Raw genomic sequence first — 57,671 nt, forward strand, 5'->3', positions numbered from 1 at the left:
AGTCGGGGGACGCAAGACGCTCTTGTCCCCCCCTTCGATCGGGGGGCTAGGGGGGATATAGACTCAGCCAATCGTCAGACAGCAGTCGGGCACTAGGTTTGACATTAAGTTGACACCTCTTCCTTCATCCCGATGCCTTCATCCCGATGCCCGATGCCCCATGCCCCATGCCCCATGCCTACTGTCTGGGCTGGACGGGCTGACTGCGCTGCAACAGTTGGCGGGCGTCGGGACTGATGTTGTTTTGGTAGCCAAAGTTCGATCGATCGCTATCATCCAAAATCTGCGGAGTCAGCAATACAATCAACTCCGCCCGCTGGTTGGCCTTATTGGTACTCCTGAACAGCGAACCGATAATCGGCAAATCTCCCAAAATCGGAATCTTGTTCGCTGTAATCCGTTCTTCGTCGCGGATAATCCCCGAAACAATCAAAGTCTGACCGTCCCGCAGGCGAATTAGCCCCGACTGCAACGCTCGCTCTCCCAGCAGCGTGATAGTATTGGTGCTCGCGCCCGTGGCCAGGTTTTGAGTGGTGCCTGGTGTCCTGATAATCGGGTTCACCCGCAAAGAGACAAAGCCATTATCGTCAACCCGATCGATCGCCACTCCCAACTGCAAACCGGCCTTATCTTTCACGGCCGTCACCGTCGTGGTACTTGTATTTCCGGTAGTCTGCGTTTGCGACGTGATGTTAGTGATTACCTCGTCAGTAATATTCACATTCGCCGTTTCTCCTTCTTGAACCACCAGAGTCGGATCGGTGAGGATTTTGGCATTCCGGGTTTCAATAGTTGCCTGCAACGCCGACAGGAACCTCCTCGGATATTGGAACAGCGGGAACAGGGAGAAAGTCGCACTTCCCAAAGAGGTGAGGTTTCCAGTGGTTAAGTCTCTCTGAAAAGTCTCGTAGTCGCTAATCCCAACTGCCGAGGGGTCATTCGTAATCGGCGCTGTCGGCTGCACGAACAACCCGCCGCGGCCCGGTGATGTCAGCGGCACGTTAATTGGCGTGCCGTTCGGATTGAAGAAAGGAGCCACGCTGCTTGGTATGGGGTTGGGGACGATCGGTCTAGCATTGATCCCCCCCAGCTCAGTCCTACTGGGCGGATTGATGCCGCCAAAATTGAGAACTGCTGCTCCGTTGTCATTGACAAAGAAATTGTTATTAATTCCGAAAGAGAAACTGCTGTTAGTTTTGTTATTTCCCAACAAGTTGACATCGATCACCTTGACGTTGACAGCCACTTGACGGCGGCGCAGATCTAGCTGAGTCAAGAAAGCCACGGCAATATCAACTTTGCGCGGATCTCCCACCAAAGTGATCGAATTGAGCCGAGAATCCGCCAGCACCGACAGTCCCCTCAGCAACAGCGGCCCGTTGCCGTCCTTCGCGCCAATTGCCTTAATGTCCGGTTCCCTAACTTCCACATCCCGCGCCGCATTTCCCTGGCCCACGGTTTGAATAGTCACCCGAGTAATCGGGAGTTGAGTTTCCGCACCTTGAGCGCTCAAAAAGTTAGCTGCATCAGTAGATCTAACTTGATTGAGCCGTAGAGTGCGAACGATGATATTGCGCGAGTCTAGTGGCAAATTAGTGCCCACAAAAATCGTGCGCCCGACGCGGTTGGCTTGCAGTCCGCTGAGCCGCAGCACGTAGTTAAAAACATCTTGCACCGACTCATTTTCGATGTCCAAGGAAATCTTCGGCCCTTCATCGGAGCCTCCTGCTGCCGCTCCCGGTGCGGCCGCCGGAGCGGCTTGGCCTGGTTGGCCGGGGGCTCCACCGCCTGTAAAAGCGATGTTCAATCCCGCAGCCCGGGCTAGCAGAGCTAAAACGTCCCGGACTGGGGCATCCCGCAGCACCAAGCGGGGGATGCGTTCTGCGGAACTGAGTTCGATATTTGCCCCAGCAGGCGCGATGTTAGATACCGCGATATCTCCCAAGGGCGGCGCTACAGCCCGCGGCTGGAAAGGCGGAGCTTGATTGTTCTGAGATTGAATTTCGCTGGGTAAGGGCGGGCGATCGTCCCTAGTAATAGTAACTTGGGGATTTGGCAGCATCACGCCCGGGTTTTGCGACGTGCGAATTTGGGGAGCTGGCCGGGAAGTTGTTTGGCTCAGGGGCAGTCCGGTCGGCGGCGGGGGCGCAGCTTGGGCTTGGGTAGACTGCGCAGTCCCGCCCTGTCCGGCAACGCTGAGGACGATGCTTTGGCCTTGTGCTGGCATAACTTGTCCGTTGGGAACTCCGCTGGTTCCTGCCACCACAACGCGGATGCTGTTAGCCTCTACTTGGCTGATTTCTACTGAAGAAATGCCCGGAGCCGGGTTATCTTGCCGGAAGCTGTTGCCTTGGGGCAAGCGGAGCTGGGTGTTGATGATTGTGGCTTGGTAAGTATTGCCGCTGTTGATGGCGAAAACTTGCGGGCGATCGCCCTTTTCGGTAGCTAAGACAATATTTACCCCATTATTGGCTTGACTTACTTGCACTCCTGTGACTTGAGTCGGCGCGGCCAAGACCGGGCCTTGGGCGATTAGAACTCCTGCAACGCTGCACAAGAGTCCTCCACTTAACCGTAGATGCTGTTTCACGTTCTCTCCTCAACTACACTTTGTTATTATTTGTGATTCGCCCTGCTTTAGTGGCGAGCTTCTTGCACTGACTGAAATACTCAAGGGTTCGAGCTTTTTTTGAAGGAAGGAGTTAGATAAAATTAGGCAGAAATTATAATTTTAGATTGCCATACAAACAACTACTTTGGCATTCATATTTGTTAACTTCTACCTTCTATCTTCTATCTTCTACCTTCTGCCTTCCACCTTCTGCTGAAACAGTGACTTTGGAAGAATAGCTACTATCCGCAAAACCAGGCTACTTAGCAGCAGGACTCGGAGCCGGAGTTGGCAGTTTTTCTTCTTGCTTTAACGGCAGCAGTGCGTGCAATTCAAAAGCCGTTGTAATTTTAGTTTGCGGCTGCTGGACGGGGACTATTTTCCCTTTCAAGAAGTCAACTTCAATTGTCTGATTTGGCACCGTCAATGCAGATTTCAAATTTCTGACTACCAACAGCGACTGCATCAACTCCAAGTTACGCATAAAATTGCGGGTTTGAGCGAAACTGCCTTCAAACTCTACCTTATATTTTTTGCGCCTGAGCTTGCCAGCCAAGGACGGCCCGAAGGAGGTATCGCTGAGAATATCTGGGTCTGGGGCACCGGGCGCGGTTGCTGCTGCTGGCGGGATATCCGGCTCAAATTTGGTAATTTTAGCCTTGAGGTCGTCCCCTTGCACGCCGGTGTTGATTCGATTCACCAGTTGGGTCATGTCAAGCAGCAGCGTGTTGGCGCTCGCGTCGCTGGCAAACATTGCCGTCACGCCTGCCCGGCGCTGTTTTGCTTCTTCTTGCTTTGCTTCTGCTTCTGCCTTTTTTTTAATGAGACTTTGCAATTGCAGTTGCGTTTGCTTGCTTTCGGTAATTTTTTGCTTGATTTCGCCGCCTTTTTGGAATTCTGGCATTACGAACTGGGAGCCGATGCCGCCGGCAACGATGAGGCCGAGAACCGCGACGCCTATGGCTTGGACTTGCGGTGTCAGCTTAATGCCGAATATTTCCTGAGTCCCTGTCTCTTCTGCTTGTCCGCTGGAAATAAACTCTGCTGTCATGGTTTTTTCACCTCTGTTTTTAGTGGTTCTAGCACTCCTTTTTCTTGAAGTGTTTCTATCCGTATTGCTAGCCCGTCTGCTTGCTTGCTCCGCAGCTCGGGGAGCAACTCGGAGGCTCCTGTCGGGCTGAGCGTTGTTTCAATTTTATATTCCACCACCGGCCGCAGTTTGGGAAGTTCTACTGTTCCTACTGCGCTTTGGTTTCGTACTTGTACTTGTGCGGGGTTGGTTTTTAATGTCGCCGCTACCAGTCTGGTATCGGTGTTGAGGAAGAAAGGAGAGCGCTGGACTAGCAGCATAAAGTCGTTAACTTGAGCAAAGGTACTAGCTATCCCTGAAATTTGTACTTTTGCTGCTGCTGGCGGTGGGACGACTGGGGCGGGAGCAGCCACCGGGGTGGGGCTGGCGGAGGACGGACTCGCCCCCGGGGCGGCGGCGGGAGTGGCTGCCGGCGGAGGGGGTGCTGCTGCAACGGCGGATGGACTGGGGTCGATTTGCTCGATTTTGGCAATTTGGACTCCGGCGGGAGTGCGGGCACTCAGGTCTTGCAGCATCGCCGACCAAGGTTTAATTTGGTCGAATACTCCGGCTAATGCTTTGTATTCGGCGGTAACTTTGTCGGTTTCGGCGTTGATGGCTTTGATGACGTTGGCTTGAGTGTTTAATTTTGCCAATTCTTGGTCGAGGCTTGCTTGTTCTGTGGCCAAGCCGTTATTTTCGTTAGTCGCCCACCACCAGCCTCCCATGACTACGGCGTTGATGCCGAAGGCAAACAGCGCCGCCCCAATCAAGGGCAGTTGGTCTTTTGCTCCCCCGGAACTTCTTTTAGTTGAGCTTTTGGTGGCTGCTGCGGGTTTGTAGTCCGGACGGTCGTTGAGAAAATTAATATCTAGGCTGTACATGGCTTCACTCGATTTTATAGCAGAAGGAAGTTCGGCAACGGATTATGTAACGGATGTAACGGATGTCAGGAAGAAGGTTTTAGTTATTTAGGAGAGAAGGAAGATGGAATAAATCCGATGGATGGTGCAATCGACCGCATGGTTTCAGCAATTAAGAACGTCCCAACCGTCTTGGCTGTTGCTATAGATTTTAATTGGAAATTTTAGATTTTAGACAGAGCGCCAGATTGCGGGTATAAGTGAAGGATTTATTTAGGGAAGAAAGAAACAATTTTCTGCCTTCTACCGAAGGAAGTGGCTGCTTCTACCTCCGATATTCTACCTTTGATCTTTTACCTTTTACCTCCAATATTCTACCTTCTGCATCAGGTGCCTTCTTCTTTCGGAAGCAGCTTTTTCCTAAAATTCTCAAATCGGTTTTTCTATTATCTAAAACTCTTAGGTCACATAACCTCCCTCAGTCCTAAACCTAAGGCGACTCCTAAGCCGGCTCGCTGTTCGGGGCTAATTTCTTCGCTGATTTCGAGTCCTAGGGTTTCGATTGGGTCTACTTGAGAGGCCGGCAAGCTTAATCTTTGCATGAAAAATTCGTCGAGTTTGCCGATCGCAGCTCCTGGGCCCGCTAGCAGCAGTTGCGCTACTTCGAGTTCTTCGCTCTGGTTGAGGTAAAAGTCTACTGAGCGGCGCAGTTCGTCTGCTAGTTCTCCCAATACTTTAATCATCGCATTTGTTCCGGGATTGGCATCTCCCGACGCGCCCATTGTGTCTGTGACTGGCAGGGTCATGCCTTGCAGTTCGCTGGTGTCTCTGGTTGGCGGCAGGTTCATGGCTTGGTTGAGGGCGGTCTGGATTTGGTAGGTGCCGATCGGGATGGTACGGTTAAATTGCGGTATGCCATCCACTACTATAGCCAACTCGGTACTGTCAAATTCTATGTCGGTAAGGACTGCGGCTTCTTGGGAGGAAAATTGTTGCAGTTGGTCTTTCAGGGTGCGGATCAGAGCAAAGCTGGTTACTTCTAGCACGTCTATAATCAGTCCGGCTTCTTTGAAGGTTTCGATGTATGTGTCGGTAACTTCTCTGCGGGTTGCCACTAATACCACTTGCACTTTTTCTACGCCGTCGTCATCTACAAATAGGCCGATTTTTTGATAGTCTACGTCGGCGTCTTCTCTGGGGAACGGCAAATACAGCCCTGCTTCTGCGTTCATGTATTCCCGCAGTTCTTCGTCGTTGAGTTCTGCGGGAACTGGAATTAGCCTGATCACGGCTTCGCGGCCGGGAATGGCTGTGGCTACTTTCTTGGCTTTGATTTTGTTGTCGGCGAGGACGGTACGTATTAGTTCTGCCATTCCGGGCGGATCGACTATTTGTCCTTCTTGTACTATGTCTTCTGGTACTTCTATTGAGGCTAGGAGGCCTAATTTTAATGCCTGAGCTTTCTTTTCGAGCTGAATGATGTTGATGCGGTCTGGGGCTATTTCGATCCCGATTCCTGGCTGGCGTGGGGACAGTAGACCTTTGAAAAAGTTAACCATAGGATTGGGTCGCCGGTAATTGCTATTTTTTTATGTTGTAGTTGGCCAGCCTGATTCAGCCGTTGGCTGTTGGAGATTCGGTTTCCAACTGCCACCGATACTGTAATCTCGGTATCCCGCCTGCTTGGGCGCTGCACAGTCTTTGTGGTGCGATCGCCAGTTCCGATTTTATGCTATCCAATTTACCTGACAATAGCTATTCTGCGGAGAATGTCAACAAATTTAAACTCGATCGACCAAAAACCGATTGATTCGGCAGCCAAACCGACTCTCTCCGTCCCGGGCCCCGGCATAAACTCTCGCGCTTGAGCCCCTCGGGCTTTCAGAGGGCGATGCTTGTTTTCTCCTTAGCTAACCATGAATCTCAAATTAAATTCTATGAAACGTAAATCTTGGCAACTGTTCGCTGTGTTTGGGCTGGTGGGGCTGCTGCTGGCTGCGGTGGTGAGTTGCAGCAAACCGGCTTTTAATTCCCCTGCCAAGAATGCCAACGAAATCGAGTTCTGGACGATGCAACTGCAACCTCAGTTTACTGATTATTTCAACAAGACGATCGCCGGTTTTGAAGCGGAAAATCCGGGGGTGAAAGTGCGCTGGGTGGACGTGCCTTGGTCGGCGATGGAAAGCAAGATTTTGGGGGCTGTGTCGGCGAAGACTGCGCCGGATGTGGTGAACCTGAATCCCGATTTTGCTTCGCTGTTGGCGGGGCGCAATGCTTGGCTGGATTTGGACTCTCGGATTTCGCAGCAAGTGCGATCGAGCTATCTGCCAAATATCTGGAAAGCTAGCGTACTCAACGGCAAGACTTTTGGGATTCCTTGGTATCTTACAACTCCGGTAACTATTTACAATACCGATTTGTTTAAAAAAGCGGGAATTTCCAAGCCTCCGGCTACCTATGCCGAGTTAGCAACTGTTGCAAAACAGGTAAAAGAGAAGACTGGTAAGTTTGCTTTTTTTGCAACTTTTGTACCGGAGGATTCGGCGGAAGTGTTGCAATCTTTCGTACAGATGGGTGTGCCTTTGGTGGACGCGCAAGGTAAGGCTGCTTTTAATACGGCTAAGGGCAAAGCTGTTTTTCAGTATTGGGTTGATTTGTACAAGGGCGGGTTGTTACCGCAGGATGTTTTGGTGCAGGGACACCGTAGGGCGATCGAGCTTTATCAAGCAGGAGAAACTGCTTTGTTGGGTTCTGGGCCTCAGTTTTTAAAGGCAATTTCTGAGAATGCTCCGAGTGTTGGTGCTGTTTCGGCTGCTGCGCCTCAAATTACGGGGGAAAGCGGCAAGAAAACCGTGGCGGTGATGAATTTAGTTGTACCTCGCGACAGCAAGCGCCCTGATGATGCTGTCAAGTTTGCTTTGTACGTCACTAATTCTCAAAATCAGTTAGCTTTTGCCAAAGCCGCCAATGTTTTGCCTTCCACGGTTGAGACTTTGCAGGACTCTTATTTTAAAAGCGTTGCTGCCGATGCTGCTGCGAGCGATCGCGCTCGAATTATCAGTGCTTCTGGGTTGGAAAAAGCCGAATTGTTGATTCCCCCTCTCAAGGATGTCAAGAAGTTGCAAAAGGCGATTTATGACAACTTACAGGCGGCAATGTTGGGGGAAAAACCAGTAGAACAAGCTGTCACTGATGCGGCGACAGCTTGGAATCAAAGGTAGTTTTTAGTTGAAGCAGGGGCGGAAATATTTTTGCTTTCCCCCTTGCTTTTTTGGCTGACTTGACATATCATTAAATAATGGAAATCCGTGCCGCCATATATACGTAAATATCAGCATTAAAATTATTTACTCGTTACCAGGCTGTGCCTGGTAACGCAGATCCGGAGGCTCTGCCTCGTTTTTTCCAGCCGAGGCAGAGCCTCTAGATATTGATGCCAAGGCAGAGCCTTGGAACCAGTTCAATGATAATCTAAGGTTCGTAGTGAGGACTCCCTTCCGCATCAAGAAGGACTAAAGTCCTCACTACGAACCTGTGCGATCGCCCCTGCATATAAGTTACAATTAAAGTAGGTAATACTCCGACGCTACCGGAGGAGGCAACTATGCAAATTAAAAATAGCAATCCAATGGGAAAAGTTTTTGCCACTCTGACAATCATGAATCGAGCCGACCAAATTCGGGCAGAATATGGGACGATTTCACCAGCAGAAATTCGGTCGATCGTTCTGAAAAATGTATTGGTGGATAGGAGGGCTACTACCTTGTGTCTGCCAAAAGAGGCGATCGCCAAACTGGGACTAAAACTCCTCAAAGAAGTAGACGTAGCAACAGCAATGGGTATTGGCAAAGCCCGAATTTTCCGAGATGCCACCCTATCGATATTTGACCGGGAAGGCACTTTCGAGTGCTTGGAGTTACCGGGAGGTAATGATGCGCTTTTGGGCGTCATACCTTTAGAATCATTGGGATTGGAAATAGACTTGCAAAATCAAATCTTGAAGCCTTTACCAATCAGTCCGACTGAAACCTATTTGACGATTTTGTAGGAAATTGATTTTTAGAAGCGATCGCCTTTCTCAATTCAGTAGTCAGAAACCGGGTTTTTTGCGAAAATCCTTCGTTTCAGCCTAAAGATTGCGTAAAAAACCCGGTTTCTTTGGGCAGAGGCGTAAGTCCTGGATAAATCATCGCCAAAACTTCGATAACCACGCACCCTACGATTCTGTTAAAACAACTGAGGACAATAACTCTCAGGAGTTGAGAGCAATTTTTGCAAAACCTGTAATTGTTTAAACATCGGGGAAGACAAACTCACATCGACTGCAACCGGGCCGCACTGAACTATACTCTCTTTGGCATACACAATTCCCAAATAAGATTTAGCCCCTAAATTTTTAGACAAAGCCACCTGAACAACCAGTGGATTGTTATCATAAGTCGCGACTTTGATACCGTATAAATAATTATTCGTTTCTCCCACGGAAAAGCCAAGGCTTGTCAAGACACCAGCAGCAGAACTTGGTTTTTCCTGGGCAGGAAATGAAAGCGATCCAAAAGAGTTGGTAAATCCCGTTGCTTCGTAATATTGCGACATTTGGTGTTTGTTCAAATAGCTAATATATTGTGTAGCTTCGCTTTCTTTAGCTTTCCCGATTAACCGCAAAAAAGTCGGCAGGGCGATCGCCGATAAAATCCCAATGATAAAAATGACAACCAATAATTCAATTAGAGTAAAGCCCTGTGAAACGTTGGCGTTACCTGCACGCAGCGAATCGAACTTCTGGTAACTGATATCAAATCCGGTATTTAAGTATATTTTTTGCCTCTGTATCAGCGACTTACAATCGCCTGTCAAACGGCGTTTTAAAAGCGTTTTTTGTATGATATATTGCACAAAATAGCGGACAAATGCCGACATAATTAATACCTCAAACACCAACTAAATTTACTCAATCTACCGCGAACTATTCCCTTGAAAATCTCGCCACTTCTTGGGATACTCAGATTGATTTTGGCAAATAGCAGGCAACCAACTAGCACCGGGCAATTTCTCATCCCAATTTTTTTTCAACTCTTTTCGTGCCGATCGCACGGAAACATATAAAGAATCGCCCCCGGCAAAAGCTTTCAGAAAATTCTTCAAAAACTCCTGGGCGATCGCATCTGGCACTGGTTCCCGCATCACGATAATTTGAGGAATGTCTAAATCAGCTAACTGCCTCCCCAATCCCAAACCATCGCAAGAGTTAAAAATTGCGATCTCTAAGCCACGTTCAATGGCTATTTCCAGGGAATTCCTGAGTTGTTCGACGGTTAACTTATCCGTTTCATTGATATAAATTACCCCACTACTGCCATCTACTTCGCTGTGACTGTGGCCAGAAAAACAGAGAATGTCCCACCCTGTTTGATCTCTGAGGCATTGCTCAAATTCCTCGCGAGTTGGTTTGAGCAAAAACACTGTTTCTGCTGCTTGCAAATTCTCTAACACCTGTTTGTCTTCATCGATATTAATTCCTGTGTCGTCACCCAAAATTGCTAAAATTCTTACCTTATTTCTGGGCGCTACTAATTTTTTTATCCTGTTAGATACTGTGCAACTTAAAGCGACTTCTGCTTGGTGGCAATCAACTTCAAAAAACTTCCACCCATGCCAGGGAAGTTTTCGCAGGAAAGCATCTTCAGTTTGCACAATCACCCGCACTTCATCATTCGGGTTTAAATTGTCGTGCAATTTTTGCTCGATCGGGTAAAATGGTTCTGAATTCAGCCAATTATTTACTTCGGCTTCCACTTCTTCAGCTAAGGTTGTTAGCTTCTTTATGGAAAAGTAAGTTACTTGACCTTCTTTACCTTTGATGCGGCTGTTTTGGTTTTTAATGTTATACATTTCTTCCCACTGTTTATAGCGTTCTAAAATTTCCGTCTGTGGTGGCAAATTGCCTTTTATTTGGATTGGCAAACGGTGTCCGTCACAGAAAATATCAGCGCTGACGGCAAATCCTTGCTGCAATTCACCGCGATCTAAGTTTAAGACAACTACCTGTTCTGAAAGTGGTTTGACTATCTTCTCTACTACTGATAGCAGGTATCTCCGTTGTTCAGGGAAGTCTTGAATAGCCGGAGCTTTTTTTTCTCCTACTAATTCTAGCATTTCTTGGTATAAGCTATTGAAATTAGTCTCGATTTTTTCTTTGTCAGCGTCAGGAGGCACGCTGACTTTGATGACAACAACTCCATTGCCTTTGTTTTCAATACTCTGAATTTTTAGTTCTGTACCTTTAAGATCGTCTTGCACTTGTCGGAAAGATTGGAAGAAGGCTTTCCAGTCAACACCGTCGCGGAAAATCAAGTCAACTGTATTGACGACTTCTTGAAAAAAACTGGTAAATTCTCCGATTTCAAATTTAGCTTTTTCACTGTGGGGACGGCGCTCGCGATCGTCAGTACCAGGTTTCGGTTCTTCTAATAAATAAACCCACCGACAATCTACCCATTCTAGTTTCGTAGTGCTGTCAATATTCCAGGTTCCTAAACCGCAAGCACCAGTCATTCTCGCATTGCTGAAATCAGTGCCGATCGCCTGAACTTGACTGAAACTTGCATACTCTAAATTAGCAGCTTCCAAAGTCGCTTGACTGAGGTCGGCTGTTTGAAGTTTGGCGTATCCGAGGTCTACACCGATCAAGTTTGCGCCTCTCAAATCCATGCCTTGATATGATTTATTATAACCGTGTCCGGTCACTAACAAATCTCGAACTGTTGGATTAATTAATATTGTCTCGCCGACTCTTGCCCAGTCAATCTTGGAGCTTTTGTGCCACATGGTGCGATGGATATTAGCAAATCTAAAATCAGTGTTTTTGAGGATGGCGTAACTGAAATTGGCATTGGCTAAATTAGCACCGCGAAAGCTGGTACCGCCTGCCGCTGCAATGACATTAGCCAATTGGCGAATTACGGCATATTTATCATCTTCAGCTAAAACTCTGTTGCCAATGTAAGTTCCCAATAATACCAAAGTTACAGCTAAAATTACCGCTGTAACGATAATCGCAATAACTAGAGGTGGATTGGAAAATTTTGTGAGGCAAATGCCTAGAAAATCATAGCATTTATTGTTTTTGTTGTCAACAAATCCCGATTGGATTAACACGGCTGCTTTTAAATACCTTGCTGAATTATTGGTAATAATTCCGGTCGCGATCGCACTTATTGCCAGAGCTTCAAATACAGCTAAAGCTGCCACTGTTCTGCCCAACACAACCTCAGCCAAGGCCACAGCTAAAGGCAAAGCTACAACTACAATCATAGTCGCAGCTACAGCCGCAGTCAAAGTTACAATTAAAAATGGAATATTATTGGCATTCGGTTCACCAGCCAAGGCCCCAATTAAACTTCCAGGTCTAAAACCTCTCAGCCAAGACAGTATCGGGTGTTTGTCGTTCGATATCGCACTTAAAACAGCAATGCAAGGTACAAAGATAACAGCCGCCATAGCTAAAGACCCCAAAGCTTTTTGTATTCCTTGGCGAATCGTAATAGCCAAGAGAACAGCATTCACTAATAAGATGATTGCTGTTGGAATCAAACCGAGATGCTCGGTACTTTTGGGAAATAGAGAGCTGAATGTATGAGTTATAGCAGTTACAGCCGCCGTTCCTGACATTGCCGAGATCAGTGCTACAATGATGAATATTTTGATTTGCGATCGCACTGTTAAGCCGCAGCGAGCGTGACTGAAGTTAGCACCATCGAGAGTTGCCCCGGTAAAATCTGTACCTCGGATATCTGCATCAGAGAAATCAGTATTAGTCAGGTCTTGACCTTTGAAAGAACGACCTTGGAGATTTTGACCGCGAAAGTTTTGAAAGGTTAATGATGACATAAAATCTCAGTGAAATTTGCAACAGGTTCGCAGTCAAGACTTGAGTTTTTCCTCTCGTTCCCAGGTAGAACCTGGGAACAAGGAAAGTGTGGCAGCTTACAAATGAAAATGTTTCGTCACGCTAGCTTCTCCCAGTGCCACAGTAACGCCAAACAATTCTCTTAATTCAGAACTAAATGCCCACTGAATAAAGTTGTCAGCATCTCTGGATGTTGCCTCGAAAACTACCTCTTCTGACTCATCCATCACTATCAATTTCAACCCTTCTGGCAAACAAGTTTGATTTCCCATCGGATACACTTGCACTTGGATATCTACTTCTGAATCTGGTTCTGGTGCGAGGATGACTGCCAGTGTCACAGACTGTTGTGCTAGCTGTATTCCCAAATCAATTTTATAACCCCTCTCGATGGGTAATGCGTTCCTACTTCTAAAACGCCACTCCAGTTGTTCGGGATTTAACAGCTCATTAATTACTTCCCATCCCGCATCAAAAACATCCTCAAACCAATTCATCAAATTAACTGGTTTTAGTTGTTTAATTCGATTCATGTAGGCGAGCAAGTCTTCCAGGGATTGCAGTTGACTGAGGGGTACTTCCCTCATTGCAGAAGTTTTAGTAAATCCTAATAGCGTTGCTGCTTTTAAGGATTGGTCTAATTGTACAGCAACGTAACCGATGCGATTTTCCCAAGCATCGGAGGGAATCTGACAAGTTTGGGAATCTGGTAAGACGGGACGGCATTCAATTTTGCCAACACCGACGACATCTAAATCGGCGACATCCAAAAATTTCAGCATGAGTGAATCGCGACTGTCGCTCTTTTGCGAATTGGTTTCAAATCCCATGCAGCGCAGGTAAGAATCTACTGCATATACTGCCAGGGTATTGAGATAAACTTGTTTTAATTTTGCCGGCAGGGATTTTTCAGCGCACTGTTGAGCGATGTCGTGGGCTTCAAAGGATAGCGGGACTGTGAAAGTTATTGGTTCGATCGTTTTACTCATCATTAGTTTCTTGGCTCTCTTCTTTGATTATCACTGTAATTGATTGCGAATGTCATCACCAAAATTACGCAAATTTCGATTAAAAAAGCTATCAATTGTTGTCCGAGGAACTCCAAATCTTTGAGCAATACTATCCGATGTTTCATCATCTAATTTTGCTAAGGCTATATTTTGCCAAGTAATATCTGGGCGACCTCTAACTGACACATTCCTAAAATTGCCATCTGGATCTTCTTCGATCAATTCACGCAGCATTTTAGCCTCTTCGGATAATGCTGATTCTGGTGACGGGTAGTTCTCTAGAGCATCGATGTCATTTAAAGAAGGTAGTTTGCGTCTTCTATTTTCGTTCATATATCGATCTACAACATCTTGGAATCTATAATTTAATATCTGATTAACCCAAGCCATTACTGGTTTTTCTGGATTGTATTTGTCAATATTTCGACAAATATAATCAAGTGTTTTGAGAAGTGCTTCGTTATGAATGTCTTCGTAGAAGTCATCAGGCCACGATCTTCTTTGGGGATGACCAACTTTCCCCGATAGCCAAATTGCGTTCCTCAGTCTGGTTAATGCTTTCTGTCGCTGAAGGCTGTGCGCTGGGTACTGTTGAGCTTCGACAGCTAACTGTTTGAGTTGCAAATCAATTTCGTCCTCCATCTCAATCTCCTCACTCCTCTGGGGATTTTTGTGCACTTTTGGGGAATCTCTATATTGTTTTTCGGTAGAGTCCCAATTTTTGACGCATTTGGGGGGAGATTGTTACAAAACTTTACGTTTGAGGGGTTTGGGAAAAAAAGTTTTGAGATTTGCGTAAAAAGTCTGGGGTGGTTTCGTAATGAAGGTTGAGGGGGCGATCGCACTTTCATCAGCAGTCGTGGACGCAGAAACCGGGTTTTTTACGAAAATACTGGTTTATAGCCTTTAATAAGGCTAAAAAACCCGGTTTCTTAGGTGGGAGTGCGCCAGTCATTATCGGAAAAAAAGTTTTGAGGTTTGCGTAAAAAGTGTGGGGTGATTCCGTAATTAGAGTTGAGGGGGCGATCGCACTTCCAGAAATGGGCGATCGCACTTCAGAAATTTGGTCATTACAGGGCTGACGCATGGGGGGCGAGAAACCGGGTTTCTTCGTATATTTCTCGTGACTCGTTGCAAAACTCGCAGAAACCCGGTTTCTGAGATCTTGTATGTCCAGGAATAGATTATCAACTTTTACTTTTTCAGGGAGATCGTTTCCATGGCTACTATGAAGAAATTATCGATGGTTGCGATCGTATCTATATTTTGGGCTGGAATTACCAACCCAGTAAGTGCGATTATGGTGTCTTTTGGAGGTACGTCAGTTCCCGGAAAAGGACAATTCTCTAGCGTACCTGGGGTAACAACAATTGATTTCGAGTCAGGTGCACCAACATCTGGTCCTGCTATTTATTCGGCTCCTGGTATCGGCCCTACTGTTGTTTCAGGCAGTATCAGCAGTGCTTTTTCTGCACCAAGCGATGACTACACGAAATACCTTACAGTTGCGCCATTTGGTGATTGGCGAGGAAATAATAATCTCACCATTAGCTTGGCTGAAAAAATTGATTACTTTGGTTTGTACTTAGGTTCGTTTGATAGTTATAATAGCATTGCTTTCTACCAAGACAATGTTCTTCTAAAATTGTTGAGGGGCAATGATGATGTCAACAATCTTTATGTGAATTTCTTTGCGGAAAAAAACGAGTCCTTTAATAAAGTAGTTCTGGCTTCGAGTAGTCCTGCATTTGAAAGTGATAACCATGCTTATCGGGTTGCTGAACCTGTTCCCGAACCGACTACTGTGTTGAGCACTTTAGCTTTTGGTGCTGTCATTTCCCGCTGGCGGGTGAAGCGGAAACAGCAACAGAAAGTTCTGAATTCAACAGTTAGCTGATTTAGGGGAGAAAAGAGCGATATCTTGCCATAGTTTAAAGGAGTGATTTCTGATGAAAAAGTTTTTGACACTGACAGCATTAACGCTGGTTTCGTAATTAGGGTTGAGGGGGCGATCGCACTTTCATCAGCAGTCGTGGACGCAGAAACCGGGTTTTTTACGAAAATACTGGTTTATAGCCTTTAATCTGCGTAAAAAACCCGGTTTCTTAGGTGGGAGTGCGCCAGTCATTATCGGAAAAAAGTTTTGAGATTTGCGTAAAAAGTTTGGGGTGGTTCCGTAATTAGAGTATGGAGGGAATTTATCCTTAAAATCCCTACCCCATCAAACCTATATTTCCATAGTTTAAACGAGTGATTTCTGATGAAAAAGTTTTTGACACTGGCAGCATTAACGCTGGCAACACCGATAATAACTCTGCACAATGAGGCATTAGCTATCACGCTAGGCCCACTTCCCAGAGATGTTATTTACTCTTCTGACGGCACTTTTGATCGCCCAAACATTTTTTTCAATAATCCAACAGACACGATCCAAATTTCTGGGCAGACTGTGCTTGGAAATGAATCTACCTACGAAGCTCGCATTTATTTTCCCAAAGGCATTGGCGCTGGTGGGTTTGTCTTCAATGAATGGACAGGGGGTTATGAAGATAAAGGATTGGCTGCTGGACTAAATGCTTTAATTGGCACCAATTTTCCTTTTTATCCAGGGGCTCCCTTAGCAAGTCTAACAACACTTGTAAGTGATACTTGGCATCATATTGCGTTTGTACAAGGTGGCGGTTCCCAACGCCTCTATCTTGATGGTCAAATGGTAGGTACTCGCCCTGCTGCTGGAGACATTTGGAACTCTGATGGTGGTGGCTTCATTGGAGCGCTTTTCCGGGATGGAGCTACCGCAAGTAGTTTTATTGGACACTTAGATACTCTGCGGATTTCCAATGTGGCACGTTACAGTGGCAATAGCTTTGAGGCACCAACAGGAGATCTCACTTCAGATGCCAACACACAGATTTTGTATAACTTCAACTTGGAAAATTACTATCAGCAAGATGGCTTTACTTGGGCATCGGATCTCAGTGGTAATGGTCGTAATGGAAGGTTTGGTACAGGTTTTGCAGATGCAACATCTCCTAGCGTCGTAGTTTCTGTTGAACCTAGCGAACCTGTCCCCGAACCGACTACTGTGTTGAGCACTTTAGCTTTTGGTGCTGTCATTTCCAGTTGGCGGATGAAGCGGAAACAGCAACAGAAAGTTCTGAATTAAACAGTTAGCTGATTTAGGGGAGAAAAGTGCGATATCTTGCCATAGTTTAAAGGAGTGATTTCTGATGAAAAAGTTTTTGACACTGACAGCATTAACGCTGGTTTCGTAATTAGGGTTGAGGGGGCTATCGCACTTTCATCAGCAGTCGTGGACGCAGAAACCGGGTTTTTTACGAAAATACTGGTTTATAGCCTTTAATAAGGGTAAAAAACCCGGTTTCTTAGGTGGGAGTGCGCCAGTCATTATCGGAAAAAAAGTTTTGAGGTTTGCGTAAAAAGTGTGGGGTGATTCCGTAATTAGAGTTGAGGGGGCGATCGCCTTTCCTTTTCCCAAGCGATCGCGCCGTTTCCCAAAGAGCGATCGCATCCTCCACCCCCCTCTCTTTCTCCAACCTATCCAGAGAGAGCGATCGCACTTTCGCAAATCCTCTATTTCTAAGCTTGTGCGACCGCATTAACAAAGCTTAGAAATTACAGGAATAATCGTTCAAAACTTATCTGAAGGAATTTATATGTCTCTTCTGGAAAAATCCAAAATTCTGTTGATGGCGGCTTTTATCTTGGGTCTGACTGCTAAACCCAGTTTCTCTGCCATTTTCAACGTTGCATCTGACTTTTCTCTAACCAATAACCCCAATGGCGCTTGGCGCTATGGCTGGTCATCAAGCCTGGGATCTAGCTTCAACCTATATAACAACGTAGGAAAGCAGACTCCTACCATTGACTTGTGGTACGATCCTACAAAAACTGGGTCGCCTTTTGTCGTCCACAACTCAACCGCAACCGAAGATAATTCTCATCCGACAATAACGTACCAACCCAGTCAACTAGGGTTTCATCCCGGTTATTACGGAGAGTATAGTATTGTCCGCTGGATTGCGCCTGAAGCGGCAACCTACTCACTTGCTACAATGTTTACCGGCCTCGATCATGTTGGGCTGACTACAACAGATGTTCACGTTCTCCATAACAATATTTTGCTTTTCAGTAACTTGATTAATGGCTTTGGTGCTTCTAGTAGCAAGTCATTTGCGACGGCTGGGACGGTTCAGGTTGGTGACACAATTGATTTTGCTGTTGGTTATGGCAACAACCAGACTCAGTCCTACGACTCGACGGGTCTAGATGCTACTATTTCAACGACACCCGCAGCCGTTTCAGAATCCGTACCCGAACCTTCTACTGTATTAGGTGGCTTGGCGTTTAGTGCTTTTATTGCCAAAATGCGGATGAAACGCAAACGGCAACAAAAAACCTTGGATTTTACTGGCAGTTGAGACAAACAAACCCACGCGCTCGCCCCCTCTTTAGAGCAAGCTATCCAAAGTGCGATCGCCTTCTCTGAAAAATCTGCGATCGCACCCCAAACCAGAATTCAAGCCACTGCAAATTCAGTAAACTGCCGCACATAAGGCGCTCGAAATCCCAAAACAATATCCGTTTTCGGTACACCTAGTTCCACCAACTGATGAGCCAATCCTTCTTCCGTAAAATCCCGCTGAATCCAAATTTTCCCATCTTTGATATCGATATGAATCGGACATCCGTGAATTCTTTCTTCCTCATTCCATCCCACATACAACAATAAATAGCGATCGCGTCCCTCATCAAAAACTACTTCAACTTGTTCCAAGTCTTTTTCAGAATGATCGAGCGCGTGTTGATGTATGAGCTTCTGAACTAACTCGCGATAATCTAATCTTTCCATAAGGTTATCTCCTCTTTTTGAACATGAAAAACTAACACCTTTATTTGATATCGTTCCAACACAGTTTGCACAAACGAATCCGTAAAAAAATCTTGATAAATATCTTTAGGCACAGCTAAATACAGCACTCGTTCTGATTCCTGTTCTTCCAATGCTACACGATAATTAAGAAACTGACCAACAGCCGTATGGAACTCTGACAGCGCCGATAGCCCAACAAAACTTTTTATTTCCACTGCTATTTTTTTAGTGCCTTTTTGGGCTGACAGTAATTTTTCGGCTCCCAAATCTATATTAATTTTCACTTGCTGAGTTAATTTAAAAGACAGAGGATCGTGAGTAATTGTCCATCCATCTTTTTCCAAAGCAGAACGCACCGTGTTGTGAAAGGTATCTTTGGCTGACATGATATAAAAGTGATTTTTGCTACACCCAAAAAGTATCTATTTTCATAATTATAACTTAGTAAGTAACCTTCGACAAGTTAAGAGCGTAGCCTTTCGACCAAATTCTATCTCAAAGCTACTTATTCTCCAAAGCAATAGATTTTTTTTCATAATTCGATTGTCCTTCCATCCTCTTCGCAGAATCCAAAACCTACTCCCTGAACAATTGAGCAAAACGCTTTAACACCTTCAGCACCGTATACAAGCCATCTTCGCTCCTAAGCGTGAAAGAATACGATGTAGAATACTTCGGCGTTCCTTGTTTCGTCAGTTTCAGGAATATAAAATCAATACCATTCGTAACAAATCCCAAAGTAGGTTTGTTAGGATTAGGACTACCCAGCATATATGCCAACGCTTGGGGAATTCCAGCTTCTAGCGAATATTGCGACTTTTTGGCTTCAATTACCAGCACCCAAAACTCAGGCGTAAAAACCAATAAATCGAGGCGTCCCGTGACAATAGTTCCCTCATCATCGGATTCAATTCTCACCTCTTTTTCGCCAGTTAAGTAAAAGGGCGCGCGATAAAATCCTGCTAGTCTCAACAACGGAGAAAGCACCACTAACTTAACCACTGGTTCCAGAATTTCATACTCGGATAAATGGATGTAGTCGCCCTTAACTTCATCTAAAGCTTGCCTTTCCAAATCCGTGAGTTCGGGTAAATTATCTTGCCACTCTCGGAAAAATTGAGCATCGTCAGTGCGCTGCAATCCAAACTTTTCTATTAAGTCGCGCAGCTTGATATTTTTGGCTTGGATTGTTTCTACCATAGCTTTACATTCTGTTACATCGTCAGGTTTATTTGCGCGTAGCTAATTAGATCGCAATACCGTTCACTTAAGACTCCTGATACTCGGAGATCCCCCTAAATCCCCCTTCTTAAGGGGGACTTTAAGAGCATTGTTCCCCCCTTGGGAAGGGGGGTTAGGGGGGATCTGTCTTAACTGAACCGTATTGAATTATATCGGAAAAAAAGTTTTGGGATTTGCGTAAAAACTTGGGGCTGCTTCCGTAATTAGGGTTGAGGGGGCGATCGCACCTTGATCTGAAAAAAAGTTTTAGGATTTGCGTCAAAACTTGGGGCTGCTTCCGTAATTAGAGTAGAGAAGCCTATTCAACGTTTGGGCGATCGCTAATTTCATTGTATCACTTTTCATTCAATCCAAGATTAGGAGTGTAATCTCAATGGTCACCATAAATGAAGGTCAAAGTAACGTTCTGCTGAAAGGTGTTACAATCGCCGACACTTTACCGGGAAGTCTAGCCAACGATTCCATCCTCAACCCTTTAATTAGCAGCAACAAACAAACCATCGGCCAAAGTTCTTTGATAGTTGACAGCAAATATCAGCCAGCAATTGAGCCTGAAAAAGTATCGGCTACGACTGATTTGCAGCAATCAAATCCTGCTCTTTCCGAGTCAAATAGTAAAAAATCAGATGATTCGTTAATTGTTACCGATCCTCTGAAAAGTAGTTTAAATCGCTCAATCAGCAGCAATACTGGAACCGACACATTATCAGGTTCCCAGTCTGCCAAAGATACCCTGACTGGAAGCAGCAAAGATGCACAGTCAATTGCAATTAAAAGTGACACTTTGACAGCAACGGACTCCTTGACAAACAATCAGAATGCTAAAGAAACACCACCGACTCAAGAATCAGCAGCTTTAGCCGAAAAAGAAAATAATTATGAAACGGATATTGCCAAAAACAAATCAATTCCCGAATCCAAAGAAACCACAATTGCAGCACCGACTAATCCTGAAAAATTAACAGGTGAAAAACCTGTGACGGCTGTCGATGATGCAACCAAAGATATTAGCAAGCCAACTTCTACAGCCAGCATCGAAGCTGTGGAAATTTCAAAATCACCGAAAGAAACCACAATTGCAGCACCGACTAATTCTGACAAATTAACAGGTGAAAAACCTGTGACGGCTATCGCTGATGCAGCAAAAGATAGTAACAAGCCAAGTTCTACAGCCAGCACCGAAGCTGTGGAAATTTCAATATCGCCGAAAGAAACCACAATTGCAGCACCGACTAATCCTGACAAATTAACAGGTGAAAAACCTGTGACGGCTATCGCTGATGCAACCAAAGATAGTAACAAGCCAACTTCTACAGCCAGCACCGAAGCTGTGGAAATTTCAATATCACCGAAAGAAACTACAATTGCAGCACCGACTAATCCTGAAAAATTAACAGGTGAAAAACCTGTGACGGCTATCGCTGATGCAACCAAAGATATTAGCAAGCCAAGTTCTACAGCTACGACTGGAGATAAGGATAAGCAAGTTACGAAAGATACTCAAGTTTCCACAATTGAGACAGCAAAGGAACTCAATCAAGCTGCTCCTAAACCCGAGCCAGTCGCGGATAATTCTTTTACATCTGGGAAATTTCTTGTTGACTCTACTGGTAAAGTCGGCATCGATTTCTTGTTTGACGGCGGACTGTATAAGGGTCAATTAGCTATCTTCAGTCTCAAGGGAATTCAGAAGTTTGTACCTGGTTCAACAGAGTTTATCAAAGAAGTGGCTTCAAGAGCAGTTAGTAATTCTGTAAAAGGTCATTTAGTCATCAATGATTTGAGCGAAGGTGCAAGATTTACAGGTAATTTACCTGAAGGGAATTATAACGAAGCAACTTATTTGGGAGTCAAGACATTTGCGATGACTCCGGGGGATGAATTTGGCGTTATGTTGGTGCCGAATGGAACTGTGCAAGAGGTTCTGAATAATCCTGTTGTGGGAGGGGATAAACGTCCTTTATTTTCGATGACGACAGCGAATCCTGCTGAGGGATTTCATGTCGGGCAAATTGCTGATGTGACGGGTAGCGGCAAGACTTTTGCAATGGAGGATATGCGGGTTGATTTAGGGAGCGATCGCGATTACAATGATGTGATCTTTCAGGTGCGGGGTGCGACGGGTACTGCGGTGAATTTGGATTCAGTGATTAATCCTGAGAAAGATTGGCGCAAAGCTGATATTGGTAAGGCTTTGATTGCTTATGCTAAACCGTATGTTGAACCGAAGGTAGAGGCTGTCCAAGAGGAGAAAAAACCTGCCAAGAATACTGATTCTGGTTCGGTTTTAGATGTTCCCATTCCTGATAATGCAAGTGTTTCAAAAGAGAAGGTAACTTCTCCAACTAATACTGAGTCTCTCTCGAAAACGGAGGTTGTTACTTCAGAGAAAGCTGTAACGCCAGCGGTGAAGACTGAAGATGAGAAACCCGCGATCGCCAATCCGGTTGTTACTCCTACCCTGGATATTCCGGTTTCAGACAAGGCTGTCGTGTCTGAGGTGAAGACGGAAGGTGAGAAACAGCCGATCGCCAATTCGGTTGCTACTCCTACCCTTGATATTCCGGTTTCAGACAAGGCTGTCGTGTCTGAGGTGAAGGCTGAAGGTGAGAAACAGGCGATCGCCAATTCGGTTGCTACTCCTACCCTGGATATTCCGGCTTCAGATACAACTGTAACGCCAGCGGTGAAGACTGAAGATGACAAACCGGCGATCGCCAATTCGGTTGCTACTCCTACCCTTGATATCCCGGTTTCAGACAAGGCTGTGGTGTCTGAGGTGAAGACTCAAGAGGAGAAACAGGCGATCGCCAATCCAGTTACTACTTCTACCCTTGATATCCCGGTTTCAGAATTGGCTGTCGTGTCTGAGGTGAAGAGTGAAGGTGAGAAACTGGCGATCGCCAATCCAGTTACTACTTCTACCCTTGATATCCCGGTTTCAGAATTGGCTGTCGTGTCTGAGGTGAAGAGTGAAGGTGAGAAACTGGCGATCGCCAATCCAGTTGCTACTTCTACCAAAGATATTCCGGCTTCAGACAAGGCTGTCGTTTCTGAGGTGAAGAGTGAAGGTGAGAAACTGGCGATCGCCAATTCGGTTGCTACTCCTACCCTGGATATCCCGGCTTCAGACAAGGCTGTCGTGTCTGAGGTGAAGACGGAAGATGAGAAACAGGCGATCGCCAATCCAGTTACTACTTCTACCAAAGATATTCCGGCTTCAGATAAGGCTGTCGTCTCTGAGGTGAAGGCTGAAGGTGAGAAACTGGCGATCGTACTGACTTCCACTCCGAATGAGTCTGTCAAAACCGATGCGGTGACTTCATCTCCAACAGTCGTCGATCCGTTGAAAATAAAAGAAGAAAAAGAGGCGATCGCAATCTCTATTTCTACTCCCACAAAAGATGCACCGGCTTCAGATACAACTGTAACAAAATCAGTTGTCACCGAATCTCAAGCAATCGCACCTCAACCTGAATCTAACAACATTTCAACAGTTGAGATCAAAAACCCGACAAATCAACCGGAAGCTGCTGTCACTCTCAATCCTCCGATTGATGAAAAGCTAGCCATTCCTACTCAAGAATTTGGCAAAGATTTTCAGCCAATAGTCCACGAAACCAAGCCAAATATTTATCCTCAAGAAGTTTCTACTGTCAATCAGTCAATTGCGATCGATAGCAAACCAGTAACTGCCATTCCAGAATTAGCTGAACCAGCAATTTCTACTAACATCCAGCCACCAATTTCTATTCAAGAAGTTGCTCCTGTTACTCAACGAGTTCCACCAAATGCAACCAGCACAACAGCCACAAATAGTCAAGAAAAAACCAATACAGAACCCACAATTTCTGCACAAAATATCGGTTCTAATCCGATCGCAACAGCTAACTCCTTCCATTCTCCAAAAGCATCTCAACCTTTAGTTGGTATTATTAGTACAGGATTTAATGCCAAGAATCTCGACATAGACTACAGCCGCATAACTCTCGGAAAAGACCGCATTGCTAATGACGATAATCCCTTAATTCAATCCGGTGAAGGTAGCGAACAAGGAACTCACGTTTTAGGCTTAATTGCCGCCACTCAAGATAATAGCACAGGCATCGACGGCATTAACAACGAAGCACCGATTTGGTTGGGTCGGGCTAGTGGAAATAACAGTTGGGCAGAATCCTTAATTGAATTTGCTGATGCTGCCAAAATATCTGGTCAACCCAACGCAGTTGTCAACATCAGTTTTGAACTAACTAAGGTTGATGATAGTGGCAAAATAGTTCCTCGCTACGAACTCACAGAATCGGAGACTAAAGCCCTAGAATATGCTCGAAAAAATCAAATAGTTGTTGTGGTTCCTGTGGGCAACAATCCCCAAGAAATATCTGCTCTAGGTAAAGCATCTCTTCAGTTTGATAATATCATCAGCGTCGGTGCATCATCGGGCGGTCAAGTCACAAATTATTCCGGCACAGGCAAAGGTTTAGATATTTTAACAGAAGGAGGAACGCTGAACAATCCCGTGCGATCGACTGTCGGAGAAACTACAGGATTGATGGCAGGAACTTCTGTTGCAGCAGCCCAAGTTACGGGTGCAATTTCTCAAGTTTGGGCGGCAAATCCCCAACTAAATTATCAGCAAGTTATCGATATTATCAAACGCACTGCAACTGATATTGCTTTGCCAAATTGGGATGCTAAAACAGGTGCAGGATTGCTGAATATGGCAGCGGCAGTACCTTTAGCAAAAGCAACGGAACCCAAACCTTTGCTGCCAGAACCTACCGTTCAAGATGTTGTCACTCAACTCAATAACTTAGCTCCCGATCTCGATCGACTTCTAGAGCAATTTAAGGCTGAATCTGACAAGATTGCTGCCAGTCCCGATAGTGCCTTAGTTGAGCCGAAACCTGAAGATGAGAAACAAGCTGCTGAAGAAATGGATGCTGCGATCGCAGAGTTGCAAAAAGAACTTGATGACTTGCAAACCGATCCGTATGCAGATATTGATGGCATTGCCACCGCCTATCAATTTGCTTTCAAAGATCAGCCTTTAGTCGGTATCATTGACACGGGTTTTGCTGAAAACAATCCCGATATTGATTATACCAGAATTATCACAGGTCGCGATTACAATGATGGTGACGATAATCCCTTACTTCCTGCCAGTGATTCTAAGGCGGAACACGGCACTAAAGTATTAGAAGTTATCGGGGCCAAACAGAACAATGATATTGGCATAAATGGTGTCAATGATGATGCACCGCTGTGGTTGGGACGTGCTGTTGGTTCTGGTAAATGGGCGCAATCTTTACGGGAATTTGTGGATGCTTTCAAAACATCGAAGCAGCCCCATGCTATTGTCAATCTCAGCTTCGATTTGACGGAAATTAAGGACGGGGTAGTTGTTACTCGGACTAAATTTACAGCCGAAGAGCGATCGGCTATTGAATACGCTCGCGATAACAAGGTTCTGATTGTAGCAGCAGCCGGAAATCAAGGTGTGGAAGGTTTATCTGCTTTGGGTAAAGCTTCGCAGGAATTTGCAAATATCATTACTGTAGGTGCGGCGGATTGGAATGGAAATCTGGCTGATTATTCCAGCTACGGTGCAGGGATAGATTTAGTTGCTTTTGGTAGTACCCCTGACGGCCAAGCAAGTTCTAATGCTAATTCAAATGAGGATTTGCTGAAGGATTTAACTCCCGAAGAGCGGCAAGCTTTGGAAAAAGCCATTAAATTTAACGAAGCACCAACTGATGATAGCAAACTGACTGAAGCTGAGGAAAATCTGGTCTTAGAAGCAACGAAAAAACTCGGAAAAAGCTTAGGAGATATTAAGGATTCTGACAGCAATTCAGCGGAATCAATTCCCGAAATTGTCGGTACTTCGATCGCGGCGGCTAAGGTGACAGGTGCGGCTTCGCAGGTTTGGGCGGCTAATCCGAATTTGAGCTTTGCACAGGTAAAAGCTATTCTGAAAGCGACTGCGGTGGATTTGGGTACTCCTGGGTGGGATATTCAAACGGGAGCGGGTTTGTTGAATCTGGCTGATGCTGTAGCAATGGCGAAATCTCCGCCTTCAGTAATTGATTTGGGAGATAGTATTTTGTCTTCTGATTCTGATGTTTGGAATGGGGAAGGTGCTGGAGAACAAGAGGCTCGTCGTCGTGGTTTTTTCCGGCGATTATTCCGACGAGTGAGGAGAATATTTCAAAAGGTGAGCGGATTTGTTAGCAAGGTAGTAGGTTTTGTTAAAAAGGTATCTGGTTTCATCCGTAAGGTTAAGGGTTTCTTCTCCAAAGTTAGCGGTATCTTCTCCAAGGTTAAGAAGGTATTTAGCTGGATTAGCAAAAAATTCTTGGCTTTGCCTATTTTGGGGAAAGTTGGAATAGTTTTAGGAGGCCTTGCTCTGGTGGGAGGTGCGATCGCAGGTTTGGTTGCATGGTTTAAGAAGAAGAAACAGCCACCAGCACAGCCACCTGTTGAAGATACTACTCCACAGAATATTAAGGATTTAAAAGTAATTTGGGGTGGGTTGCCTACTCCGCTCAAGACTGCTCTGAAAAATGGAATTACTAGCACTTATGGCGCGCCACTTTTTAATGGTCAAGCTCCAGATAATGTTGTGAAGCTTGCCATTACTTGGGCTACTCTTACACCGCAGCAACAATCAAATCTTTGGCCTAGCGTGAGAAATGACGTTCCTGTTGAGTATTATCCGTTTTTCGATGGCACAGATCCTAATGGTATTTTGCCCATATTCAATGCTTTAGGTTTAATATCATTGGATGCTCGAAATACTGTTTCGACTTTCTTGCCGGGAGGAATTCCCAGTCAGTACCAGTCAAATTTTCCCTAGGGCTGACTGATTTTCAGAATCTAATTGCTTCCCAGCAATCGCAGATTCTGGACTCTCAGTCAGCCTTGCAAAACTACCAAGATCAAATCAATCAAGCTAATGCTTTTGTTACGCAACTCGAACAGCAAAGACAGGAAGCACAAAATGCTGCAAGTTACTGGAATAGCCAGATTTATATTTGGGGAATTGTGCGATACGATCGCCAATGCACGCGCTTTTTATTCTGGCGTAGCTGCCGAGATGTTCCTATCCCAGGCTGGATTTACAATCCGCAAGCAGTAGCTAATCGCAATGATGCTCAAGCGGCTGCTAATGCTGCGGCTCAATATCGAGATATAGCTGCACAAAAAGCTCAAGAGTTGACTGCTGCTTTGCAGCCAGAAATCACTGCACTGCAACAGCAGATTTCACAGCAGCAGCAACAATTACAATCGCTGGCGCAACAGCAGCAGGCTTTGCAGAGTCAGCCGCAGTTAGTGGCACCGTGATTTGAAAGCGCGATCGCCCTTTCTGCTTCTCTAAGCTATCCAAAGGGCGTGAAGTGCATCTATCTCGTAGGGAATCGCCCTTATTGAAGCGAAAAGTGCGATCGCCCTTTGAACGATCCTGCGCGCATCCAGGCCACAGAAACCGGGTTTTTCCCATAATCTGAAAGTTGCGGCGAAAGATTGTCGTAAAAAAACCCGGTTTCTACCTCTCCTTAAATTTATCACTTGCGGAGAACTGACGTAATAATTACCGTAATAGTCGCACTAGCAATTAGAGTGAAAGCAAGCTGTACCACCCACTGAGTTGCTTGCTGGTAATTTGAAAAGCGATCGTTAAATTTCTCGGAATCCTTCGATAGCTTATCAAATTCTGTAGATAGATGCTCCACATCTGTAGATAGCTTGTCCACATCTGTAGATAGCTTGCCCACATTTGTTGATAGCTTATCCAGTTTTTCAATTACATCTACCAAGGTTGGTTCGTTGTTGGATGCTGTGGTCATTTACTTTTTAAAACGCGACAATTCTATTGTACTATATTATTAGCAGATCGATCGCACTTACACGCAATCAAATTCAATCTAATTTGACTCGTGTTAAGATCGAAGGTCAGCCTAGAAGAGGAGCAAGTTTTATGACAGCGATGACAGTCAAAGATTTAAACCAAGTTCAAACCCTTTTTTCGGAAGCGGGTTTAGATTACAAAATTGAACTAGAAGACGGGATAATTTCAGTTATGGGCCCATCAGATATCGTATCCAGTGAAATCACGAGCCGTCTCATCGCCTTTCTTTTTGCTTGGGTAAATCCCCGTCGCTTGGGGAGAGTGTTTGACTCCGCAGGCGGTTTCATTATGCCAAATAGCAACGTCAAAGCGCCGGATGTTTCGTTTGTGCGCGCCGCCCGCTTGCGCCAAAGTCCGCGCTATTTTGGTGAACTTGTCCCGGATTTGGTGGTTGAGATTAAGTCTCAGATCGATCGCATTAAGCCTATCGAAACCAAGGTTTTGCAGTTTATCGAGCTGGGTGCGGTTGTCGGAATTGCGATCGATCCTGATGAAGAGACAGTGACAATTTATCGCTCGACTGGCGAACCGACTCTTTTAGGAAATGGCGATATTTTAACAGTACCAGAGCTTTTTCCCGGTTGGGAATTGCCCGTTTCTGAATTGTGGCCTCCGATTTTTACAGAGGAAGAAACACAATTATAATGCGTTTAAGATTGGGATTGTTGTTGTTGCAGAAAATAGCCGACTAGATAAAGTGAACCGCAGAGGATGGTGAGGTTTTCGCCTGCAACAGCAGCATCTAAACCTGTTGTTAAGTCTGGGAAGGCTTGACAAATAGCTAATTCAGGGCAGATATTTTCAGCAATGGCTGCTAATTCTGCGGGGGATGCTGAGTTTTGATCGGGTACGGGTACTAGGTAAAGCCGATCGCCCTTTTTGAGTAAAGCTTGTAAAATATCATCGCAGTCTTTCGTCGCCAGAATCCCGATTACCCAGTTAATCGGTGACGGGGAAGTGGTAAGATTGTCCACATATTCGCGCAGGGCGATCGCAGCAGCGGGGTTGTGCGCGCCGTCAATCAGGATATGGCGGTTGTTCCAAGTTGTGCGCTGAAGTCTTCCCGGCCATTGGGTTTGGGCGATACCGCTGGCGATCGCGGTTGGGGAGATTTGCCATCCTAGGTTTTGGAGGGTGTGGATAGTGGCAAGTGCGATCGCTGAATTCATTAATTGAACTTGTCCCAGCAATGGCAATTGATATCTTATTTTAACCGCAGATGAACGCAGATGAACGCTGATTTCTGGATTGGGATGATATTCTGCAAAGCCTTGTCCTAAATCCACCGCTGGTTTTACCCAAATTGCCGGACAATCTAATTCTTGAATCCGTTTTTCTACTACTATTCTAGCAGAATCCGGCAATTCTCCGATAACTGCCGGACACTTTGATTTGAGAATTCCGGCTTTTTCCCCAGCAATATCAGCGACGGTGGGGCCGAGGATTTGCCAGTGTTCGAGACTGATAGAAGTAATGACGCTGACAAGGGGAGTTTCGCAAACATTAGTCGCATCTAATCTTCCGCCCAATCCGGTTTCTATCACTGCAATATCTGCTTTTTCTTGGGCGAAATACAGCCAAGCTGCGGCGGTGATGATTTCAAATTGAGTCGGAGTTTCTGTATTACCTTCAGCAGCGCTGACAACTTGTTCGAGACACTGTTGCAATGCTGTTGCAGAAATTGGTTTTTGGTTGATACAAATTCTTTCTGTCCAATCGATTAAGTGCGGGGATGTGTAGCGCCCGACTCGATAGCCTGCTGCTGTGAGTACGGATGAGAGGTAAGCGCAAACGGAACCTTTGCCGTTGGTGCCGGCAACGTGGATAATGGGTACTTGTTGGTGGGGGTTGTCTAGTTTTTCGAGAAGTTGGTGAATTCTTTCTAGGCCGAGGTGGACGCCGAAGTGTTGGTAAGATTGGAGGATTGATTCTGCATTCATTGAGGATGATTAATGTTATATTTGTTTGTGAATTGGTTTTTTTTACGAACCGCGAAGACGCAAAGAGCGCGAAGGAAGAAAAGAGATAGATGTTGACAAGTATGAATATTATTTCTCTGTTTTCGGGTTGTGGTGGATTGGATTTGGGTTTTCGCTTGGCTGGGTTTAATCCGGTTTGGGCGAATGAATATGATAAGTCTATTTGGGATACATATAATTTCAATCATCCTGAAACTATTTTAGATCGCAGAGATATCAGAAAAATTAATTCTGATGAAATTCCTGAATGTGTGGGGATTATTGGCGGGCCTCCTTGTCAAAGTTGGAGTGCGGCGGGTGCAAAACGGGGAATTGATGACAGTCGGGGTCAGCTTTTTTGGGAGTATATCAGAATTGTGCGAGACAAGCAACCTTTGTTTTTCTTGGCTGAGAATGTTAGCGGTATTTTAGCGCCTAGAAATCAGGATGCTTTCACTTATATATTATCGCAGTTTGAGGAAATTGGATATCGGGTTTCGTTCCACTTGGTGAATGCTAAAAATTTTGGTGTGCCGCAAGATAGGCAAAGAGTAATTGTTATTGGCTATCGGGAGAATCAGGGTTTTGGTTTTGAGTTTACCGAACCAGGAAATGAGGTTTTGACTTTGAAAGATGCAATTTATGATTTGCAGGATATCCCCCCAATTCCCGTTAAGGGTAAAGTAGATAATTATCACAATTATGTCGCGAATCATGAATGTGCGGATTTGGGATTTTCGAGCATTTATATGTCGCGGAATCGAGTTAGAAGTTGGTCGGAACCTTCTTTTACAATTCAGGCTAGCGGCAGACACGCGCCTCTGCACCCTCAAGCTAGTAAAATGATTTTGGTTGGCAAAGACAAGCGCATTTTTGACCCGAATTCGCCTCAGCCTTACCGTCGGCTTTCTGTGCGAGAGTGTGCGAGAGTTCAGACTTTCCCGGATGACTTTATTTTTAAGTACAAGTATATTGCTGACGGTTACAAAATGGTCGGCAATGCAGTACCTGTTAAGTTAGCCCGGGTACTAGCAAGCAAGATACATCAAGATATTAAAGACTATGAAAATCCGGGTTTTAGGAAAATTAAAAATTAAGCCGATCGTCCGACTCAGTTAAGTTTATTCTCTTCTGAAACAGACGAGTTATTTAATGATATAATACTAAATACGGGAGCAAAAACCCCGCTCTTATATAAGTAATATCATGTCCGGTCGATTACCATAACAATGACAGTTCGTAGTGCGTCCTGGCGTCCGCTCTCAGGCTGCGGACGCCAGGACGCACTACGAACCTTACTTATTGCGGTCAATCGACCGGACATGATATAAGATTGCGGTGCGTGACTGCTGAGGCATTCTACTCTCTACATCGTTTTGAAAGTCGATTATCGATCGCCCTCTAGATACAGTCGATCGAGCTTTAAAAAGGTTTGCAGCAGCGCATTCGCTCCCTGAATACACTGTTCGGGCGAAGTATAGCGGTTCTCAAAAAAGTGAGGTATGTCCTATGCCCGGTTTGGCCTATGCCCGGTTTGGCCTATGCCCTATGCCCACCCTTCGACTTCGCGAGCGGGCAAGATGCCCTATGCCCGGTTTGGCCTATGCCCTATGCCCGGTTTGGCCTATGCCCGTCAAGTACCTCATCTTTCTGAGAAAGGCTATATACTCATCTTCTGCATGGCTGATACCGCCCCGAGAAGCCACGAAAATCATCCCCATATCGGTAAAGCGTCCGATTTCTTGGGCGTCGTGTCCGGCCCGGCTGATTAAATGCCTGTAACTCAAGTTTAATTCCCCGCAAACTTCTGTTTCATTTTTTGCCAACGATCGCGCAAATAGTTGTTTCTTGTTTTCTGCCTCTTAATTGAATACTTTTAACTGGCTTTGCTTCGTAGCGATCGCTCACCCATTCCCATGTTTCCCCAGTTATTAATACCCGATAAGGATTGCCTTCTTTAATATCTTTATTCATGGCTTCCAATCTGGCGGCAATATTCACAGTATCTCCTAAAACAGAAAAATTTAATCGCTTCCCGCCGCCGACAGTTCCAGCAATAATCGACCCTGTATGAATGCCAACTCCAAATTCAATTTTTGGCTTTCCTTCCATTTCAAATTGTTGATTTAATTGTTTCAATCGTTCAGACATATCCAAGCAAGCGGCGATACAATTTTGAGCATCCTGTTTAATTTCTTCAGGTTGGGTATGAGGAAATGGAATGCCAAATATTGCCATTATTGCATCTCCAATATATTTATCGATAACGCCTCCGCGATCCATAATACACTCACTCATGGCATTTAAATATTGATTCAGCCAAGGCATCAATTCACCGGGAGATAGTTGCTCTGAAATGCTAGTAAACCCTCGAATATCCATAAATAAAACGGTGGCGACCATTTCTTGCGGTTGCATTTCGCCATTTTTAAATATTTCGTCCTTTCGCTCCCAAATTAGTTCAGCAGTTTCTTTTGCCATGTATTTTTCAAACAGGCTCATTAATTGTTGTTTCTCTTGTTGTTCTCGCAGTTGCAGTCCAATTCCAGCTAAGACGATCGTACCAATCGGTGCAGCGATGGGCATTAGTAGAGAATTAAACGTAAATAACAAGAAAGAAACTGCATACCAGATTAGAGGGAAAAGGATAGCGATCGCAATTCGTCCCCTGGGCCCAATTTTCGATAATATCCCGCTAGTAATTGGCCCAATTAAAAGTAATATCAGCCAACTTGTCCAGCTAGGTAAAACTTGCAGCAGTCGGTTATTTAGCAAGTTATCAATAACTGCGGCATGAATGTAAATCCCGCTGGTTGGTGGAATTCGATCGAGAGGAGTCCGGAAAGGATCTAAACCTGTTGCTGTCGTACCTACTAATACCAATTTGTCTTTAAAAGCATCTTTGGTAATTTTAGCTTCCAGAACATCAGAAAACGAATAAGTCGGTAAATTTTGTACTTTTCCAGGCCAATTTATCCCAGCACTCTGAAATTCTAGACTACCGTTATTAGGCGGTGATAAAAACTTTTCTAGCCCTCCAGATTGCGGTTGCTTGTCGGCGTTGTAAACGCGCAGCATGGCAATTCCCAATGAGGGAATATCTCCCACCCACAGGATGGCTTGACGACCGATCCCATCTGTGTCTGAGTTATGCAAAATATGGCCTCGCTCGGCAGCTACGGCTTCTAAAGTTGGTACAATTGGTAGCAGTTTTTTTTGGTCATCCGCAGCCTGGGCTAACACTACATTACCTTTTGCACTCATAGCGTCTGCAAATTGGTCATCTTTAGGACTGGGTTCGGCAAAAATAATGTCGAAACCAACGACTGCGGGTTTAGCAGGGGAAAGGGCTTGTAATAATTGAGTGTAGCGATCGCGCGAAAACGGAAATCTCCCCAACTTCCTTAAACTTGCTTCGTCTATTGCAATTACCGCCACTCGTTTATCCCAAATAGGTTTGGGTAAAATTCCACTTTCGCGAAGTTGAAACAGGCTGTTAGAACTCAGTTGTTCCAGCGGTTTCCAGGCATCCAAATGCAATGCACCCAAGGAAATAATAGCAGCCACAACCCCCGGCAGTAAGGATTGGCTGCGGACAAAAAAACTTCGCAAACGAGGGATTATTAATTGAGTCATTAGCTATTTCTTAATTAAACTTGCACCGAGTTCATAAGATACCTCATTTCCCCGTGGACTGCGAACCACTAGCCAGTAGTCAGAGTTAGCTGGCTTCGGCACTACCTCATCGATTTTACCTGTTCGATCCATCTTTAACGGTTGGTCATTTAAATACACTAAATTCAGCGGATCGACTTTACAAATGCATCGAACTTTGTTTTGACTGATGACTGATAAACTGATCAATTCATAGTTCATATTTTCTTTGAATGCCTGGGGTGGAGCGGGAGGGTTGCCGGGAAAAGTGACGGAAGCATAGCCCTTTTCTATCTTCACAGTTTGCCCTTGAGCGCTAGCGTCAACCTTCCCCTCAAATAAGGCAGTTGCTGCTTTTCCCTCTGGACCTACACCCACGGCGAACTCAGTCCCCCTGACGCCCACAACTCCCGCTGGGCTGTTAATTTCTAGGCGCGAATTGGGGTTAGTCAAGCGTCGGGCTGAAACTCTTGCTAATCCTGCGGGGACTGACAGCAGGGTAACTCTACCTCCATTGACAGCAACGGACAGACCTTTAACTTGGACGGTGCTTAATTCTGCTACACTAATCGTGGCGATGCCACTGTCTACCGCTAAAACCGCGCTAGATTCTTTGCCTGTGGAGATTTGCTGGCCGGCTGTTGTCAGGCGATCGCCCACTTTTGCTGGTCTTCCTTGATACGTTACGGTTCCCTTCAGTTGCCGTACTTCTACCCAGCGACTCCCGGGCAGTTGAATTTCCCTCGCCAGCAAAGGCAAGGCGAAAGTGATTAAAATACCAGTAAATAGGATTGTCAGCCATTTAGAAATACCAGACCGATTTAATTTCATCACAAAAAATTATTTAGCCAGGACTGTTGTCTAGATTACTATTCTTTCGGTAATTTCTCAGGAAAATTTTTAACTAACAGGATTTACGCAGACACAATATATGTAGTGCGGAAACAACTACGTTAGCGAAGCACTCGTTGCAGGATCGCACCCCGCTTGACTATTAGGGCATCGGCTGCTCAAAGGCGATCTCCTTTGAGGCAATCGCCAACCCTTCTTGAAATCTCGAAACGGATAATATTGGCGTATTTTTTAGATGCTTAGCAGTCACTTATTATCACGTTTTAATGATGCCCTACAACTCCATGAATCGATCGCCCTCTGCATACAGTTTATCGAGCTTTAAGAAGGTTTGCAGCAGCGCATTCGCCCCCTGGGTACACTGTTCGGGCGAAGTATACTCATCTTCTGCATGGCTGATGCCACCCCGAGAAGCCACGAAAATCATCCCCATATCGGTAAAGCGTCCGATTTCTTGGGCGTCGTGTCCCGCCCTGCTGATTAAATGCCTGTAACTAAAGCCTAAGTCTTGACAAACTTCTACAATTGCATTCTGAATCTTTGGTGCTGCTAGTGTCGGCTCTACGTGCAGCAATTGAGTGATTTCGATTTCGGTTTGGGTGGCAGAGGCGATCGCCCCAAACTCCAATTTCATTTTAGCTAACAACTGTTCCAAATTAGTGTGGGACAAATCCCGCAAGTCAATTTTAAACTCGACTTTTCCCGGCACAGTATTCGTAGCATTCGGCCAAACAGTTAAGTAACCTACCGTTGCGACTTGTTCTCCCGGTGTTTCTACTGCCAGTTTGTTGACTGCTAGTACCATTTGCGAAGCCGCTACCAGCGCGTCCTTCCTCGCGTGCATCGGCGTCGATCCGGCATGATTGGGGCGGCCCGTTACCGTCACTCCCAGGCGGTACTGTCCGACAATTCCTTTGACTACTCCTATGCAGTCGCCCGTACTTTCCAAAACGCCTCCTTGTTCGACGTGCAATTCCACAAAAGCAGCTATTTCTTTGGGATCGCGTTTGGCCTCGGCAATTTTTGACCAATCTCCACCAATTTGTGCTAAACAAGTTTGGATGGAAGTGCCATCGCTGCGGCGGTAATATTCGGGATTGCTGGCTGTATTTCCCGCCATCGCTTTGCAGCCGATAACGGTGCTTTCTTCGTCGGTAAATACAATTGTCTCAATGGCGTGTTCCAAGCGCAGGCCGTTTTCGCGCAACACCCGCACGACTTCAATTCCTGCCAAAACTCCCAAAACTCCGTCGAAATGGCCCGCCGTGGGAACGGTATCAATGTGAGAACCGGTTGCTAGTGCGGCACCTTCGCGCAATCCGGCATATCTGCCAATGGTATTACCGGCCGCGTCAATCCGAACCGTCATCCCTGCTTCTCGCATCCAAGACTCAACAAGTTTGCGCGCCAGCAAATCTTCTTTGGTAAAAGCTACCCGACTGACGCCTCCTCCCGGCAGTTTGCCGATTTCTGCGAGTTGGGCAATGCTGCTGTTGAGGCGCGAACCGTTGACTGAAAGTGCTAGCCTAACTGTCATGTTACATTCTCCTATTCTGGGAAATTTAATGATGCGATCGCTCTTGTATGATTAATCATTTAACTAAATGTTGTATACTGTATGCAATATCAGTTAAATCTGTACAAGAATGTAGTATTGCGTACAAAAGGCGATCGGCTGTGGCACTTAAACTGCTCTGGACAAAACACAGCACGTAGAATAAAGTCGATCGCAGAGATTTAACTGTAGAAAATAACACAATTTTTATCGATCGGGTGATATGAGTCAAACAGCAATTGCAAGAAAACGAGTATTTATTTGCGGTTCAGCCCTTCGGGGCCAGCCGGACAACAGCAACCTGGGAGATGCCAAGTTCATCAGAGAAGCCAAAACACGTCCGATTTACCGCTTGCACTCCGCAGAAAATGGTTGGCATCCTGCAATTTACGAAGTGGCTACCAAAGGCGTATCAATTCCCGGAGAAGTGTACGAACTAACTCAAGAAGACTTTGAACAGCTTGCAGCCGGGGAACCTCCACATATGTATCCATCCGATGTGATTTTGGATGATGGGGAAGTCTTAACCGCTTTTCTTTACCCCCGCGAGTTAGTAGAGACATACCAATGGGAAGATATTTCCGATCGCGGTGGGTGGGCCGCTTACAAAGCAAATTCGCAGTAAGAACTTCAGTCCGAAAAGGTTCGTAGTAAGAACTTCAGTCCGAAAAGGTTCGTAGTAAGGACTTCAGTCCGAAAAGGTTCGTAGTAAGGACCTTAGTCCGAAAAGGTTCGTAGTAAGGACCTTAGTCCGAAAAGGTTCGTAGTAAGGACTTCAGTCCGAAAAGGTTCGTAGTAAGGACTTCAGTCCGAAAAGGTTCGTAGTAAGGACTTCAGTCCTCCCGAGAAACGATCGGTTTGTGATATTCATGCCAGTGTCGGGCAATATCAATGCGGCGGCATATCCACACCCTCTCATGTTGCTGCACGTAATCCAAAAAACGCGCCAAAGCCGCCGCCCGCCCCGGCCTCCCCGCCAAGCGGCAGTGCAGCCCTACACTCATCATCTTCGGTGCAGTCTCGCCCTCAGCGTAGAGTAGGTCAAAAGCATCGCGCAGGTAAGCAAAAAACTGATCGCCAGAATTAAACCCCTGACTCGTAGCAAACCGCATATCGTTATTGTCCAGGGTATAGGGAATTACCAGGTGGGGTCTGTCGCACTCGTACACCCAGTAAGGCAAGTCATCCGCATAGCTGTCGGCATCGTAGAGAAAACCCCCTTCCTCAACTACTAGCTTGCGGGTGTGGGGGCTCGTGCGTCCGGTATACCAGCCGAGGGGACGGCTGCCGGTAATTTGCGTGTGAATGGCGATCGCCCTTTGCAAATGCTCCCGTTCCGCTTCTTCCCCAAAATACTTATAATCAATCCAGCGGTAGCCGTGGCTGGCAATTTCCCAATCGGCCTCCAACATCGCCGCAACTGCTTCGGGATGCCTTTCTAATGCCATCGCCACGCCGTAAACAGTGACCGGTATTCCCCGAGAAGTAAACATCCTGTGCAGGCGCCACAAACCCGCCCGACTGCCGTATTCATAACAGGATTCCATATTCATGTGGCGCAGTCCAGATAAGGGTTCGGCGCCGACAATTTCTGACAGAAATGTTTCCGAAGATCCGTCGCCGTGCAAAATGCAGGTTTCTCCACCTTCTTCGTAGTTGATCACGAATTGCAGTGCTAGGCGCGATCGATCTGGCCATTTAGGATCGGGGGGATTTTGCCCGTAACCGACTAATTCTCGGGGATAATTTGCTGGCATATATAACAGTTGACAGTTGATAGTTGATAGTTGACAGTTGACAGTTGACAGTTGACAGTTGATAGTTGACAGTTTGCCAATTTCCAATTCCCAATTCCCAATTCTTCAATCTCAAATCTCAAATCCTAGGATGACAATGGGTACTTGACAGTTGACAGTTACATAGCAGTGCTATCAATTGTCAACTGTCAGCGGTTACATAAGGGTCTCGCATCCGGGCTTTTAACGGTGGCATTTTTTTAAACAGTGCTGTCAGTTGTCAGTTGTCAATTTTCAACTGTCAACTGTCAACTGTCAACTGTCAACTGTTTACCATCTTGCTTTTCTATCTCCTCAATTTCTTTAATTACCCGCGCTTTACTGGCGATTAAATGGTCTTTGATCGCTGCCTGAGCTGCGGCTGCATTCTGTTCGCTGACAGCCTGATAAATGCGGCGGTGTTCGCTGCGAATTTCCAAGACTCCGGGATTGTATGCCATCGTCCGCAGCCGTACTAAAATCATTTTGTCAAACACTTGATCCAGCAGAGTTACTAACCAAGGATTGCCAGAACTTTGTGCTACCAAACGGTGAAATTGGTAGTCAGCATAAAGCAATTGATAATTGGTCAGTTCGCCCGATCGCTCCGGTGCAGTATTTTCTGCTTGCAGCACAATCGCTTCTAATTGTTGTACTTGAGCGGGTGTAGCATTTTGGCAGGCCCCGGCCGTCGATAGCTGTTCCAAAGCAATCCGACAATCATAAAGATCCGCTGCATCTGCGATCGACAAAGTGGCGACGCGCAATCCATTATTCTGCGGATCTGCGGTCACTAAATTCTCTCGTTGCAGTTGGCACAAAGCCTCTCTCACCGGAGTCCGGCTAACGTTGAGCATATCTGCCAGTTGTGTTTCGATCAGGCGTTCTCCAGCCGCCAATTCCCCCGACAGGATAGCAGTGCGGAGAGCTTGGTAAGTTTGTTCGTGAAGCGATTGAGTGCGGCGAATCGCGCGAAATGAAAGAGCCAAAATCAGTTATCCTTAAGTTAAAACTAAAGTGAAGTCACTATTGTTAAAGATTGTTGATTCAGCCTCATCTCTAAGATTTTTTCTGTAAAATAACTGTAGGTTTGGGCTGAGTCATTATCAATGATACATCACATTGATGCTGCTACACCAGATAATATGTAGAGACACGACAGTGCCGATTGATGTCAACTTAAGACTAAAACCCCTAATAAATCTCGTTTATCCCTGAGTCTAGATCCCCCTAAATCCCCCTTAAGAAGGGGAGTAGGGGTTGACTTTGAGCCACTTCCGGTTCCCCCCTTCTTAAGGGGGGCTAGGGGGGATCGGGTTTTAATCGCCAGTAGAGACACGGCACTGCCGTGTCCCTACCCGCACCTTAAAAGCTGAACTGAGTGCGGAGATTGCCCACAAACACGGTGGGATTGCCATCAAAATTGTTGGCATTGAAGATAGCATAAAATGCCGGGACGATCGCAATATTATTCGCAATCGGGTAGTAGTACGAACCCTCTACCTCGTACTGAGTCCCGCCATTTCCGCCGCCCGAGAGCAAAAATCTGCGGCCGGATATGTAATCCTGGGGAATCACAAAAGAAAGTACGCCCAGCGCCCCTTTTTTTCCCAAATCGGGAAATCCCATGCCGACTTGCAAAGATTGTACCTTAATATCTCCGCCAGAGCGATCGCGATTTACCGGATTTACCTCAAGTTGTCCGTAGGAATACCGTCCGAATAAACCAAAATTTTGGCCCAGCAACCAATCAAAATTGACAACAAAAGTATCAGCGCCGGAGTCTCTAACTTTTCCCCCAAAACCGTCATCTGCATAGCCGTAAGGCAGCGGTTCGCCCACTGCGCCTCCAATGAATCCATTATAAGGTTTGAGGCTCGATCGCGCGTAAATCAGCCGCAGATTGAAAGAATTGCTGGGGGAGTATTCCAACTGCGCTGTCATCGTGTTGGAACTGTTGAACAAACCATCGCTGGGATTGCTAGAAGTATTGAATATTGCAGGATTCAAAAATTCGGTGTTTTCCGCCATATAAGCAGCCGTAAACCTGAGCGGTTTGGCAACTTGCCAAGTGACAGCAGCGCCCGATCCGCGATCGACTGCATTTAACAGTGTACTGCCGTTCGAGTTAAAACTGGTGGCTCCCCTCAAAAAAAATGTAAAGCGATTGCCGTCAAAATAGCGATAATAATTCAACCGCGGTCCGATCGCAACTTGCACTTTATCTCCAACCGGAAACGTGTAAGACATCTCGCGAATTCCCACAGTATTCGCCGTTGGTACGCCAGTTTGGTCTAAAAACGGCGTTCCCCAAGAGTTGTAAAAACCCGCGGATACCAGTTCGTTTGCAGGCGAATTGCCGTTGCCCAAAACTAACTGAGTTACCAGCGAATCTTTGCCTGTAAACGAAGTATTTAGCGTCAAGAAAGCGTAGTAGCTAAAAGTAGTTTCTGGTTGCTCTCGCTGAACGCGAGTCGGTCGGTTGTTGGCATCGCGAGTTGGGGGAGCAAAGGCGCTATTTGGGGCGGTGCGGCTGCGTTCTGCGGTGATATCGCCTGTGGGAAACGCTGATGTTAAGTTGAACCAAACCGTAGCATTCAGTTTGGTTGTGGTGGAAAATTGATTCGATTCTAGCTCCGCCGTGCGAGCTTCTAATACATCGACTTTACCGCGAATTGTTGCTAGTTCTGCGGCAAATTGTTCTTGCAGTTTTTGGACTTTTTCTAAATCTTCTTTTTTGACTAAGTTGGACGTTCCTGCTGTTATCAACTCTGCTACTTTATCGAGACACGCATTCAAGCCGGCGGCGAATTCGTAGCGTGTCATGGCTCGATTTCCGCGATAGGTTCCGTCGGGATATCCCGCTATGCAGCCGTAGCGTTCAACTAAGGATTGCAGTGCGCCAAATGCCCAATCTGTGGGTTTGACATCGCTCAGTTGCGAAACTGAGGTGACTTGCTCGATTTCTGAACCGTCGTTTGTTTCCAGGCTGTCTGTTTGTGGGATTTCGGCGATCGTTGTGGGATTTTGCTCTGTTTGAATTGACTCGGCTAATTCCTTCGATTCGCCGGATGCTTTGGCTGCTGTTTCTGTCTGCTTTATTTCGCTGTTTTGATAAATTTCTGCAATTTTTTCGCTGTCGGTAGCGATGGCAATATTCTCAGCTTGCGGAAGTTGTTCGAGTTCGCTATCGGCGGTTGTTTCTGGTTTGTCCGCACGGTTTATCTGTGTGTGAATTGGTACGATCGCAACTGGCGATTCTACCAATTCCTCCTGTGGTAATTCGGCTGTTTGGGTAATTGCTTCCTCGGTTTGCAAAACCCAATTTTCCGCAGCATAGCTTGCAGAAAAATTCAGTAGAGTGCCACAAAAAAAGGCTGGCGTTGCTGTCAGCAGGATTTGGAAAAATAAAGATTTAGACATGAGCCTCACACCGTAAATATCAAGGGTGCTTATGGCGCACCTTACCCAGGCATAAATTCTGTATGTAGGGTGCTTATGGCGCACCTTACCCAGGCATAAATTCTGTATGTAGGGTGCTTATGGCGCACCTTACCACTTCTTTGTCATCGCCGATACAATTTAGTTTTAAGTCAGCGGTTTGCGATCGCCCGCAGCAGGTAAAGCCCGCTCTGCTTTCGGAGGCAAAAAGCTCTCATCAACTATCCGATCAACTGGCGGGGCTGTAATTTTCAAGGCTTCTGCTACTTGTTTGGCTGTCGCTTCCAGACGAGCCGGATCGACTCCGCCCAAGCCTACTTTTTCCACTTCGGGAGTGATGTACAGCCTTTCTAAAGCAATTTGCAGGCGGCGCTTTTCGGCGTTTTTGTCCATCAAGCTGTCTCCCGCTTTTACCACGGATTCCAATCCGGCTGTCGGATCTTTTAAGGTATCTTGCAGCCCTTTAAAATACGCTCTCAAAAAGCCTTTTACTAATTCGGGATTTTTATCTAAAAAGGCTTTTTTGACAACGATCGCATTTCCGTACAAATCTAAACCGTTATCGGCGTAGTAAAAGACGTTGATATCTTCCGGCTTTTTGCCTGCTTTTTCTAATGCGGGGATTATCGTGGTTGCAAAACCGCTGACTGCATCCACATCGCCTTTGATTAATAATGTTTCGCGCAGCTTGGGCTCCATTGTAATCCACTCTACCGAGTCGGCTTGCACTCCCGCTTTTTGGGCCAATACCGGCCACAATTTGCGCGGTGCATCTCCTGCTGGAGCTCCTAGCTTTTTGCCGGCTAATCCTTTCGGATCTGCGATGTTGCTCGATTTGAGGGTGACAATTGAAAATGCCGATCGATTGTAAGGTACTGCAACTGCTACTACTGGATCGTTGGGATTTTTGGCGTTGAACTCCATCATCGAGTAAATGTCGCCAAATCCAATCTCGAATTGGCCTGCTGCTACTTTGGTAATTGTATCAGAGGAACCGTAGCCGCGCTCGATTTTGACATCCAATCCTTCGGCTGGGAAATAGCCTTTGTCGATCGCCATTGTCAGCGGTGCGTTGTCACCTTGCAGCAGCCAAGATGGATTGACTTTGATGGTGCGTTTCTGTGACGTGTCTGCCGCTGTTGTGGCAGTTGCACCCCCCGATGCCGGGGTAGTTGTGGCATTTGGCGACTGAGATTGGCAGCTACTGAGGATGACTGGCGCTGCAACCAGCAACAGAGATAGCGATCGTCCCAACCAGATATTTTTCATAAAAAAATGCTTGCTATTTGGACAACAAACCTGAATCGAAAACCGATCGCTCGTCTCTGCGAATTTCGCCTCAAAGTTCAGCAGCGATCTGGTTTCTTGTATACGGTATTCTTAAATTAATTGACTGGCTGTATACAGAAACACAATTTTTTTTTTTTTCAAATCACAATCAAATAGATAACTTGATATTTGCCTTATTTTGATGTTGCGTTCGCTTGCGCTCGACCTTAGTCTAAAAGTTTGTATGTTCTGATACAGCAAGATTCCCAGCTATCAACAATAAATAAACAAATAAGTTGGTAAAATTTTCGTGCATACAGGATACGGTTGAGGTTCTGCTAAAGAAAGGAGGTAGACTAACTGTGGTACAGCCTAAAATGATCACAAATGCGATCGGCACTCAAGAACCGACTCTGTTGGAATTCGATCGCGTGGGCTTGGAGTATCGAGTTGACGGGCAACCGCGGCGAATTATCGACGAGATTTCGCTGTCGATCGCCCAGGGAGAATTTGTATCCTTCGTAGGGCCTAGCGGCTGCGGAAAAACATCTATCTTAAGGATGGTTTCCGGGCTGTCTCCAGCGCCGATCGGCGAAATTCGGATTCGCGACAAAAAGATTACCAAACCGCTCAAAAATGTCGGCATCGCCTTTCAAAATCCCGTACTTTTGCCTTGGCGAAATACCCTCGATAACGTGCTGCTACCACTGGAAGTAGTGCAGCCTTACAAGCGAGAATCAAAAGATCCGAAGCGCCGGGAAATGTTTGTGCGCCAAGCCCAAGAATTGTTAGCTACAGTCGGATTGCAAGACTTTCAGAAACAGTTTCCCTGGCAATTATCGGGAGGAATGCGGCAGCGGGCTTCGCTGTGTCGCGGCTTGATTCACCAACCGGAAATCCTGCTGCTAGACGAACCTTTTGGCGCGTTAGATGCTTTCACGCGCGAGGAAATGTGGGTGATGTTGCAAGAGTTGTGGATGCGGGTGAAGTGCGTTTGCATCCTGATCACTCACGATTTGCGCGAGGCTGTTTTCTTATCGGATACAGTTTATGTGATGGGCCCGCGTCCGAGTTCGATCGTCTACAAAGTCAAAGTCAACCTGCCGCGTCCCACAAATCTAGATATGATGGTGTCGGATGACTTCAACCACATCGTAGCAGAACTGCGCCGCCACATTCACCGCAATTAAAAAAAGTTGTGAGAAAGCAATGGATAATTTAGAGAAATTTGCTCGCTCAAAAACAGCAAGTATTGTGATGCCAATTGCTGCGACAATCTTGCTGTTCGTGCTGTGGGAAATTGTGGTATTGCTATTGAAAATTCCCCCGTACAACTTGCCCGCACCTTCGGCAATTCTCGCCGCCACTTTAACTCAAAGCAAAGCACTGATTGAAAACTCGGGACAAACTTTGTTTACAACTTTAGCGGGTTTTTTGCTCGCGATTGTAGCTGGAATAGTGCTGGGGTTTCTCATCGGATATTCGCGGCTTGCCTATGTAGTTTTGTACCCGCTATTAGTTGGGTTCAATACCGTACCGAAGGTAGCGTTAGTGCCGCTGTTTGCGCTGTGGTTTGGTATCGGTACTGTGCCGGCAATTCTGACTGCTTTTTTGCTGGCATTTTTCCCGATCGCCGTTAACGTAGCTTTAGGATTGGATACAGTGGAACCGGAGATGAAAGATGTAATGCGATCGCTAGGTGCATCGCAAATCGAAATCTTCCAAAAAGTCGGGTTCCCCCACACCTTACCATACGTTTTTGCATCCCTAAAAGTAGCAATTTCCCTGGCTTTTGTCGGCGCTGTAATTTCGGAAACAGTAGCATCTAACAAAGGCCTCGGTTACTTAATTGTCACCGCAAGTTCTAACTTTGACGTGCCTTTAGGTTTTGCAGGATTGATGGTTTTGGCTGTGATGGGAACCGTACTTTACGGCTTGTTTGCGGCGGCGGAAAAATACCTGATTTACTGGGCGCGCTGATGGGATGGATTCAACCAAACCCACTGCCGGAAATTGGGGTGCAAGTGGCCTAAAGGTTCTTCGTGCCCAGGCTGTTTGATGTCTTCTACAGGTACTGGCGCGGGGATTTTTTTCGTTAGCGATCGATTGAAGAATGTCATAACTTTGCCTCCAAGAGCATTTTTCTGGGAAGCACATGGAAACCTGTCACCATACCAGCTTTATTTGGTATGTCCGAATCTTTTTCTGTGCCTTATGATACTATTCTACAACTTTTTTGGCGCGAAGTATCGCTCGATCGGGGGATCTTTCCTGCATCTGAGTGTCGTTGGGCCCCAGAAACCGGGTTTTTTACCGAATCTGCGCATAATTTTCGTAAAAAAACCCGGTTTCTTGACTCCGATCGATTAATTTCGGATTGCTGACTCCAGGCGAAAGCGGGCGATTTCGCAAATTTCAGCTACAGCCTGCTGCATTTCTGTTTCAAAGGAATTGTCGAGGCGCTGTTTAAATGCTTCGAGAATGCTGGTTTTAGTGTGTTTTTTCACCGCCACAATGAAGGGGAAATCAAACTTTTTGCGATATTCTCGGTTGAGGAATTGAAAGCGATCGAACTCTTCAACAGAAAGTTGATCCAAACCCGCACCGGCTTGTTCGCTAACCGAGGCTTCTGCCATTTTTGCTTTGCTTCCTAAATCCGGGTGGGCTTGAATTAAAGCGAGTTTTTCGGCTTCAGTCATGGCGCTGACGGCTGTTACCATTTTGGCGTATAATTCGGCTGTGGATGCGAAAGGGCGATCGTCCCAAGTGCGGCGGGCGATGGCTGGTGTATGTTCAAAAATCGCGCCCAGGGCTTGTGTGAATTCTTCCTGGTTGAGTTGGTTGAGTTCAACTAAAGAGTATGGCATTTTGAATTGGGTTGATTGAGTTCAATTAGCTTTGTTTTACTTTTTAGTAAATCGAACCGCGAAGGCGCGAAGAACACGAAGGAAGAAGAGGGAAGAAGCGGGAAGAAGTAAATAATCTTCTACCGGGAATTTATATTATGTCCGGTCGATTGACCGTGATTCCTGTAGGGGCGGGTTCACCAATAATAGTTGCCAAAAACCGACAATCCCAAAAACCCGCCCCAGCCTATGTATTATGGGCGATCTAACTAATGACTGATGACTGCTAAGAGGGCGGGCACTCTTGGCACCGCCCCTACCTGACTAATGACTCCTGACTTTAGTTTCTTCGACTTCGCCGTGGGCTTTGAGGAGTGCGGCAATTTTGCGGCGGATGATGATTCCCGGTTTGTCTGTCAACATATGTTGTTCTTGGGCGATGTCGAGGGGTACGTCCCAATCGGTGGTTTCTAAAATGCGTTTGTCTTCCAATGTCACAGCGCGATCGAAGGCAATAATATCGCTGGTTTTGGCATCGGCTTCGGTGTCGTTGCGGAGGCAAAATTGCACCATTTGAGATGTCGAATCGTCGATCGGAGTCATGGTGTTGACGATGATGTGTACGAGTCCGTTCGGGTAAGCAATCCGCAGTTTTACGGTAAAGGGCATGAACCAAATTCCGTCAATTGTCCGCACGGTTTCTTGTTGTTCTATTTTTAAATTTTGCTGTTGTTCGGCGGGATTGGCGACGCCTAAAACGCTGCGGTAATGCAGTTCCCATTCTGTTTCTTCAAATTCCATTAGCTCCGGTGTCAGATGCTCTTCGCTGCCGAAGGTTGTAGTATGTACAAAAGTGGGATGCGCCATATCTAATTCATTTTCCATTACTCGCAATCCCGCACAATTCCAAGGTTCGTAAAATTCGTGAATTTGGCGGTAGTTCGAGTCAGCAGCTTCGGGAATATCGGGAATGTCGGCGATTGGTTCTCCCAAGCAAACCCAAACATAACCGTAGCGATCGCGCGTGCGGTATGCTTTGACTTTGTAATTTGCAGAAATCGCGCCGTTTTGCTGCTGCGGAACGCAAACGCAGGTTCCAGATGAGTTAAATGTCCAGCCGTGGTAAGCACAGGAAATGTTGCCGCTGACAACTTTTCCGAGGGAAAGTTTAGCAGTGCGGTGACAGCAGCGGTCTTCTACTGCTGCGGGTTGGCCTTGGGAATCGAGCCAAAGTGCGATCGGCTGACCTAATAATACAAAAGGTTTTGGTTCGCCGGACAATTCGGCGACGGGAATAACGGGGTACCAGAAGCGTTTGAAAACAGGTTGTTTTGTGACTAACATGGTGTTTTTTTAATTTTAAATTAATTATTTGACATCTCCCCTCTTTAGTTAAAGCATGGTGCGTCGCTCCAACAATTTTGGATATTTACAAATATATAGCCTTTCTCAGGTAGATGAGGTACAGTTGACAAATTGGTAATTGGTAATTGGTAATAGCTTGAGAGGGTACCTCACCACGCTTGAGAACTGCTATATATGGGCGATGCACCCTACCGCGATCAACACTGCGCCCTCAACTGTCCCAGGTCCCAGGTCCCAGGTCCCAGGTCAACTGTTTAATCAACTACCGCGATAGGTGCTGTACGACCAAGGCGAAACTAACAGCGGTACGTGATAGTGTGAGGTTGAGTCGGCGATGCCGAACTGAATCGGAACGCTATTTAAAAACGGCGGATCGGGCAAATTTTCGGCGGACTGCGCGAAGTATTCGCCAACTGCAAAGACTAATTCGTAAATTCCCGGTTTGAACTCGTTTTCTGATAGTAACGGATCTGCGGTGCGGCCGTCAGCATTAGTTGTTACAGTTTTGATGAGTGTTTTGGCGCCGGATTTTGGGTCAATTGAATGCAGGGCGATCGACATATTTGCCGCCGGACAGCCGCGGGCTGTATCGAGAACGTGAGTAGTAAGTTTGCCTGACATTATTTTTTCCTGGTTGCAAGAGAAAAGAGAGGCAGAGCCTCTAAATATCGGTTCCCCGGCAGAGCCAGGGAACCAGTTTATCAGTTATTTACTCGTTTTACTCGTTCCCAGGCTCTGCCTGGTAACGCAGATCCGGAGGAAGAGCCTCCAACGTTAATAACGTGCTAGTTTCTATTAATGTAACGGGCCTGCCATGATGACTTTGGCGATCGCATCAGTCACGTCAGTTGGCTGTTCTTTAGCCAGTTGTTCGTACCACTGTTGTGTCACCTGCGGATCTTTACCGTGAATTTGTTCGGCACGCTGGCGCGCTTTTTCTACAACTGCATTCGCCCGCTGCTTGCGCTCTGTTTCGTAACGTTTGAGCGCGTATTCTACCCCCAAATTCGTGGTCGAAAGGTAGTTGCTGAGTACCAGTCCATCTTCCATGGCTTGACAGCCTCCCTGGCCCAAATCCGGGCAGGTAGCGTGGGCGGAATCTCCCAGCAAAGCAACTCTACCGCGAACGTAGGAGTCGATCGGCCCTACGTCGTGAATTTCCGGGCGGGCGACTGCTGCGGGATCTAATCTTTCTATCAACAATTGCACTGGTTCGGCCCAATCTGTAAAATGTTCTTTAAGCTCGGCTTTGTAATTGTCGGGATTAGCCGGAGTTCCTGTGGGTAACGGAACATCGAAGAAAAAGTAAAAGCGATCGCCCGCTACGGGCATTAAGGAGGCGCGCTTGCAGTCGCCGACATAAATCGCCCAAGTATTTTTTGGTGCTAGTGCTTCATCCGCCGGTACTAGCCCGTTCCAATTGATATAACCGCCGTATTTGGGCTGTACTTCGCGGCCTAATACATAGGTGCGCAAAATTGAGCGAACGCCGTCCGCAGCCACCAGCAAATCGCCCCGGGCTTTGTCTCCGTTCTCAAAAATTGCAGTTACTCCGGTTGCGTCTTCTTCCACGGCAACACATTTGCGATCGAGCTTGACTTCTCCCTTAAAAGCTGCTAATAACATTTGTTGTAAATCGCGGCGCGCTACCGGATAAGGACGCTGACCGACTTGTTGAATTAGCGGCATTAAATCGATGTCATTTAGCAGTTGACCGATTTTGGTGCGATATTCCATGCGCTCCATTTTGCCGCCAATTTTTGCCATGTTTTCGCCTAAACCCAAGCGGTTGAGCACTTTGACGCCGTTCGACCACAGGGAGATGCCAGCCCCGGCTGGACGCAGTTCTTTTACGCGATCGTAAATTGCAACTTCATACCCCGCTTGTTGGAGGGCGATACCCGCAGTTAAGCCGCCAATTCCCGCACCAATGATGACAACTTTTAAGTCGTGCATTCTGTGTTTCTCCTGCTGAGTAACCTTCTAATACTATTTTAAATTTTAGATTTTAGATTTTAGTATCGAGCATTACATCTGAGGTAGGCTGCATCAGATTGGATTTATATCGGGGCCTGTCAATCACTCGTAATACAAACAGGTTTGTAGTGAGGACTTTAGTCCTTCTTGGATTCGGACTCGCATTCCGTACTACGAACCTGGTTTGTAGTGAGGACTTTAGTCCTTCTTGGATTCGGACTCGCATTCCGCACTACGAACCTGAAAAAAACAACTGACGCACCTTACATATTAATTGCGAATTATCTTAGAAACTTGGTTAATTCCCCGAGATTTTGCTGAATCGTATTTATACCCCGAATATGAGACAGGGGAGAACCTCCGTACAAAAAACTATCCAAGCTGACTTGATAATTTTGCTGCACCGCCAAATCCAGCCACAAATTCTTAAATGCTGCTCCCGGTTTGTAGTCGGGAATGTTATGCTGGTAGTAGGGAAAACTGTCAAGGCAAGTGTTGAAAAAGTTTTTGCGGCCGCAATGTTTTAAATACTGATATCGCGGCTTAAATTCCGTTGGATTTTCCAATACTGTATGAATCGTATCGGCTAAGGATTCCGGATCGAATTTGGCATAAAGACCCGCACCTTCCGGGAAAACTGGCGAGTTTCCTCGGGCGTATTGATTGAATTCTTCAAAACAAATTACTGGTACGTTGCAACTCATGGCTTCGGTAATTCCCCGGTTTTTTCCTTCGAGGAGGGAACCCAGCACGAATGCTTGCGCCCGCGAATAATAGTTGGGGATTTCTTGGTAGTAGTCAACTCGCGGCAGTAAGTTGATGTAGTCGGAGGGATTGCCTAAAATTGCCTCTACTTGATGCCATTCTTTTAAGGCGTACTCGTCGAGAGTTTTCAGGTTGTTGACATCAAAGTCGTGACCGCTGACAACTGTTAATTTTATAGGTTTTTGGGGATACTTCTGGCGGTAAATTTTTAAGGCTTTGGCAATCATCGGCAAGTTCTTTTCTTCGGAAATGCGGGCGACGGCGAGGAGGTCGATGTCTTTTGCGGGGACGTTACGAGGGGAAATTAAGTATTCGTTGATAAAGTCGGTGTCTTGCAGTGGTATAATTGGTTTGTTGGCGCGATCGGGATATGTTTCGCGAAACCACTTGGCTCGCTGCGGGTTTTTGTATAAACTGGAGTATGCGTCGGCTACGGGCGCCCAGGAGTAGGACGTTCCGGGGGAATAGGTGAAGGAGAAAAATGCTGACGAAAGTTGGGGAAAGAGTTTGTTGATGAGTTCGACTCCTTCGCTGAAGTAAATCCCTTTGATGAATTTTCCTTCGTAAAACAGCGGCGGAAGCAAGACGTAGAAACTGACTGTATCGAAGCGGTGGGGTTGGTCTTCAAATATCTCCCAGCTAAAGGCGTCTAAGTCTGCATAGATTTCGGCGATTGGTTTGTTGATGTGGGGGTTGCGTAAATAGGGTTTTTGGCGATCGTAGTTTCCGCGTACCATAGATTTTTTGGTAGGATTATTTAACTTTTTTATTTAACCGCAGAGGGCGCAGAGGGCGCAGAGGAGAAGAAGAGAGAGTTTTTTACAATTCATCTAATGGTTGTTCGGGTGATTCGCTGTCCCCAAGTGTTAAGGCGAGTTGGTAGATTTGGCGCCGGGGGAGGGATGTTTGTTGGGCTAGCTGTCGGCTGGCTTGGGAACGACTTACTCCTTCTGCGATTAATGTTTGCAATTCGGCTTTGATGGCGTCTTCTGAGAAAATTGGTGCGTCTGTTTCGAGGCCGGCAATCACTAGGGTAAATTCTCCCTGGGGTTCGCGTGTGGTGTAAAGTTCGATCGCGCTTTCCATACTACCACGCCAAAACTCTTCGTGCATTTTTGTCAATTCCCTCGCCAGCACAATCTGTCTGTCGCTTCCCAAGGTGTTTGCTAAATCTTGTAAAGTTTGTCGCAACCGGTGCGGAGATTCGTATAAGATAATAGTGCGGGATTCTATTTGTAAACTTTCTAAACTGCGCTGGCGTTCTTGACCTTTGACGGGTAAGAATCCTTCAAATACAAATCTGTCTGTAGGTAATCCCGATGCACTAATCCCAACAATGCAGGCGCTCGGCCCGGGAATCGGAATAATGTTAATATTAGCATCGGCGCAGGCTTTGACTAATTCGTATCCGGGGTCGGAAATTCCCGGCATTCCGGCGTCGGTGACGAGGGCGATACTTTTTCCTAACAGCAGTTTGTCGATTAATTCCGGGAGTCGCTGGTGTTGGTTGTGTTCGTGATAGCTGATTTGGGGCGTTTTGATTTGAAAGTGGTGTAAAAGTTTCCCTGTGTGGCGGGTGTCTTCGGCGGCGATGAAGTCTGCTGTTTGCAAAATTCGGATGGCGCGATATGTCATGTCTTCGAGATTGCCGATCGGCGTTCCGACAATGTATAGTGTTCCTGTATTGGGATTTGGCTGCATTTTGATATTTTTTATTTTTAACCGCAGATGAACGCGGATTCACGCAGATATGAAGACTGGATTGTTTTTGGGATTGGCGACTTTGGATTTAGTTTATTTAGCCGAGAAGCCTCCGGGGGAAAATCAGAAGGTTGTTGCTGCTGATTGTACCATTGCTGCGGGCGGGCCGGCGACAAATGCTGCTGTGGCTTTTAGCGGTTTGGGGAATGCGGCGGTATTGGCGGGGGTTTTGGGCACTCACGCGATCGCCCAATTAATCCGTGCAGACTTAGCGGAGTACAATGTCAGGATAATCGATTTGCAGCCAGGGCGATCGCACTCGCCGCCAGTTTCTTCGATTGTGGTAAGTGAACAAACGGGCGATCGGGCAGTAATCTCGATTAATGCTACTAAATCTCAGGTTGACAGTCAAGCAATTAACCAGGATTTTTTAGCATCAGTTAATATCATACTGTTTGACGGACATCAAATCCCAGCCAGCACAGAAATCGCTCAACTCGCCAAAGCAAAAAGCATTCCAATCGTCCTTGATGGCGGCAGTTGGAAACCCGGATTAGAAAAAATATTACCCTTCGTTGAATGGGCTGTGTGCTCGGATAACTTTCATCCGCCCGACTGTCACAATTCCGAACAAGTCTTTGCTTATCTCTCAGCAGCCGGAATTCCCAACATAGCCATCACACGCGGCGAAAAACCGATTCAATACTTCAGCAATGACAGTTTCGGTAGTTTAGAAGTTCCTCTAATTCAAGCCACAGACACTTTAGGCGCCGGCGACATCTTTCACGGCGCTTTCTGTCACTACATTTTACAAGAAAACTTTACAAACGCCCTAGCCGCCGCAGCTAAGACAGCTTCCGATTCCTGCAAATATTTCGGAACCCGCCAATGGATAAAAAATCTGCAACCTTAACTTTAAATTAACAAAAAAATCCGGAAAAAAGCGCTCGCACCCAGAAAACTCAAACAGCCAACCCTTGTTAAGCTAAAATAGTGATAGCAACCCCGACAAGATTTGTGAACTCCTCTCCTCTCTTCCTTCGCGCATGAAAGCGTCTTCGCGGTTCATCAAAAAACTCATTCACAAATCAAACCAGATTGCTATATTAGTTAAGCAACTTCAAGCACAACCAAACTACCCCAAAACAAAACACTCCAATCATGTCTGACACCCAACCCCTAACCATCACACTTCCCCCCTTGCGGATTACCCTCACCGAAGAACAACAAGTTAATCTAGAATGGCTGACGCAAAACTTGCCCAATCTACTCGCAGCAGCGCCAAGCAAGCCAGAAGTCCCCGACAACCTGAAACAGTGGGTGGCAGCCAACAAATTATTAAATCAACCAGATGCAGACATCATTCAAGGCTTAATAAATACAGGCATTGATGCCGAAACAGCAACCGCAGAAGTTACCAAAATATCCTCTCATCCGTACTTCCAAGCAGGCAGCCATTACGTGCAGTTATTGCAGAAACTGGAATCGCAACTCACCATCAACAATCAATTAGCAGCCCTCTCTTCCAAGTTTGGCACAATCGAACGCAAAAGCAGTCTTTCCCGAGAGTATTTCTTAGAAAATTACTACGCGAAAAATACTCCGGTAATTATCACCAATATCATGCACAACTGGAAAGCGTTGCAGTTGTGGACGCCGGAGTATTTGCAGCAAAAATACGGCGATGCAGAGGTGGAAATTCAAGCCAACCGCAACTCTGACCCGGAATACGAAATTAAGATACACAACCACAAAAAAACCGTTCAGTTCCGCGAATATATAGATATGGTCGTCAACGGCGGCCCCAGCAACGACTGCTACATGGTTGCTAACAACCAAACCCTGGAAAGAGAAGAATTTAAATCGCTATTCAACGACTTTGAGATTTTCCCAGAATATCTGACTCCTGACGATACAAAAGGGCGAGTTTTCTTTTGGTTTGGCCCCAAGGGTACGATTACGCCGCTGCACCATGACCCGGTTAACTTAGTTTTAGCACAGGTATCGGGACGCAAACTGATTAAATTGATTTGTCCGCAGCAAACGCCTCTGCTTTACAATCATGTCGGAGTTTTCAGCAAGGTTGATGGCGAAAATCCTGACTATGACAAATATCCGCTTTATAGAGATGCAAAAATCATTGAGGTGATTTTGGAACCGGGAGAGGTGATCTTTATTCCTGTGGGTTGGTGGCATCATGTAAAATCCCTGGAGGTGAGTATTTCGGTTTCGTTTACTAATTTTGTGTTTCCCAATTATTACGAATGGAAATATCCTCATATTAATTGGTCGTAGGGTGGGTTAGCTTCACAAAAAATATCCCAAAATCCCGTAGGGGCCCGTGAGCCAACCATCTATAAAACCCACAAACAATCTCATAAACCCGCCCCATCCCCACCCTTATTTACATCAACGTTTTACAATAAATTCACCCTACATTTTTATTTTTGGTGGGGGAGGGCGGGTTTATGAGATTATTCATTTTTACCGTAAATTGTTGGCTCACGGGCCCCTACAAATTTCATTTTTTGATATGGCGAACGGTTATGTTGTCTCATAAAAAACGTCCCAAAATCCCGTATTCGTAGGGTGCGTCAGTCGGGGTTTTTTCGATTATTATGAAGTAGATGCAATCAGACGCACCCTACTTAAATTGATAAAACATGAAAAATCTCGAAGAATTAAGCGAAATTGCCCAGGCTGCCGCTTGGGGTGCCGCAGATATTTTACAATCCTATTATCGCCCAGATTCCAACACTCCCAACCTGGACATTCAAGAACAAAAAGACGGCCCAGTTACCGCCGCCGATATCGCTGTCAATTCTTACATCCTAGATAAACTGCAATCAGTTTTAGGGAATGCAGAATTTGGCTATCTCAGCGAAGAAACTTACAAATCTTATTTAGAAACTTGCGGCAAAGTTCCTTTACCTCAATCTTGGGTTTGGATTATTGACCCTTTGGATGGAACGCGCGATTTTATTGACAAGACGGGCGAATTTGCCGTTCACATTGCTTTAGCTTTTGAGGGAAAACCTGTACTAGCAGTTGTGGCTTGGCCAGAACAACAAAAGATTTATTATGCCATCCGGAATGCAGGCGCTTTTGAGGAAACTCGCGGGGGTTCTGCGGTAAAATTGCAGGTTTCTGCGCGCAATATAGTGGCAGATTTATCTATAGTAACCAGTCGCAGTCACCGGGACGATCGCCTAAATCGATTATTGCACAAATTTCCCTGTCAAAATCAACTGGCTGTCGGTAGCATCGGCTGCAAGATTGCGACGATTGTCGAACAAAAAGCTGATGTTTATATTGCGCTTTCGGGGAAGTCTGCACCGAAGGATTGGGATTTGGCGGCGCCGGAATTGATTTTGACGGAAGCGGGCGGCCGATTTACTCGTTTTGATGGTTCTCCTTTGCAATACAACCGGGGAGATGTTAGTCAGTGGGGGGGATTGTTGGCGAGTAATGGTTGCTGTCACGATGCTTTGTGCGGGGATGCCCAGAGGCTTTTGGCAGAGATTGATTCGGGTTTGCGGTAATCACATTGGTTCGCAGTGAGGAATGCGAGTCCTCTGATTTTATGCGGACTGAAGTCCTCACTACGAACCTTTTTTATCGCACATAACCTTACTTGCCTAAAATAAGTATAATTTAATACATTTAAATCTACGTAATATTACACTTACGTTTTACCAATATTTGTGATATCAATCTCGCATTCACCGCAGTAATTATACTTAAAGATTTTCTTCCTCTTTATCGGAACTTTAAATTAACCAGCTCTTTTTAAAGAAAACTTTATATAGCTCGTATAAAAAAACTGTTACTGTTACTACAACAGATCAGAAATAACCGAATTTTTACGCAGAACTGGTGTGTCTGTGTAAATCAAAATTGATTGATAGATGGTTTCGGATGCAAGTCACGAGACAGGGGAATTGTTGTCTTTTTTTTACCCCAAATAGGTGTATTATGTCGAATTTAAACTTTCCTGTTTCAGTAAAGTCGATCGCCTTTATCGACACAAAAGTACAAAATTATCAAAGTTTAGTGGCTGGGGTAACACCGGGTACGGAAGTTGTGGTGTTAGATGGAAACGAGGATGCGATCGACCAAATTACTCAAATCTTAGCTCATCGCACCAATATTGACAGCATCCACATTATTTCTCACGGCACTCCCGGCCGCTTGCAACTCGGTAGCGGTAGCTTGAGTTTAGACAATTTGGAAGCTTATTCCGAGAAATTGCAGCAGTGGCGGAGCGCTTTGTCTGTGGGTGCGGACATTCTGATTTATGGTTGTAATGTGGCATTAAGTGCGATCGCATTCATCCAGCGCATCGCCCAACTCACAAATACCAATGTTGCCGCATCCAAAAACCTCACCGGAAGCGCGGCAAAAGGCGGCGATTGGAAACTCGCAGCAAGAATCGGGGAAATTAACACGCCACTGGTATTTGCACCCGAAGTGTTAGCGGGTTACGAATATGTTTTGAATAGTTTTGGTGCGGCGAAAAATTTTCCTGTTACCTACAGTCTCCGTAAAGTTGCCACTGGCGACTTTAACAAAGACGGCAATCTTGATTTAGCCTTTGCTACCACTGGAGTCAATCGCAATGTCTCGATCGTACTGGGAGATGGCACTGGCAACTTTGGTACTGCCACCAATCTTAACACCAACCCACCAAGCGATCTCAGTACCTGGTCTGTCGCCGTAGGCGACTTTAACAAAGACGGCAATTCTGACCTGGTTACTGCCAATAATTATCCTAACAACGTCTCCCTCCTGTTAGGAAATGGCGATGGCACTTTTGGTAATGCCACCTATTTTAGTGTGGGTTCAAGTCCCTATAGTGTCGCTGTCGGCGACTTTAACAAAGACGGCAATTCTGACTTAGTTACAGCCAATCAAACCTATAACGACGTCTCCATCCTGCTGGGGAATGGCAATGGCAGCTTTGGCACTAGCACCAGCTTGAGCGTGGGGTCAAATCCCTATTTCGTAGTTGTGGGCGACTTTAACAAGGATGGCAGGTCAGACTTAGCCACAGCGAACTTTGATTCTAACAACGTTTCCATCCTGTTACAAAATGCTAATGGCACTTTTGCCAATGCTATCAACTATAGTGTCGGGACAAATCCCAATTACATCGCTGTAGGAGACTTCAATGGGGACGGAAATTCTGACTTAGCAACGAGTAACCAAGGCTCAAACAATGTCTCCATTCTGTTAGGAAATGGTACGGGTAACTTTGGTACAGCTACCAACTTTGGCGTCGCGACACAACCCCTTTCTATTGCTGCTGGCGACTTCAACGCCGATGGAAAACTCGACTTAGCCACAGCGAACAATCAATCTAGCGATGTCTCCATCTTGTTTGGGAGTGGCAGTGGTAGCTTTGGGGCTGCAACTAATTTTGTTGTGGGAACGGCTCCCCAAGGTATTGCTGTAGGTGATTTTAACAAAGATGGCTTATCTGATTTAGCTACGGCGAATTTTACCTCAAACAACGTCTCGATTTTACTCAATACAACACCTGCGGTGAAATTCGGTGCGGCTACTTACAGCGGGACGGAAGGAACGACAGATACAGTTATCAATATTCCCGTCACTATCAGTGCCACTCCTAGTAGTGACGTAACAGTGCCGATCGCAATTAAGCCCAGTAGCACAGCAACCCAAAATTCTGACTACACCTTTTCGCCTCAAACTGTTACTTTCCCCGCCGGCACTACTACTCTCACTCAGAATGTTGCAGTCACGATCAAAACTGACAATATCCCCGAGAACGCGGAAACCGCAATTTTCAACTTTGGCACAATTACTGGAGCCTTTGCTGGTACAACAAATGAAACAACGCTGACTATTGCAGCTAACCAGCAAATTTCTTACGCCATTGCGGCTGATATTCCCAGTATCCTCGAAGGCAATACTGACACAAGTCCTATAATTTTTACGGTGAGTCGCAGTGGCGGCAAAGATGTAGCAAGTAGCGTCAATTATGCGATCGCCGGAACTGCTAGTAACGGCAGCGACTACAATAGCATCGGCGGCACTTCTGGGGCAACGGATATTAACGGGACTATCAACTTTGCGGCGGCGGAAACATCGAAAACTATCACTTTAAAGGTGTTAGGCGACAGATTAGTTGAACCTGACGAAACTGTTGCGGTTACGCTGTCGAATCCTGTGGCACCGGGGCCGACACCTGCAATTACAAATGCAACTGCTACAACTACTATCCAAAATGACGATACTGCCGGTTTCAGCATTGCACCTACGAACATCACTGCTACAGAAGGCGGTGCAACTGGCAGTTACAAAGTCAAGTTAACTTCGCAACCGATCGCACCCGTTAACATTAGCTTTAATACTGGCAATCAAATTAGCCCGATCGCCACACCGATTACATTTGACAGCACTAACTGGAATGTCGATCAGACTGTGACTGTCACTGCGATCGACGACAGTGTAGCACAAGGAACGCACAGCGGCACGATCGCTCACACAGCTACCAGCACCGACACAAATTATAACGCCAAAGCGATTCCCGATGTTACCGCATCGATTACTGATAACGATAGTGCGGGTGTGTCGATCGTGCAATCGGCAGGAACTACAAATATTGCTGAAGGCGGCGCAACGGCTACCTACGGCGTGGTTTTGACTAGCGCACCTACAGCACCTGTGACGATTAATTTTGACGCGGGCACTCAAATTAGTGCGATCGCACCTGTCACTTTTGGGCTTAATGATTGGAATATTGCTAAAAATGTGACTGTTAGTGCGATCGATGACAGCATAGCCGAAGCAACCCACAGCGGCACGATTACTCACAAATCCGTCAGTACAGATACCTTGTATAACAACCTGACGATTTCTCCTGTGACAGCCACGATTGCTGACAACGATACGGCTGGTGTGAGTGTTTCACCTACGAGTACAACTGCTACCGAAGGCGCTGCTATAGGGACGTACAGCGTTCAGTTAAAATCCCAGC

General features: G+C 46.0%; 46 protein-coding genes (1 of these 46 running past the window's edge). 16 read left to right on the forward strand and 30 right to left on the reverse strand.

What is annotated here, in order from left to right; all coding sequences use genetic code 11:
* Positions 1–178: 178 nt before the first annotated feature.
* From QUB64_RS09965 to QUB64_RS09985, 5 genes are all read right to left on the reverse strand, one after another.
* On the reverse strand, positions 179–2,590 hold the full coding sequence (locus tag QUB64_RS09965; RefSeq protein ID WP_333267900.1) for an AMIN domain-containing protein: 2,412 nt from the start codon (positions 2,588–2,590) through the stop codon (positions 179–181).
* Positions 2,591–2,870: 280 nt separating this feature from the next.
* Positions 2,871–3,662 carry a pilus assembly protein PilO gene (locus tag QUB64_RS09970; protein WP_333267898.1) on the reverse strand — a complete coding sequence of 264 codons (792 nt, stop codon included), beginning with the start codon at positions 3,660–3,662 and terminating at the stop codon, positions 2,871–2,873.
* Complete coding sequence (locus QUB64_RS09975; protein ID WP_333267897.1) at positions 3,659–4,564, reverse strand: PilN domain-containing protein; 906 nt, start codon at positions 4,562–4,564, stop codon at positions 3,659–3,661. Before QUB64_RS09975 ends, QUB64_RS09970 begins: the two co-directional genes overlap by 4 nt.
* 443 nt (positions 4,565–5,007) lie before the next feature.
* Complete coding sequence (pilM, locus tag QUB64_RS09980) at positions 5,008–6,102, reverse strand: type IV pilus assembly protein PilM (protein ID WP_333267895.1); 1,095 nt, start codon at positions 6,100–6,102, stop codon at positions 5,008–5,010.
* A 55-nt stretch (positions 6,103–6,157) separates the two neighbouring features.
* Positions 6,158–6,283: a hypothetical protein gene (locus tag QUB64_RS09985; protein ID WP_333267893.1), complete on the reverse strand. Its 126-nt coding sequence runs from the start codon at positions 6,281–6,283 to the stop codon at positions 6,158–6,160.
* A 197-nt stretch (positions 6,284–6,480) separates the two neighbouring features.
* Between QUB64_RS09985 and QUB64_RS09990 the strand changes: the two genes are divergently transcribed.
* Both QUB64_RS09990 and QUB64_RS09995 read left to right on the forward strand, forming a co-directional pair.
* Complete coding sequence (locus QUB64_RS09990) at positions 6,481–7,764, forward strand: ABC transporter substrate-binding protein (protein ID WP_333267892.1); 1,284 nt, start codon at positions 6,481–6,483, stop codon at positions 7,762–7,764.
* Between the two features lie 383 nt (positions 7,765–8,147).
* Positions 8,148–8,591 carry an aspartyl protease gene (locus QUB64_RS09995; protein ID WP_333267889.1) on the forward strand — a complete coding sequence of 148 codons (444 nt, stop codon included), beginning with the start codon at positions 8,148–8,150 and terminating at the stop codon, positions 8,589–8,591.
* 179 nt (positions 8,592–8,770) lie between these two features.
* Here QUB64_RS09995 and QUB64_RS10000 read toward each other — a convergent pair whose 3' ends face one another.
* The 4 genes from QUB64_RS10000 to QUB64_RS10015 all read right to left on the reverse strand — a co-directional run bounded on the left by QUB64_RS10000 (position 8,771) and on the right by QUB64_RS10015 (position 14,104).
* A complete protein-coding gene (locus QUB64_RS10000) occupies positions 8,771–9,463 on the reverse strand; it encodes a type IV pilin protein (protein ID WP_333267887.1) in 693 nt (230 codons plus the stop codon).
* A gap of 36 nt (positions 9,464–9,499) precedes the next feature.
* The gene (locus QUB64_RS10005) at positions 9,500–12,433 is read right to left on the reverse strand and encodes a pentapeptide repeat-containing protein (protein ID WP_333267886.1); all 2,934 of its coding nucleotides are present in this window, start codon (positions 12,431–12,433) and stop codon (positions 9,500–9,502) included.
* A gap of 96 nt (positions 12,434–12,529) precedes the next feature.
* Positions 12,530–13,444, reverse strand: coding sequence for a DUF1822 family protein (locus tag QUB64_RS10010; protein ID WP_333267884.1), 915 nt, complete (start codon positions 13,442–13,444; stop codon positions 12,530–12,532).
* A gap of 27 nt (positions 13,445–13,471) precedes the next feature.
* Positions 13,472–14,104 carry an RNA polymerase sigma factor gene (locus QUB64_RS10015; protein WP_333267882.1) on the reverse strand — a complete coding sequence of 211 codons (633 nt, stop codon included), beginning with the start codon at positions 14,102–14,104 and terminating at the stop codon, positions 13,472–13,474.
* Positions 14,105–14,681: 577 nt separating this feature from the next.
* Here QUB64_RS10015 and QUB64_RS10020 point away from each other — a divergent pair.
* Together QUB64_RS10020 and QUB64_RS10025 are read left to right on the forward strand one after the other, a co-directional pair.
* Positions 14,682–15,359, forward strand: a complete 678-nt coding sequence (locus QUB64_RS10020) for an Npun_F0296 family exosortase-dependent surface protein (RefSeq protein WP_333267879.1) — start codon at positions 14,682–14,684, stop codon at positions 15,357–15,359.
* Positions 15,360–15,722: 363 nt separating this feature from the next.
* Positions 15,723–16,628, forward strand: coding sequence for a LamG domain-containing protein (locus tag QUB64_RS10025; RefSeq protein ID WP_333267877.1), 906 nt, complete (start codon positions 15,723–15,725; stop codon positions 16,626–16,628).
* Between the two features lie 220 nt (positions 16,629–16,848).
* Here QUB64_RS10025 and QUB64_RS10030 read toward each other — a convergent pair whose 3' ends face one another.
* Positions 16,849–17,082 carry a hypothetical protein gene (locus QUB64_RS10030; protein ID WP_333343181.1) on the reverse strand — a complete coding sequence of 78 codons (234 nt, stop codon included), beginning with the start codon at positions 17,080–17,082 and terminating at the stop codon, positions 16,849–16,851.
* Positions 17,083–17,139: 57 nt separating this feature from the next.
* On the opposite strand from QUB64_RS10030, the gene QUB64_RS10035 reads away from it, so the two are divergent.
* The gene (locus QUB64_RS10035) at positions 17,140–17,904 is read left to right on the forward strand and encodes a hypothetical protein (RefSeq protein WP_333267873.1); all 765 of its coding nucleotides are present in this window, start codon (positions 17,140–17,142) and stop codon (positions 17,902–17,904) included.
* Positions 17,905–18,002: 98 nt separating this feature from the next.
* Here the strand turns inward: QUB64_RS10035 and QUB64_RS10040 are convergent, their stop codons facing one another.
* The 3 genes from QUB64_RS10040 to QUB64_RS10050 form a co-directional block, all read right to left on the reverse strand.
* Complete coding sequence (locus QUB64_RS10040) at positions 18,003–18,335, reverse strand: XisI protein (RefSeq protein ID WP_333267871.1); 333 nt, start codon at positions 18,333–18,335, stop codon at positions 18,003–18,005.
* Positions 18,323–18,742, reverse strand: a complete 420-nt coding sequence (locus QUB64_RS10045) for a XisH family protein (RefSeq protein WP_333267869.1) — start codon at positions 18,740–18,742, stop codon at positions 18,323–18,325. The genes QUB64_RS10040 and QUB64_RS10045 overlap by 13 nt, the downstream gene beginning before the upstream one ends.
* 190 nt (positions 18,743–18,932) lie before the next feature.
* The gene (locus QUB64_RS10050) at positions 18,933–19,556 is read right to left on the reverse strand and encodes a type I restriction enzyme HsdR N-terminal domain-containing protein (protein ID WP_333267867.1); all 624 of its coding nucleotides are present in this window, start codon (positions 19,554–19,556) and stop codon (positions 18,933–18,935) included.
* A 415-nt stretch (positions 19,557–19,971) separates the two neighbouring features.
* On the opposite strand from QUB64_RS10050, the gene QUB64_RS10055 reads away from it, so the two are divergent.
* Together QUB64_RS10055 and QUB64_RS10060 are read left to right on the forward strand one after the other, a co-directional pair.
* Positions 19,972–26,457, forward strand: coding sequence for a S8 family serine peptidase (locus QUB64_RS10055; protein ID WP_333267865.1), 6,486 nt, complete (start codon positions 19,972–19,974; stop codon positions 26,455–26,457).
* A 65-nt stretch (positions 26,458–26,522) separates the two neighbouring features.
* Positions 26,523–26,945, forward strand: a complete 423-nt coding sequence (locus tag QUB64_RS10060) for a hypothetical protein (protein ID WP_333267862.1) — start codon at positions 26,523–26,525, stop codon at positions 26,943–26,945.
* Between the two features lie 221 nt (positions 26,946–27,166).
* Here the strand turns inward: QUB64_RS10060 and QUB64_RS10065 are convergent, their stop codons facing one another.
* Positions 27,167–27,448, reverse strand: coding sequence for an LPP leucine zipper domain-containing protein (locus QUB64_RS10065; RefSeq protein WP_333267860.1), 282 nt, complete (start codon positions 27,446–27,448; stop codon positions 27,167–27,169).
* 131 nt (positions 27,449–27,579) lie between these two features.
* On the opposite strand from QUB64_RS10065, the gene QUB64_RS10070 reads away from it, so the two are divergent.
* Complete coding sequence (locus tag QUB64_RS10070; protein ID WP_333267858.1) at positions 27,580–28,155, forward strand: Uma2 family endonuclease; 576 nt, start codon at positions 27,580–27,582, stop codon at positions 28,153–28,155.
* Between the two features lie 5 nt (positions 28,156–28,160).
* On the opposite strand, the gene QUB64_RS10075 is transcribed toward QUB64_RS10070, so the two are convergent.
* Positions 28,161–29,450 carry a bifunctional folylpolyglutamate synthase/dihydrofolate synthase gene (locus tag QUB64_RS10075; RefSeq protein WP_333267857.1) on the reverse strand — a complete coding sequence of 430 codons (1,290 nt, stop codon included), beginning with the start codon at positions 29,448–29,450 and terminating at the stop codon, positions 28,161–28,163.
* Positions 29,451–29,551: 101 nt separating this feature from the next.
* Between QUB64_RS10075 and QUB64_RS10080 the strand changes: the two genes are divergently transcribed.
* Positions 29,552–30,565, forward strand: a complete 1,014-nt coding sequence (locus QUB64_RS10080; RefSeq protein ID WP_333267855.1) for a DNA cytosine methyltransferase — start codon at positions 29,552–29,554, stop codon at positions 30,563–30,565.
* A gap of 504 nt (positions 30,566–31,069) precedes the next feature.
* Here the strand turns inward: QUB64_RS10080 and QUB64_RS10085 are convergent.
* From QUB64_RS10085 to QUB64_RS10100, 4 genes are all read right to left on the reverse strand, one after another.
* Positions 31,070–31,294: a hypothetical protein gene (locus tag QUB64_RS10085; protein ID WP_333267853.1), complete on the reverse strand. Its 225-nt coding sequence runs from the start codon at positions 31,292–31,294 to the stop codon at positions 31,070–31,072.
* Positions 31,281–33,104: a CHASE2 domain-containing protein gene (locus tag QUB64_RS10090; protein WP_333267851.1), complete on the reverse strand. Its 1,824-nt coding sequence runs from the start codon at positions 33,102–33,104 to the stop codon at positions 31,281–31,283. Before QUB64_RS10090 ends, QUB64_RS10085 begins: the two co-directional genes overlap by 14 nt.
* Before the next feature lie 3 nt (positions 33,105–33,107).
* A complete protein-coding gene (locus QUB64_RS10095; protein ID WP_333267849.1) occupies positions 33,108–33,953 on the reverse strand; it encodes a FecR family protein in 846 nt (281 codons plus the stop codon).
* Between the two features lie 295 nt (positions 33,954–34,248).
* Positions 34,249–35,511, reverse strand: coding sequence for a Zn-dependent hydrolase (locus QUB64_RS10100; protein WP_333267847.1), 1,263 nt, complete (start codon positions 35,509–35,511; stop codon positions 34,249–34,251).
* 241 nt (positions 35,512–35,752) lie between these two features.
* On the opposite strand from QUB64_RS10100, the gene QUB64_RS10105 reads away from it, so the two are divergent.
* A complete protein-coding gene (locus tag QUB64_RS10105; protein WP_333267844.1) occupies positions 35,753–36,154 on the forward strand; it encodes an allophanate hydrolase-related protein in 402 nt (133 codons plus the stop codon).
* A gap of 208 nt (positions 36,155–36,362) precedes the next feature.
* On the opposite strand, the gene puuE is transcribed toward QUB64_RS10105, so the two are convergent.
* From puuE to QUB64_RS10125, 4 genes are all read right to left on the reverse strand, one after another.
* Complete coding sequence (puuE, locus tag QUB64_RS10110) at positions 36,363–37,286, reverse strand: allantoinase PuuE (RefSeq protein WP_333267842.1); 924 nt, start codon at positions 37,284–37,286, stop codon at positions 36,363–36,365.
* Between the two features lie 287 nt (positions 37,287–37,573).
* A complete protein-coding gene (locus tag QUB64_RS10115) occupies positions 37,574–38,293 on the reverse strand; it encodes a GntR family transcriptional regulator (RefSeq protein WP_333267840.1) in 720 nt (239 codons plus the stop codon).
* A 376-nt stretch (positions 38,294–38,669) separates the two neighbouring features.
* A complete protein-coding gene (locus QUB64_RS10120) occupies positions 38,670–40,727 on the reverse strand; it encodes an iron uptake porin (RefSeq protein WP_333267838.1) in 2,058 nt (685 codons plus the stop codon).
* A gap of 165 nt (positions 40,728–40,892) precedes the next feature.
* Positions 40,893–42,014: an ABC transporter substrate-binding protein gene (locus QUB64_RS10125; protein ID WP_333267836.1), complete on the reverse strand. Its 1,122-nt coding sequence runs from the start codon at positions 42,012–42,014 to the stop codon at positions 40,893–40,895.
* 362 nt (positions 42,015–42,376) lie between these two features.
* Here QUB64_RS10125 and QUB64_RS10130 point away from each other — a divergent pair, with 362 nt between their 5' ends.
* Entirely contained in the window at positions 42,377–43,204 is an 828-nt protein-coding gene (locus tag QUB64_RS10130) for an ABC transporter ATP-binding protein (protein ID WP_333267834.1), read from the forward strand.
* A 19-nt stretch (positions 43,205–43,223) separates the two neighbouring features.
* On the forward strand, positions 43,224–43,994 hold the full coding sequence (locus QUB64_RS10135; RefSeq protein ID WP_333267832.1) for an ABC transporter permease: 771 nt from the start codon (positions 43,224–43,226) through the stop codon (positions 43,992–43,994).
* Here QUB64_RS10135 and QUB64_RS10140 read toward each other — a convergent pair.
* The 7 genes from QUB64_RS10140 to rsmI form a co-directional block, all read right to left on the reverse strand.
* Positions 43,979–44,134 (reverse strand): hypothetical protein, encoded by a 156-nt coding sequence (locus QUB64_RS10140; protein ID WP_333267830.1) that lies wholly within the window; start codon positions 44,132–44,134, stop codon positions 43,979–43,981. The genes QUB64_RS10135 and QUB64_RS10140 overlap by 16 nt on opposite strands.
* 246 nt (positions 44,135–44,380) lie before the next feature.
* Positions 44,381–44,881: a 2-oxo-4-hydroxy-4-carboxy-5-ureidoimidazoline decarboxylase gene (gene uraD, locus QUB64_RS10145; protein WP_333267828.1), complete on the reverse strand. Its 501-nt coding sequence runs from the start codon at positions 44,879–44,881 to the stop codon at positions 44,381–44,383.
* Between the two features lie 303 nt (positions 44,882–45,184).
* A complete protein-coding gene (locus QUB64_RS10150; protein ID WP_333267826.1) occupies positions 45,185–46,204 on the reverse strand; it encodes an aromatic ring-hydroxylating dioxygenase subunit alpha in 1,020 nt (339 codons plus the stop codon).
* Positions 46,205–46,483: 279 nt separating this feature from the next.
* Positions 46,484–46,846, reverse strand: coding sequence for a hydroxyisourate hydrolase (gene uraH, locus QUB64_RS10155; RefSeq protein ID WP_333267824.1), 363 nt, complete (start codon positions 46,844–46,846; stop codon positions 46,484–46,486).
* A gap of 174 nt (positions 46,847–47,020) precedes the next feature.
* Positions 47,021–48,181 carry an FAD-dependent urate hydroxylase HpxO gene (gene hpxO / locus QUB64_RS10160; protein ID WP_333267822.1) on the reverse strand — a complete coding sequence of 387 codons (1,161 nt, stop codon included), beginning with the start codon at positions 48,179–48,181 and terminating at the stop codon, positions 47,021–47,023.
* Positions 48,182–48,483: 302 nt separating this feature from the next.
* Entirely contained in the window at positions 48,484–49,704 is a 1,221-nt protein-coding gene (locus tag QUB64_RS10165; protein WP_333267820.1) for a glycosyltransferase, read from the reverse strand.
* An 82-nt stretch (positions 49,705–49,786) separates the two neighbouring features.
* Entirely contained in the window at positions 49,787–50,668 is an 882-nt protein-coding gene (gene rsmI, locus QUB64_RS10170) for a 16S rRNA (cytidine(1402)-2'-O)-methyltransferase (protein ID WP_333267818.1), read from the reverse strand.
* A gap of 49 nt (positions 50,669–50,717) precedes the next feature.
* Here rsmI and QUB64_RS10175 point away from each other — a divergent pair, with 49 nt between their 5' ends.
* The 4 genes from QUB64_RS10175 to QUB64_RS10190 form a co-directional block, all read left to right on the forward strand.
* Positions 50,718–51,581: a PfkB family carbohydrate kinase gene (locus QUB64_RS10175; RefSeq protein WP_333267816.1), complete on the forward strand. Its 864-nt coding sequence runs from the start codon at positions 50,718–50,720 to the stop codon at positions 51,579–51,581.
* 248 nt (positions 51,582–51,829) lie between these two features.
* Positions 51,830–52,963 (forward strand): cupin-like domain-containing protein, encoded by a 1,134-nt coding sequence (locus QUB64_RS10180; protein WP_333267814.1) that lies wholly within the window; start codon positions 51,830–51,832, stop codon positions 52,961–52,963.
* 368 nt (positions 52,964–53,331) lie between these two features.
* Positions 53,332–54,210: a 3'(2'),5'-bisphosphate nucleotidase CysQ family protein gene (locus tag QUB64_RS10185; RefSeq protein WP_333267812.1), complete on the forward strand. Its 879-nt coding sequence runs from the start codon at positions 53,332–53,334 to the stop codon at positions 54,208–54,210.
* 433 nt (positions 54,211–54,643) lie between these two features.
* On the forward strand, positions 54,644–57,671 hold part of the coding region annotated (locus tag QUB64_RS10190; protein WP_333394038.1) for a DUF4347 domain-containing protein (this coding region is incomplete at its 3' end). Its footprint extends 286 nt past the window's final position; 3,028 of 3,314 annotated nt are visible.

This window comes from Microcoleus sp. Aus8_D2 (genome assembly GCF_036702665.1).
In the GTDB taxonomy this organism is placed as follows: Bacteria; Cyanobacteriota; Cyanobacteriia; order Cyanobacteriales; family Microcoleaceae; genus Microcoleus.

Excerpts from the sequence above, each read along its gene's own strand:
- QUB64_RS10050 (WP_333267867.1), bottom strand. The coding sequence starts at position 19,556 with ATGGTAGAAACAATCCAAGCCAAAAATATCAAGCTGCGCGACTTAATA.
- QUB64_RS10185 (WP_333267812.1), top strand. The coding sequence starts at position 53,332 with ATGAAAAATCTCGAAGAATTAAGCGAAATTGCCCAGGCTGCCGCTTGG.
- QUB64_RS10080 (WP_333267855.1), top strand. The coding sequence starts at position 29,552 with ATGAATATTATTTCTCTGTTTTCGGGTTGTGGTGGATTGGATTTGGGT.
- QUB64_RS10090 (WP_333267851.1), bottom strand. The coding sequence starts at position 33,104 with ATGACTCAATTAATAATCCCTCGTTTGCGAAGTTTTTTTGTCCGCAGC.
- QUB64_RS10180 (WP_333267814.1), top strand. The coding sequence starts at position 51,830 with ATGTCTGACACCCAACCCCTAACCATCACACTTCCCCCCTTGCGGATT.
- QUB64_RS10000 (WP_333267887.1), bottom strand. The coding sequence starts at position 9,463 with ATGTCGGCATTTGTCCGCTATTTTGTGCAATATATCATACAAAAAACG.
- QUB64_RS10065 (WP_333267860.1), bottom strand. The coding sequence starts at position 27,448 with ATGACCACAGCATCCAACAACGAACCAACCTTGGTAGATGTAATTGAA.
- QUB64_RS10055 (WP_333267865.1), top strand. The coding sequence starts at position 19,972 with ATGGTCACCATAAATGAAGGTCAAAGTAACGTTCTGCTGAAAGGTGTT.
- QUB64_RS09990 (WP_333267892.1), top strand. The coding sequence starts at position 6,481 with ATGAAACGTAAATCTTGGCAACTGTTCGCTGTGTTTGGGCTGGTGGGG.
- pilM (WP_333267895.1), bottom strand. The coding sequence starts at position 6,102 with ATGGTTAACTTTTTCAAAGGTCTACTGTCCCCACGCCAGCCAGGAATC.
- QUB64_RS10040 (WP_333267871.1), bottom strand. The coding sequence starts at position 18,335 with ATGGAAAGATTAGATTATCGCGAGTTAGTTCAGAAGCTCATACATCAA.
- QUB64_RS10070 (WP_333267858.1), top strand. The coding sequence starts at position 27,580 with ATGACAGCGATGACAGTCAAAGATTTAAACCAAGTTCAAACCCTTTTT.
- puuE (WP_333267842.1), bottom strand. The coding sequence starts at position 37,286 with ATGCCAGCAAATTATCCCCGAGAATTAGTCGGTTACGGGCAAAATCCC.
- QUB64_RS10010 (WP_333267884.1), bottom strand. The coding sequence starts at position 13,444 with ATGATGAGTAAAACGATCGAACCAATAACTTTCACAGTCCCGCTATCC.
- QUB64_RS10150 (WP_333267826.1), bottom strand. The coding sequence starts at position 46,204 with ATGTTAGTCACAAAACAACCTGTTTTCAAACGCTTCTGGTACCCCGTT.
- QUB64_RS10015 (WP_333267882.1), bottom strand. The coding sequence starts at position 14,104 with ATGGAGGACGAAATTGATTTGCAACTCAAACAGTTAGCTGTCGAAGCT.
- rsmI (WP_333267818.1), bottom strand. The coding sequence starts at position 50,668 with ATGCAGCCAAATCCCAATACAGGAACACTATACATTGTCGGAACGCCG.
- QUB64_RS10175 (WP_333267816.1), top strand. The coding sequence starts at position 50,718 with ATGAAGACTGGATTGTTTTTGGGATTGGCGACTTTGGATTTAGTTTAT.
- QUB64_RS10135 (WP_333267832.1), top strand. The coding sequence starts at position 43,224 with ATGGATAATTTAGAGAAATTTGCTCGCTCAAAAACAGCAAGTATTGTG.
- uraH (WP_333267824.1), bottom strand. The coding sequence starts at position 46,846 with ATGTCAGGCAAACTTACTACTCACGTTCTCGATACAGCCCGCGGCTGT.
- QUB64_RS10125 (WP_333267836.1), bottom strand. The coding sequence starts at position 42,014 with ATGAAAAATATCTGGTTGGGACGATCGCTATCTCTGTTGCTGGTTGCA.
- uraD (WP_333267828.1), bottom strand. The coding sequence starts at position 44,881 with ATGCCATACTCTTTAGTTGAACTCAACCAACTCAACCAGGAAGAATTC.
- QUB64_RS10095 (WP_333267849.1), bottom strand. The coding sequence starts at position 33,953 with ATGAAATTAAATCGGTCTGGTATTTCTAAATGGCTGACAATCCTATTT.
- QUB64_RS10140 (WP_333267830.1), bottom strand. The coding sequence starts at position 44,134 with ATGACATTCTTCAATCGATCGCTAACGAAAAAAATCCCCGCGCCAGTA.
- QUB64_RS10020 (WP_333267879.1), top strand. The coding sequence starts at position 14,682 with ATGGCTACTATGAAGAAATTATCGATGGTTGCGATCGTATCTATATTT.
- QUB64_RS09975 (WP_333267897.1), bottom strand. The coding sequence starts at position 4,564 with ATGTACAGCCTAGATATTAATTTTCTCAACGACCGTCCGGACTACAAA.
- hpxO (WP_333267822.1), bottom strand. The coding sequence starts at position 48,181 with ATGCACGACTTAAAAGTTGTCATCATTGGTGCGGGAATTGGCGGCTTA.
- QUB64_RS10120 (WP_333267838.1), bottom strand. The coding sequence starts at position 40,727 with ATGTCTAAATCTTTATTTTTCCAAATCCTGCTGACAGCAACGCCAGCC.
- QUB64_RS10005 (WP_333267886.1), bottom strand. The coding sequence starts at position 12,433 with ATGTCATCATTAACCTTTCAAAACTTTCGCGGTCAAAATCTCCAAGGT.
- QUB64_RS10100 (WP_333267847.1), bottom strand. The coding sequence starts at position 35,511 with ATGACAGTTAGGCTAGCACTTTCAGTCAACGGTTCGCGCCTCAACAGC.
- QUB64_RS10030 (WP_333343181.1), bottom strand. The coding sequence starts at position 17,082 with ATGCGGTCGCACAAGCTTAGAAATAGAGGATTTGCGAAAGTGCGATCG.
- QUB64_RS10075 (WP_333267857.1), bottom strand. The coding sequence starts at position 29,450 with ATGAATGCAGAATCAATCCTCCAATCTTACCAACACTTCGGCGTCCAC.
- QUB64_RS10045 (WP_333267869.1), bottom strand. The coding sequence starts at position 18,742 with ATGTCAGCCAAAGATACCTTTCACAACACGGTGCGTTCTGCTTTGGAA.
- QUB64_RS10165 (WP_333267820.1), bottom strand. The coding sequence starts at position 49,704 with ATGGTACGCGGAAACTACGATCGCCAAAAACCCTATTTACGCAACCCC.
- QUB64_RS09995 (WP_333267889.1), top strand. The coding sequence starts at position 8,148 with ATGCAAATTAAAAATAGCAATCCAATGGGAAAAGTTTTTGCCACTCTG.
- QUB64_RS10035 (WP_333267873.1), top strand. The coding sequence starts at position 17,140 with ATGTCTCTTCTGGAAAAATCCAAAATTCTGTTGATGGCGGCTTTTATC.
- QUB64_RS10025 (WP_333267877.1), top strand. The coding sequence starts at position 15,723 with ATGAAAAAGTTTTTGACACTGGCAGCATTAACGCTGGCAACACCGATA.
- QUB64_RS09970 (WP_333267898.1), bottom strand. The coding sequence starts at position 3,662 with ATGACAGCAGAGTTTATTTCCAGCGGACAAGCAGAAGAGACAGGGACT.
- QUB64_RS10105 (WP_333267844.1), top strand. The coding sequence starts at position 35,753 with ATGAGTCAAACAGCAATTGCAAGAAAACGAGTATTTATTTGCGGTTCA.